The sequence below is a fragment of the Phocaeicola fibrisolvens genome, from assembly GCF_025567125.1.
In the GTDB taxonomy this organism is placed as follows: Bacteria; Bacteroidota; Bacteroidia; order Bacteroidales; family Bacteroidaceae; genus Phocaeicola; species Phocaeicola fibrisolvens.
Genome location: NZ_JAOQJI010000010.1, coordinates 1 through 57,671, shown reverse-complemented (window position 1 = coordinate 57,671; position 57,671 = coordinate 1). Strand labels below are relative to the sequence as shown.

Sequence of the window (57,671 nt, the reverse complement as noted above, 5' to 3'; positions counted from 1 at the left end):
ATCTACAATGCAGTAGAAACGATGCCGGAATACCCAGGAGGGATGAAAGCGTTTTTCAATTACATTAAAAGAAAAGCACACACAACCGAACTGGCTGAAAAAACGAAAAAAGAAGGAGCGGTCATGATTCAGTTTGTGGTAGAAAAAGACGGCAGCATTACCTCTCCCAGTATCGTCAGAGGATTGGATGCCCGACTGGATACAGCAGCTTTAGACGCCATCAGAGTTATGCCCGATTGGATACCGGCAAAAGACCATGGCATCAACGTACGCTGCAAATATTCGGTTCCGGTTCCGTTCAAGCGTCCGAAACCGACTCCTCCATCCCGGCCTACTACTCCTGCAAAGAAAACGGAACAAACTCCTAAGGACAGTCTGCGCACGCACATGGCTCCTTCAGATTCACTGAAAACAGACTCTCTTCCAATCATGAAACCGTTGACCGTAGACTCGTTGAAGATGGATTCATTGAAGACAGACACTACGCTTGTGGCTAAAAGTGACACCCTCACTAACAAACAGTCGGTACAAACCGCCCCATCGGCAGAAGCTACAGAAGTCAAGCCTAAAAAGCGGAACTTCCTGGTACGCTTTTTCCGCTGGCTGTTCGGCATAAAGGATAAAGAGACCCCAATAGAGACACCTCAGGAAGAGAGCGTGAAGGCAGTTCACGAAGGTAAGCAGCCTGCCGCTAATAAAGAATAGAATCAAACTTAATAAGACCGGTTATGAAAAAACTTTTCGTACTTTTTTTGACACTGATGTGCCTGATGAACTTACAGGCACAGAAAGTCACCCTGCAAGATGTGGCCAACGGTACCTATCGGGCACAAAGCATACAGGGGCTGAAACCGATGCTGGATGGTGAACATTACACCCAAATCAGCAAAGACCACAAACGCATCGTAAAATATTCCTTCAAGACAGGTAAGGAAGTAGAAGCCATCTTCGATGTGACCAAAGCCAGAAACTGTGAACTCAAGCGTTTTGACGACTATATCATGTCGCCAGACGAAAGCCTGATATTGATACAGACAGAGACCCAACCGATATACAGACGTTCTTTTACCGCAGTGTATTATCTTTACAATGTAAAAAACCGTACACTTGAGCCACTTTCCAATAACGGGCCGCAACAGGTACCTTTGTTCTCACCCGACAGCCATCAGATAGCTTTTGTACGAAATAACAATATTTACCTGATTAAACTTCTTTTCGGTAACAGTGAATCACAGGTCACTAAAGACGGAGAATACAACAAAGTGCTTAATGGCATTCCCGACTGGGTATACGAGGAAGAATTCGCATTCAATCGAGCTTTCGACTTTAGTGCAGACAGCCGTATGATTGCCTACATACGTTTCGATGAAAGCCGTGTTCCAATGTATTCTTTCCAATGGTACAAAGGCATGGCACCCGAAAAGACAGCTTATGCCACCTACCCCGGAAGTTATGATTACAAATATCCTAAATCAGGAGCAGTCAACTCCAAAGTAAGTGTACATACATTCGATATCAAAAGTCATGTCACACGCAAAATGGAATTGCCAATAGACTCTGACGGGTACGTTCCACGTATCAAATTTACGGATGACCCTGAAAAACTGGCAATCATGACATTAAACCGCCATCAGAACCGTTTTGACCTGTATATGGCCAATCCTCGTAGTGCTGTCTGCAAAGTGGCAGTACGCGATGAAGCTGAACAATACATCAAGGAACAAGCCTATTCAAACATAGCCTTCTATCCGGAAAACATGGTTATGATGAGTGAACGTGACGGATATAACCATCTCTATCTGTACACTATTGGAGGGAACTTGGTTAAACAGATTACCAAAGGAAAATTCGAGGTTAAAGAATTTCTGGGATGGGATCAGAAAGCCAATGTGTTCTACTATACAAGTAATGAAGAAAGTCCGCTACGTACTGCTGTCTATAAGATTGACGGAAAAGGAAAAAAGACAAAACTTTCCACACGGACAGGAACCAACAATGCTTTATTCAGCAAAAACTTGAATTACTATATCAACACTTATTCCAGTGCACAGACACCGACCCTCATCACTTTGAATAACAACAAGGGACAGGAAATGGTGACCTTGCTCGACAACAAGGAGCTGAAGAACAAAATAAGCCAACTTAACATGCCGACAAAAGAGTTTTTCACTTTCAAGACCAGCGAAGGTGTAGAACTGAACGGATGGATGATGAAGCCTGCCAATTTCAACCCTTCCAAGAAATACCCTGTCATTATGCTCCAATACAGTGGTCCCGGCTCACAACAAGTATTGGACAAGTGGGGCATCGGAAGCTTTGGCGATGGTGGTATGTTCGAAGCCGTGATGTGTGACAAAGGTTACATCATGGTATGCGTAGATGGACGAGGTACAGGAGGACGTGGAGCTGCATTTGAAAAGTGTACCTACCTTTCTATTGGTCTCAAAGAAGCCGCCGACCAAGCTGAAACAGCCAAATACCTGTCTACTCTTTCCTACGTGGACGGAAGCCGGATTGGCATCTGGGGATGGAGCTACGGAGGATACAACACGCTGATGTCTATGAGTGAAGGCTCAGGAGCATTTAAAGCCGGAGTAGCGATTGCAGCTCCTACCGACTGGCGATTCTATGATACGGTCTACACCGAACGTTTCATGCGTACTCCAAAAGAAAATGGAGACGGATATCGTGCCTCTTCAGCCATCAATCACGTAGCTGCACTGAAAGGAAAATTACTGCTCATTCACGGCAGCGCAGACGATAACGTGCATTTCCAGAACTTTATGGAATATAATGAAGCATTGGTACAAGCCAACATTCAGTTTGAAACACAAATCTATACGAACCGCAATCACGGCATTTCAGGAGGAAATACACGTAACCACCTTATGAACCGCGTCGTAAATTTCTTCCTGCAAAATCTATAATATCCCTACATAGGTGACATCAGAATGCATATAATTCTGGTGTCACCTTTTTATACAAACTTATTTCTCATAGCTATGACACACATTAAAAAGCCTGAATGGCTGAAAATCCAAATTGGGACCAATGCCCGATACACAGAAACCAAACGCATTGTCGATACGCACAAGTTGCATACCATTTGTAGCAGCGGACGTTGTCCGAACCTGGGAGAATGCTGGGGAAAAGGAACCGCCACATTCATGATTGGAGGAGACATCTGCACACGTGCCTGTAAATTCTGCAATACGCTTAGTGGAAAACCTCTCCCTCTGGATCCGGAGGAACCAGAAAGAGTGGCCCAGTCCATCCAATTAATGAAACTAAATCATGCAGTCATCACATCTGTCGACCGGGATGACCTCCCCGACCTAGGGGCCTCTCATTGGGCTGCTACCCTTCAAGCCATTCGAAAAGTCTGTCCAGGAACGACCATCGAAGCCTTGATTCCCGACTTTCAAGGACATAAAGAATGGTTACAACAAGTAATAGACACACGCCCAGACATTCTGTCACACAACCTGGAAACAGTGAGACGCATCAGCCCCTTGGTACGAAGTGTTGCCAACTATGATACCAGTCTGGCCGTCATTCGGCAAATCGCAGCAAACGGATTGAAAGCCAAGTCGGGAATCATGGTAGGACTGGGAGAAACACCACAAGAAGTAGAACAGACGATGGATGATTTACTGGAAAACGGCTGCAAGATTCTCACCATCGGACAATACCTGCAACCAAGTGCCAAACATTATCCGGTGGCCGAATACATCCACCCAATGCAATTCCTGGAGTACAAAAAAACAGGCGAAAAGAAAGGATTTGAGATTGTTGAAAGTGGCCCGCTGGTACGTTCGTCTTACCATGCTGAAAAACATCTGAGGAAAATGTGAACAATTTAGTTTTTCCAATTGTTCAAATTTTAACAACAGGTGCTATTCTACTATGAATTTATTTCTTAAATACAAAGACAAAATTGTGTCATTCGGACTACTTCCTATCATTATCACACTGATAGGGATTCATCTTTTTCCTACCACCACCATGCTGGGCATAGGACTTGCAATCAGCATTGCAGGATTGCTTTATGATATTTTCCGATTGAAAGGGCTCAATTTCTTTTTGTTACAAGGAACCATCGGTATCGGCATCTGTTTTCTCCTCAGACTGTTCACAGGTTATGAATATATTCCTCAAAACAGCCTGACTCCGACGCTGGAATTCATGTTACTGGTATGTGCCTTCATCCATGTAACAGCCCCGGAAATGTATCGGAATTTTCTCAAGAAATTCCATCTGAATTTCACGTTTTCCTATCTGCTGGAAGCTAGGCTCATTGTCGTCTTGTCCAGCATTCACTTGATTGTACTTTTCTTTTTATACAAACAGCTCGCCCCTTTCTCTCCGGAGAACCATTTTGTGATTGTCTACCTAATTCCGACACTCATCTATGTACTCTGTCTGATAATCAATATCGTGGGCATACAAGTGGCCGCCACCCAATCGCCTCAGGAGCAACATATCATTCGAATCATTCCTATCTGCAACGGAAAAGTTTACCTAACTTCACGGTCAGACAATAATCAGATATGGGATGCCCCCATTATCTCTCTGTTTGAAGGACCGCTGAGAAAAAGTCAGAAACATGCCAAACTCATTGTAAAAAGATGCCAGAAACAGATGGAAGTGAACTTTCCTCACAGAGTGTTATATCCTCGGCTTATCCTCAGTTACCGAATGCAAGGCATAATTCCTTGTTTTATTCAGCTATACATTCTCCCCATCAGCAAAGAAAATGATTTTATCTTACCTGAAGGCCGCTTCTTCTCATGCGAAGAAATCAAACTGGCCCCGGAATCGTTCAGTGAAGAGCTAAGAATGGAACATGAACGATTACAAATGGTAGCACAGATTTGGAAGGAGTTCAAATAAAAGAATCATTTATATATCAAGAATATACAAGGAATCTTATTTAATTCCGGTAAATGTCCTTTCCAGTCTTTTACGCTCCTGGTTTTGATGTATTCTCCCTCACATGTAATATTGGCAGCAATGCAGAGTTTGGTTTGCGGACGGCAAGTCTTCAATATCTCTTCCAGCATCTTTTGATTCCGATAAGGCGTTTCGATAAACAACTGAGTCTGGTTCTCTGCATATACCCGAGTCTCCAATTCTTTCAGCCGCTTGGTACGATCTGCCGGATCAATCGGCAAATAGCCATGAAAAGCAAAACTTTGTCCGTTGAATCCAGAGCCCATAACTGACAAAATAATAGAAGATGGTCCTACCAAAGGTACTACTTTCAAGTTACGACGCTGCGCAATAGCCACTACATCCGCTCCTGGATCGGCCACCGCAGGACAGCCTGCTTCAGAAATAACTCCCATAGAACATCCCTCTTGCAAAGGCTTCAAATAACCAGAGATATCTTCAGGAGAAGTATGTTTGTTCAAAGTATAAAAAGTCAATTCATCAATGCAAATTGCAGAATCTACCTTTTTAAGAAAACGACGTGCCGAACGCACATCTTCTACAATAAAATATTTTATTCCCGAAATAATCTCACGGTTGTATGCCGGCAACACCTTTTCTATAGGCGTATCCCCTAAAGTAACAGGCAACAAATACAATGCAACTTCCATAAAGAATTGTCAAGTCAGTTAATTCAATTCGTTCTTAATCAGCGTGTCATCCACATGCTCCAGTAAATTCTTCAGACTTATTTCCGGATGTTCTTTCATAAATCTGTCCACCGCTTTCATTCCCAGCCATATCCCCAAAGAAGGAGGTACCTTGTCATCTTCAAACAACGGTTTTACATTGGAAGAAACATACGAACGAATCACCATCGGATCGGTTGTTTCAGCATAATGATTCTCTCTTATTTCCTTCCATAATTGCTTTTCATGTTCCTCACACCATTCTACCTCTTCCTCCGTATAACCCAAAGCAATCTCACCAGACACATCTCCATCCAATATGGCTTCTACTGCCCAAGCAATTTTTCCACGATACAGTAAAATGTCCATCAAAGCACGGTGCCCTTCTTCCCATGAAAAAGGATATTGCCCCAACAGATAAAAAGTAAAACAATCCGATACAATATATTCCGAAGACATAGAACGGCGCTGATTCACATAATAAAATCGCTTATAAAGGGGATATTCACTTCCCATATACTTGTCAAGGCTGATACCTAACACACTATCTCCCACTACTACAGACTGATTCAATGCAGAGATTTGTGCATATACCTTCGGAACAGGTAATTCTGGAATCTCTTTCTTCAATACCCTGAACCCTTTTGTCAGTTCCTTTTCCCAACGACTCATATCCTTGAATTTCTGTTCTGCATCATCCATCAGGTGAACAAGCACAGAATCAGCATAATATCCGCATAAACGTTCATAAATATCAGGAGCATCTACCGCTCCCAATTCCAGTACGTCTTCTATCAACAAACGAGTTTCCTGAGCAAATTCAGTTCTCATCCGTTGTAAAGCGAAAAAATTGTTTTGCACGGAAGATTCATACTGAAGACGGTCGTATCGTGCTATCTTTATTTCCTCAAAAGAAAAATCGCCCTCCTGCTCATCAGAATGACAAGCAGAAAAGACGATTATACTCAGTAATATAAAGATAAATCGATACATTTAATGATTATCCGTAAATAATATTACCATTGGCATCCTTATATTCATCCAATCCTTTTTCATAAGTAGCCATGGCTCTCAAACTCATACCCACGCTAGAGAAACCACCATCGTGGAACAAGTTCTGCATAGTTACCTTACGAGTCAGATCAGAGAACATTACGATACAGTAATCCGCACATTCATCAGCCGATGCATTTCCCAAAGGAGACATCCGGTTGGCAAAGTCGAACAACTTGTCCATACCTTTCACACCCGAACCGGCAGTAGTCATGGTCGGTGACTGAGAAATCGTATTGATACGTACATGATGTTCACGACCGTAAATATAACCGAAACTACGGGCAATAGATTCCAATAACGCTTTGGCATCGGCCATATCATTGTAACCATAGAACGTACGCTGCGCAGCTACATAGCTCAAAGCCAAAATAGAACCATATTCGTTGATGGCATCCAACTTCTTGGCAGACTGAATCATTTTATGGAATGATACAGCAGATATATCCAATGTTTTTGCCAGCATGTCATAGTCCAAATCATCGTATGTACGTTTCTTGCGAACATTTGGAGACATACCAATTGAATGAAGCACAAAGTCAATCTTACCGCCCAATACTTCCATTGAACGCTTGAATACATTTTCCAAATCTTCTACGCAGGTAGCATCAGCGGGAATCACTTCACAGTTCAACTTTTCCGCCAAAGCAGATACCTGCCCCATACGTACTGCTACAGGGGTATTAGATAGTGTGATAATAGCACCTTCTTCTACAGCCTTTTCAGCTACTTTCCATGCGATAGACTGTTCATTCAGTGCACCAAAAATAATACCTCTTTTTCCTTTCAGCAAATTATAACTCATATTGTTTTCAATTATAAATTTGGGGCAAAGATACAAACTTTATTTACATTATTTACATTTATCAGTTCAAATTATCCAATCAGATAGTATTATACTCAGTTTTTCACTTATAAAATCAAAAAATACAAGTTTATGTCCACAAGAAAGTTTATTTTTGCATACTGAATAAAAAAAGGTTTTTCATAATATTATTTAGGTTAGGATTAGATGTATTATTCTCCTGCATGCCCTCTGTGAAGACCGAATGTTCAGGTGGATAATAAAAAACAGCCTTGGCAAGTAAAACTTCCGCCAAGGCTGTTTTTCTAATTTATAATCTAAGAATCAGTTATCTTTTACTTCCCATCCCAATGCACTGGCACCTAATACAGCCGCATCTGCATCTTTTAACTGAGAGAGCAACAATTTGGTTTTTCCAGCATAAATCTTCAGGATGTTTTCATCAATTGCCTTCTGAATCGGTTTCATGATGTAATCGCCCGACTTAGCCAAACCACCGAACAGAATAATGGCCTCCGGACTGGAGAAAGCTATAAAGTTGGCCAAAGCCTCTCCCAAAATACGTCCTGTATATTCAAAGATATCCTGTGCCAGTTTATCGCCTTTCACTGCAGCATCGTATACATCTTTCGACTGGATTTCATCTGCAGGTACGTTACGCAACAAACTCGGTTCCGTACGCTGTACCAGGAATTCACGGGCTGTACGGGCCACTCCGGTAGCCGAACAATAGGTTTCCAAACAACCTTTACGTCCGCAACCACATGAACGGCCGTTACGGTCCACAATTACGTGTCCCAATTCACCGGCAAAGCCATCATGACCGTAAACCAACTGTCCGTTGACTACAATACCACTTCCGACACCGGTACCCAAGGTAATCATGATAAAATCTTTCATACCGCGAGCCGCACCATACGTCATCTCTCCGATGGCAGCTGCATTGGCGTCGTTTGTCAACGCAGTAGGGATTCCCAGCTGCTCCTCAAACATAGATGCCAACGGAATAATTCCTTTCCACGGAAGGTTCGGAGCAAACTCAATGGTTCCACTGTAATAGTTACCATTCGGCGCACCAACCCCCATACCTTTTATCTTTTCAGCTCCACCAAACTGAGACAGCAAAGGAAGGAGTTTTTTACATACAGCTTCTACATATTCTTCGATGTTTTCATATTGCTGAGTTTTGACAGAATCAGAAGCCAGCACGTTACCACGTGAGTCAACCACACCAAAAACAGTGTTTGTTCCGCCAATATCCATACCTACTACATAAGGTTTTTCCATGTTTATTGCCATGACATTTCTTTATTTAGGGTTAATTATCTACGGACAAAAGTAAATAATCAGTAAAAACAGAACAAATTTTTCACCTACTATTTTTGAGAACGTATCACTTTTTCTACATTTGTGCAATACGATTAAAAATCAATTAACACAAACCAAATGATACTTTTAAAAAACATTCACAAAACCTACTACAACGGCACTCCCCTTCATGTACTCAAAGGCATAGACCTGCATATTAAAAAAGGAGAATTTGTCTCCATCATGGGTGCCTCCGGTTCCGGAAAATCTACCTTGTTGAACATTCTCGGGATATTGGACAACTACGATTCCGGCGAGTATTACCTGAACAATGTCCTTATCCGGAACTTAAGTGAAACCAAAGCCGCTGAGTACCGCAACCGGATGATCGGCTTCATCTTCCAGTCATTCAACCTCATTTCGTTCAAAAACGCCATGGAGAATGTGGCTCTCCCTCTTTTCTACCAGGGTGTCAGCCGAAAGAAACGAAACCTGCTGGCCATGGAATACTTAGACAAGCTGGGACTGAAAGAATGGGCTCATCACCTCCCTAACGAACTGTCGGGCGGGCAAAAACAGCGTGTAGCCATCGCACGGGCACTAATTTCCAAACCGGAAATCATCCTGGCCGACGAACCGACCGGAGCACTCGACAGCAAGACTTCGGTGGAAGTTATGAACATCCTGAAAGAACTGCACGACCAAGAGGGACTGACCATCGTCGTAGTCACCCACGAAAGTGGAGTGGCCAACCAAACCAATAAAATCATCCACATCAAAGACGGACTGATAGAACGCATAGAAGACAATATCGACCACCATGCCTCTCCGTTCGGACAAAACGGATTCATGAAATAACCTAGCGCTATGACAGAACTGATACAAGAAATCTACGGAACCATCATGCGCAACAAACTGCGCACTTTATTGACCGGTTTTTCCGTGGCATGGGGTATTTTCATGCTGATTGTACTCCTTGGAGCAGGCAACGGCCTCATCCATGCATTTGAGAACCAGTCGGAAGGGATGCTCATGAACTCCATGAAAATCTATCCGGGCATGACTTCAGAACCTTATAAAGGGATGAAAGAAGGGCGGAGCATTTACCTGAAAGAAAGCGACCGGGCACTGACGGGTTCTTCCTTCCCCGACCATATTTTAGAAACAGGTGCCACCGTCAGCAAGAGTGATGTCACCCTGACCTATGGCAAGGAGGCTCTCAGCATCGAGCTGGACGGGGTACTTCCCAATTATCCGTCCCTCGAAGCCATCAAGATAAAGGAAGGGCGCTTCATCAACAAACGCGACATAGAGGAAAAGCGAAAAGTCATTGTCCTCCATGAGAAGACGGTCAAGAACCTTTTCCCGCATACGGCTCCTATAGGAAAATACCTCAACGCACAAGGGGTTTCCTATCAGGTGGTGGGCATCTACAAAGACCAGAACAGTTTCTCTCCTTCGGCACTGGTACCTTTCACCACCCTGCAAACTATTTATCAGAAAGGAGACAGCATTGACAACATCACGTTCACAACCCAAGGATTGGCCAATGAAGCCTTGAACGAACAATTTGAAGCCGACTACCGCCGTACCTTAGGGCTGAAAAAACAATTCTCTCCTACCGATGACGGCGCCATCTGGATTTGGAACCGTTTCACCCAGTACCTCCAGCAACAAAGCGCGACGAAGATTCTGCATACTGCCATCTGGGTGATTGGTATCTTTACCTTACTGAGCGGCATCGTGGGAGTGAGCAACATCATGCTCATTACCGTCCGCGAACGGACCCACGAGTTCGGCATCCGCAAAGCACTGGGGGCCAAACCGATGTCCATCCTCTGGCTGATTATTTCGGAAAGTGTAGCCATCACCACCTTCTTCGGCTACATCGGCATGGTGGCGGGCATTGCCGTCACGGAATACATGAACCAAGTGGCCGGAAAACAGACCATGGACATGGGTGTCTTTTCCATGACCTTCTTCGAGAACCCCACGGTCGACCTCTCCATTGCCATTGAGGCGACCCTGACCTTAGTTATTGCCGGTACGCTGGCTGGACTTTTCCCGGCACGAAAAGCAGCCAGAATCCGACCCATTGAAGCACTTAGAGCAGATTAACCATGAGACGATTTGACTTAGATACATGGGAAGAAATTCTTCTCACCATCACTCGCAACAAAACCAGAAGTTTCCTGACGGCCTTCGGTATCTTCTGGGGGGTATTCATGCTGATTGCCCTGATGGGAGGGGCCAAAGGACTGCAACAGATGTTGTCCCGGCAATTTGAAGGCTTTGCCACCAACTCCGGTTTCCTGGGCGCCAACAAAACCAGCAAGGCTTATAAAGGATTCCAGCAGGGAAGATACTGGGATTTGGAAAACAAAGATGTAGAACGGGTCCGGAAACAAGTCAACGAGCTGGAAACCGTGACTGCCACCCTAGCCAAATGGGGCATCAATGCCATTTACAACGAGAATAAAATCTCAGGAACCCTGAAAGGCCTGTATCCCGAATACCAGAAGATTGAAGAACCCAACATCGTATTCGGACGTTTCATCAACGACATCGACATCCGCGACCAACGGAAAGTGTGTGTCATCGGGAAGCGTATCTACGAGAGCCTGTTCCCAGGAGGGGAAGACCCCTGCGGAAAGTTCATCGAGGTCAACGGCATTTACTACCGGATTATCGGGGTCAGCATGGCCGTAGGAAACATCTCCATCCAAGGACAGTCGGAGACCTCGGTCATCATCCCTTTCACCACCATGCAGCAGAACTACAACTTCGGCCAGAAAGTACAGCTCCTCTGTTATACGGCCCGTAAAGGCTATTCCATTGGAGAGGTAGAGAAGAAAGTGGAACAGGTGATTAAAAATGCCCATCTGATTCACCCCAACGACGGACAGGCTGTGATTCTGGTCAATGCGGAAGCTATGTTCAGCATGGTAGACAACTTGTTTTCGGGCATTAAGATTTTGGGCTGGATGGTCGGACTCGGTACCCTGCTGGCCGGTGCCATTGGAGTGAGCAACATCATGATGGTCACCGTCAAGGAACGGACTACTGAAATCGGTATCCGGCGTGCCATCGGTGCCCGCCCCAATGACATTCTATCACAGATTCTGTCGGAAAGCATGGTGCTGACCATTCTGGCAGGCATGGCCGGCATCACGTTTGCCGTGTTCCTGCTGAACCTGACAGAAATGGGTACTTCCACTCCTACTGCACCTACTGAGTTCCAGATTAGTTTTTGGGAAGCCATCGGTGCCTGTGCCCTCCTGCTCATATTAGGACTGCTGGCCGGACTGGCTCCTGCCTACCGGGCCATGAGCATCAAACCCATTGAAGCCATACGCGACGAATAAATAAAGCCACAAAACAAACAAAAAACCAAAGTTCATTATGAAAAAGTACATCAAGATCATCTCATTGGTGCTGATTGCACTGATTTTCATCGGAACCTTCGTGTTCCTGTATCAAAAATCACAGCCGAAAGACACGGCGTACGAAATTCTCCATTCACAGACCACGGATTTGGTGCAAACCACCGTAGCCACTGGAAAGATTGAACCGCGCGACGAAGTACAAATCAAGCCGCAAATTTCCGGCATCATTTCGGAAGTGTACAAGGAAGCCGGCGAAACGGTGAAAAAAGGTGAAATCATCGCCAAGGTCAAGGTCATCCCCGAACTGGGTTCCCTCAATTCGGCTGAAAGCCGTGTCCGTCTGGCTGAAATCAACGGACGACAGGCCGAAACGGATTTGGAACGCATGGAAAAACTCTATAAGAGCAAGCTGGTGAGCAGCGAAGAATACGAAAAGACGCTGCTGGCCGCCAAACAAGCCCGCGAAGAATTGCAGGCCGCCAAAGACAACCTGCAAATCGTAAAAGAAGGAATCACCAAGAGCAGTGCCTCCTTCAGCAGTACCCTGATTCGTTCTACCATCGACGGACTGATTCTAGACGTACCTATCAAAGTGGGTAACTCCGTCATCATGAGTAACACGTTCAACGACGGTACCACTATCGCCACCGTAGCCGATATGGGCGACCTCATCTTCCGTGGCAATGTGGACGAAACGGAAGTGGGACGTATCCGCGAAGGTATCCCCGTCAAAATCACGCTTGGCGCCTTGCAGAACATGAAATTCGATGCCGTACTGGAATACATTTCTCCGAAAAGCGTGGAAAACAACGGAGCCAACCAGTTTGAAATCAAGGCAGCCATCACCGTGCCCGACAGTGTGACCATCCGTTCCGGATACAGTGCCAATGCGGAAATCGAACTCCAGCGAGCCAACCACGCACTGACCGTACCGGAAAGTGCCATTGAGTTCAGTGGCGATTCTACCTTTGTCTATGTATTGACCGACAGTGTACCCACACAGAAATTTATCCGCCGCCAAGTACAGACCGGCATCAGTGACGGAGTAAATATCGAGATTAAGAGCGGGCTGAAACCCGATGAAGCTATTCGAGGACTCAAAAAAGAAATGTAAGCCATGAGAATCAACTTGAAACAACTGGCCGTACTGAGTTTCGGCCTGCTGGCCACAGGTGCCAGCCAAGCAGAGGAAGCATGGGACTTGACACGCTGCATCGAGTATGCCATCGCCCACAACCTGACCGTCAAGCAGCAGGAAGCCGCCCGCGACAAGAGCGCAGTGGAACTGAATACCGCCAAATGGAGCCGTCTGCCCGACCTGAACGGCAGTGCCTCCCACTCGTTCAACTTCGGACGAAGCTTGCAGTCTAACAACACCTACCAGAGTATCAATACCCAGAACACGGGCTTCAACCTGAGCACCAGTGTACCCTTGTTCACCGGCATGCAGATTCCGAATAACATTGCCCTTTCCAAACTGAACCTCCAAGCAGCCACGGAAGACTTGAACAAGGCCAAAGAGGATATCAGCATTCAGGTGACCTCGGCCTACCTGCAAGTGCTCTTCAACGAGGAACTGGTGAAAATAGCCCGGCAGCAAGTGGAACTGAGTCAGGAAATACTGACCCAGAAAGAAGCCTATTTCCAAAACGGGAAAGCCTCGGAAGCGGAATTGTACGAGGCCAAATCGCGCGTGGCACAAGACCAGCTTTCACTGGTACAGACCGAGAACGACTATCGCTTGTCCCTGCTCGATCTCAGCCAACTGCTGGAACTGCCTTCGCCGGATAATTTCCAGATTGTCAGTCCCGACATCCAGCCCGAACAACTGTTCGGAACGCTGACCTCTCCAACCGACATCTACAATCAGGCACTGCTCATCAAGCCTTCCATCAAGGCGGCACAGTATCGCTTGCAAGGCGCAGCCCGCAGCATCCGCATTGCCCAAAGCGCCTATTATCCCCAACTCAGTTTCGGTGCCGGTCTGGGTACCAGCTACTACAAAATGTCGGGCAGAGACAATGCCAGTTTCCATTCCCAGCTGAAGGACAATTTCAGCCAATACGTGGGACTTTCGCTGAGCATCCCCATCTTCAACCGACTGAGTACCCGTAACCGGGTCCGTACGGCACGCCTGGAACAAACCACCCTGAACTGGCAACTGGAGGAAAGTAAAAAGGCACTCTACAAAGAGATACAGCAAGCCTATTACAATGCCGTCAATGCGGAGAGCAAATACCAAAGCAGTCAGGTAGCCGACGAAGCGGCAGAAGCCTCCTTCAAGCTCATGAAAGAAAAATATACCAACGGAAAAGCCAACGCCACGGAATACAACGAAGCCCGCACCAACTGGATGAAAGCCGTGTCCGACTGTGTGCAGGCAAAATACGACTACCTGTTCCGTGCCAAAATTCTGGATTTCTACCAAGGCATTCCACTTACTTTAGAAAAGTAAGCCGCACTGATTTTCAACGAGTTACAAAACACCATAAAAACGCCTTTACGTTTCAGGAAAAACGTCTAAGCGTTTTCATCCAAACGTCTAAGCGTTTCACTTAAAACGCTTAGGCGTTTTGCTTAAAACGTACTTGCGTTTGAGTTCAAACGCCTAGGCGTTTTTCAGACAAATAAATTGGGAAGTATTTCCGGCAAATATCCGCTTCGGATTCTCCATTCCTGCGGATACAAATTGTTGGCCCGATTGCCGATATTTTTGGCAAAGCCCAATGCCTGTCCGCGATAAGCCAACACCACATATCCTTTCGATACCTCCGGTGAAAGAGTCACCGCCTCTTTCCGCAAATAAGCCACAGCCTGCTCATAAGTCAGTTCCGCTGTCGGAAAAGCTTCTTTCCGGAATGCCGTACTCATGGCCAGTGTATGCGAAGGCTGCCAGTCCTTCCCTTTCCATTCTCCCAGTCTGACACCCGCATGCAATACTTTAAGCCAACTTTTCAGCAAATCATAGAGGTCTTTATGGGCCATAGGGAAAGCCACCGCTTCCATCTCTTCCACACGGAATTCGTAACCTTCTGCTCCGTGTATCCATGTCTGCATCTCTCGCGGCACCTGCAGCACCGGTGTTTTTCCTCCTTTTCCTTTTTTGGGAGACTTGCCCGCCGGCTTCACCCGTGCACATTCCCTGTCTTCTTCCGACGTTTTCCGCAAGACAGCCAGAAACAGTCCTTCTCCCGTTGTCTTGTGCGGCAAGAAACGATAAACCGGGAAAGTATGCTCGGTCAGGTTTCCGGTAATATGCCATTCCGGCTTCACTTCCAAAGGCAACACCTCTGCGCCCAGTTCTTGTGCAATCCAGGCCACATTGTCTTCATTCTCTTCCCGGTTGTACGTGCAAGTGCTATACACCAGCAGGCCTCCGGTCTTCAGGCAAGGCCATATATCACGCAGAATCCGACGCTGCCGCTGCCAGCACGTATCCACGTTGGCGATACTCCATTCCTGCACCGCCACTTCATCTTTGCGGAACATTCCTTCTCCCGAGCAGGGCACATCAGTCAGAATCACATCGAAGAGAGGGCCCAGTTCCGTAAAATCTGCCGGATCGTTGTTCGTTACCATCACCTCCGGATTTCCCCATTTGACCAGATTCTCAGCCAGTACCTGCGAACGGTTGCGCATCACCTCATTGGCTACCAGCAGACTGCCTTCGGGCAACACCGACCGGGCCAGTGTGGATTTTCCTCCAGGAGCCGCACACAAATCGAGCATCACAACCGGTTTCTGCACATACTGCCGGAGTGCCTGGGCCAAAAACATGGACGATGCCTCCTGCACGTAATAACATCCGGCGTGAAACAACGGGTCGAACGTGAACGCCGGCCTGCCGGACAGGTAGTATCCTTCCGGACACCAAGGCACTGGTGTGCTGTCCACAGGAACAGAAGTACATTTATCCTGATTGATACGGATGCTGACCGGAGTCTCCTTTTCCAAGGCTTCCTCCAACGCAGAAAAGTCGGCATCCCCCATCAGCCGACGTGTGCGAATGACAAAATCAGAGGGTAAATTCATGATGACGCTAAGCAATTATGTTACGCCGGCAAAAATAAAAAAAATTAGCTACCTTTGCAAAAACAAAAAAATCCAATCATGAAACAATATCTTGACTTGTTGCACCGCATCCGTACGGAAGGCGTACGCAAAGACGACCGTACCGGCACAGGCACCCTCAGCGTGTTCGGTCACCAGATGCGCTTCAACCTGGAAGACGGCTTCCCGCTCGTCACAACCAAAAAACTCCACCTGAAATCCATCATCTACGAACTGTTGTGGTTCCTCAAAGGGGATACCAACGTGAAATACCTGCAAGAACATGGCGTCAGAATCTGGAACGAATGGGCCGATGAAAACGGAGACCTAGGTCATATCTACGGCTACCAGTGGCGCTCCTGGCCCGGCTACGACGGTACGTTCATCGACCAGATTTCGGAAGCGGTGGAAACCATCAAGCATAATCCCGACTCCCGGCGCATCATCGTCAGTGCCTGGAACGTGGGCGACTTGAACCACATGAACCTTCCCCCGTGCCACGCGTTTTTTCAGTTCTATGTGGCCAACGGACGACTGAGCCTGCAAATGTACCAGCGCAGTGCCGACACCTTCCTGGGCGTACCGTTCAACATCGCCTCCTATGCCCTGCTGCTGCAGATGATGGCACAGGTGACCGGACTGAAAGCGGGTGATTTCATCCACACGCTCGGAGATGCCCACATCTACTTGAATCACCTGGAACAAGTTGATTTACAGCTGACACGCACTCCACGCCCCTTGCCTACCATGAAAATCAATCCGGACGTGAAGGACATCTTCAGCTTCCAATACGAAGACTTCCAGCTGGAGAACTACGACCCGTGGCCACACATCGCGGGAAAAGTATCCGTATAACCCACTTTAAAGAACAGAAATATGACCTTATCCATCATCGCCGCCATCAACCAAAAACGAGGCATCGGCTACCAGAACAAATTGCTTTACTGGCTGCCCAACGACCTGAAACGTTTCAAGGCACTCACCACAGGCCACACCATTCTGATGGGACGGCATACCTTTGAATCTCTCCCCAAAGGAGCCCTGCCTAACCGGAGAAATGTCGTACTGAGCAGAAAGGATTTACATTTTGAAGGAGCAGAATGCTTCCACACACTGGAAGAAGCCTTGAAATCCTGCAAAGAGGAAGAAGAAGTCTTCATCATCGGAGGAGCCACGCTCTACACGGAGGCCCTTCCGCTGGCCGACCGCCTCTATCTGACAGAAGTGGAAGACGACCAAGTGCCCGCCGACACTTTCTTCCCGGAAATAGACCGCCATATATGGCAAGAAAAAAGTAGAGAATGCCATCCAACGGACGAAAAGCATCTCTACTCCTATAGTTTCGTTGACTACGAACGTACACAAAAATAAGTGTCACGTATCAATCATCGTCATTCGCCAGGTCCATAATTGGCATCTGGCGTTTGATGGCTTCACGGAAAGAAATAATTGTTTCCGAACGTGACAGACCCAGCGGCTGAAGCTTGTCATGAATGATTTCCAGCAGGTGATGATTGTTTTTCGCATAAATTTTGATAAACAAGTCATACTGTCCGGTCGTAAAATGACATTCCACTACTTCCGGAATGTGCTTCAATGCTTCCGTAACCGTGTCGAATTGTTCCGGGTCTTTTAAATACAAACCGATGTAGGCACAAGTTTCATAGCCTATCTTTTCCGGATCAATGATGAATTCTGAACCTTTCAGAATTCCCAGGTTCGTCAACTTTTGAATTCGCTGATGAATAGCGGCTCCCGATACATTACACGCGCGTGCCACTTCCAAGAATGGAATACGTGCATTGCCTGCAATCATACGCAGGATCTGTTCGTCTAAGGTGTCTAATTGATGATGTCCCATCTTCTATGTTTTTGTATTCATGCAAAGGTAATACTTTTTCTTTATATAATCTCAATATTTATAACCTTTACTTGATTTTTAACATGAAATTTGTAGAAACACAAGGACTTATCTTCAACTTACACTTTTCATGTTCCAACCGCCACATTCAGCGGACAGCAGGCGCTGCTTGTCTCAGAACTGGAACAAGGCCGTGAATACAATACGATTGTTTTTCACCAGATGCGTATTGGTCACGCGGGCCTTTGCAGTATAATCTCCATACCAGGCACCTGTCCAGGTATATTCGGCCCCGATTTTCCAATTTGGACGGTTATAAGTAAATTCAGCACCCAACGTATTCAACTGGTCAATATCGGTTCCAGTCCCCAACACTCCGGTCACTTCTTTCGATGCACCCAGGTTTTTCAGATATCCGGCAAAGATTCCGCCACGGAAGGTACTTCCATACATCATATTCAACCAAGTATGAGAAACGCGCACCGGCGTATATTCCTGTTCCCCGGTCCGGGAATCAGTGGAAGTAATGCCATAACCTCCGATGGTACTGGCCTGTGTGAGATTGGAGCCCAGCACACTCTTGGCAGCCAACAGGAAACGCTGGTGCGTATACTTCACATGTGCCTCGGCAGAAACTCCCGTAATGCGTTCGCTCACCTTGTAGGTTTTTCCATCATATTCCGACTGCGTACGAGGAGTGATGGAAGCCACATGTACGCCTGCTCCGGCCAATAAACCCGGGCGTTTATAATCCATTCCCAGATAAAATTCCGGCATACATCCGTTCTTGATGAAACTCTGGTTCTTCTGAGTAGTTGTCGCACCTGCCTGATTGGAAGACGGACCGACAGACAGATATTGTGACTGCCATACGGCAGCAGCAGTCAGCACGAAATGTTTTTCCGTCAAACGGTAGCGCACCTGAGGCGCACGGCTGAAAGGCTGATAAGGAGCTCCCATATTCAGGTTCAAGATGTCGGGCGACACATCTCCATATAAAGGATGCCAGGTCTGTCCTACCAACAACGCAGATTTTCCCCAATCCAAATTAAAATAGGCATGACGAATACGAATCAGCGAATAGGTGGTACCTGAACCGCGGAAGTCTATCTCTACCTTTGCCGAAGTCTTAGCCTTTCCCCACATCGGCCCGGTCACATCCACTCCCAACCTAGTATATAAGGTATAGAAATTACCGTCGGGTTTTGCATTCAAATCCTTTCCATCCGCATCGGGAGCCATATCCTTGGGATACATATAAAAAAGTCCATCCACTGTCTCCGAATTGGAACGGCTGTTATAAAACAGGTCCGTACGTACCTGGCCATAAAACTTATAGCCAAAATCTTTCTTCTGAGCCATTACTCCCGTCGAAACAACGGCCATGGCCCACATCAAAAAGAATTGTTTTTTCATTTGATTTCACTTTTATCCTTTACCGGCTGCAAAAGTAGCCATAATCTGTTGAACAGCCAAACAAATCGCTACAAGGAACGTACCCGGCGGAACCAGCACATGAACCACACCGCCGCTACCAACGTACAGCCTCCTCCAATGGCATAGGAGACTTCACTCCCCAACGAAAAACCTTCGGGGGCAATAAACAAATAAGTGGAGCAGACACATGTCATGAACAGGGCTGGCACCAAAGTCACCCAGTAATTTTTCCGGGCTCCCACCAGATAGACTGTAATGGCCCATAGCGTAAAGACAGATAAAGTCTGGTTACACCAGGCAAAATACCGCCAGATTATCTTGAAGCCTTCCGCATCGCCAAAACTATAGACCAGCAATCCTACGGTGACCAGAAAAATCGGAATACTGATGACCAGACGCTTTCCGATGGAACGCTGCTCCACGCGGAAGAAATCGGCCACAATCAGACGGGCCGAGCGGAGAGCTGTATCGCCACTCGTTATCGGAGCTGCCACAATACCCAGAATGGCCAGGATACCGCCAAAGGTACCCAACCAGTCCTTGGAAATGTCAGTGGCTACCTTGGCTCCTGAATAAGCCACTCCTGTCACCTTGTCTACAATGCCGTTTTCCTGAAAGAAATACGTCGCAGCGGCTGCCCAAATCAGCGCCACAATACCTTCGGTTACCATCGCCCCGTAAAACACCGGACGACAATGTTTCTCATTGGTAATGCAACGCGCCATCAAGGGGGATTGAGTGGCATGGAAACCGCTGATGGCCCCACAGGCAATGGATATGAACATCATCGGGAATATGGGGTTTTTCTCATACTTGGTTCCAAATCCTTCCCATATCTCCGGAAGAGCCGGACTTTTCACATACAGCATGACCAGAACTCCTACCGCCATGAACAACAGGGCAAATGCAAACAACGGATATATCCGACCGATAATCTTGTCGATAGGAAGCATGGTGGCCAAAATATAATACAAGAAGATGACCACCACCCAGAAATACACATTCAAGGAAGCAGGTGTCATTCCGGCCAACAGTTCCGCAGGTCCTGATACAAATACAGCCCCCACCAGAATCATCAGCAATACCGTAAATACACAAGCTACCTTTTTCGTTCTTATTCCCAGATAACGGCCGATAATTTCCGGCAAGCTTTCCCCCCTGTTCCGCAATGACAACGTGCCGGACAGAAAATCGTGGACCGCACCGGCAAAAATCGTACCGAACACAATCCACAAGTAAGAAGCCGTGCCGAACTGTGCGCCCATGATAGCCCCGAAAATAGGCCCTAAGCCGGCAATATTCAAGAACTGAATCATAAAGATTTTCCACGTAGGAAGTGGAATGAAATCAACTCCGTCTGTCAGGGTCAATGCCGGAGTTTTTCGGGCAGAATCAGGTGCGAACAACGTGTCAATGTATTTTCCATAAACCCAATATCCTACCACCAGTAAAACCAATGCGATAGTAAATGCGACCATAGATTTTCGATTTATCTCTTATTTCGGCGCAAAAGTAATAAAAAGAAGAAAACCGACGCCAAAATAAGATAATTTTAATTCATGAAAAGCCTCCATTTCTATAAAAACGCATTCAGTTCTCTTCCGTTTATAAACAAGATTGAGACCTGATGCAAGACATACTACCACACATTCCTTCGAAAACTGCATTTTCAATTTGTCTCTGCAAACAGCTTTAATTATATTTGCGCAAATTTTGAATCCGACATGCGAATACTTATCAGTCTGCTATTCATAGGCTGCTCTCTTTTTATACAAGCACAGCCTAAAGGAGAAATTCGTGCCACCTGGCTGACCACGCTTGGAGGGATGGACTGGCCTTCCAAAAGAGCCAATTCTCCGCAAAGCATCGAAGCACAAAAAAACGAACTAAGACACCAACTGGATGAATTGAAAGCCGCGCATTTCAATACTGTACTTTTCCAGACTCGCCTTCGGGGAGATGTCATATATCCTTCCGCTTTTGAAACGTTCGCAGAATGCCTGACAGGACATACCGGAAAGAATCCCGGATATGACCCCCTCCAATTCGCCGTAGAAGAATGTCACAAACGGGGACTGGAATTACATGCCTGGCTGGTATGTATCCCTATTGGCAACCAGCGTCAGGTAGGTTTGCTGGGAAAAAATTGTGTAACTAGAAAACAGCCGAAACTCTGTAAACAGTTTCAAGGAAGCTGGTATCTGGATCCCGGAAATCCCGGAACTGCCGAGTACCTCAGCCAAATTGCCAAAGAAATCGTCTCTCATTACGATGTAGACGGTATTCACCTAGACTATATCCGCTATCCGGAACAAGGTGAAAAGTTTCCCGACCAAGATACCTACCGGAAATATGGAAAGAAACAAGACCTCAAACAATGGCGAAGAAACAACATCACCCACATTGTCCGACGCATCTATACAGAAGTCAAGAAGCTGAAACCTTGGGTGAAAGTAAGCAGTTCTCCCATTGGAAAGTTCAACGATACCCGACGTTATTCATCTTTTGGATGGAACGCCTACAGCACAGTATACCAGGATGCTCAAAAATGGCTCGATGAAGGAATACAGGATGCCTTGTTCCCGATGATGTATTTTCAAGGGAACCATTTTTATCCTTTTGCACTCGACTGGCTGGAAAACAAGAACGAACGCTGGGTCGTTCCCGGACTGGGCATCTATTTTCTTCACCCCAAAGAACAAGACTGGAAACTGGATGAAATTATACGGCAAATCTATTTTACACGAAAAATCGGATTGGAAGGTCAAGCCTATTTCCGCAACAAATTCCTGCTTGACAATACCAAGGGAATTCTAGATGAACTTAAAAACAACTTCTACGTCTATCCTGCAGTAGTCCCTCCTATGACATGGGCCAAAAGTGAAATTCCGGCAGCACCCTCTTCTCCTTCCCTGAGTTTGCAAGAAAATGGCATCCGCATGAGTTGGAAAGCTTCCACGTCTTTACCCGGAGGCATTTATTACCGTGTATATGCATCAGATGCTTATCCGGTAGATACAGAAAAAGCTCAAAATCTGATAGTCACACGCACCGACAGCTGTCAGTACACATTCATAGCCAGTCTTTTCGAAAAAGGAGGAATCTACTGGGCTGTCACCACTGTCGACCGATATGGACATGAAAGTGTCCCATTGGCCCTGAACATGCCTCAGAAAACAGAGCCTTCCATTCTATACGGAGAATATCCTTCTGTTCCTCAAGGATATACTCTCATTATCAGCGATGTGACCGGACTGGAAATTCTACGTACGACAGATCCAGAGAAAGATATACCAAAAAAAATCGGGAAGGGATTTTTCCGATTCAGCCTGATGGCTCCCGATGGAAGCATTACCCCGGCAGGAGTCACGATATACTGAGAAGGTTTTATTCCAAAACGCATGGTTATAAAAGGAATAATCACTAAATTTGCACATTCAATTGAAACAAACAAACTTACTATACTCATGAGCAATCAACGATACATGCAGCGCGGCGTATCTGCATCGAAAGAAGATGTACACAACGCCATCAAGAACATTGACAAAGGTATTTTCCCGAACGCATTCTGTAAAATTATTCCTGATATTCTGGGAGGTGATCCGGAATATTGCAACATCATGCATGCCGACGGAGCCGGAACAAAATCCTCACTGGCCTATTTGTACTGGAAAGAAACCGGCGACTTGTCTGTATGGAAGGGCATCGCACAGGATGCACTGATTATGAACATTGATGACTTGTTGTGCGTAGGTGCGGTAGACAATATTTTGGTATCTTCTACCATTGGACGCAACAAGCTGCTTGTACCGGGTGAAGTGATTTCAGCCATCATCAACGGAACAGACGAACTGCTGGCCGAACTCCGCGAAATGGGCGTCGGTGTATATGCTACTGGTGGAGAAACTGCTGATGTAGGCGACTTGGTCCGCACCATCATCGTGGACAGTACGGTAACTTGCCGTATGAAACGTGCGGATGTCATCAACAATGCCAATATCCGTCCGGGAGATGTGATTGTGGGTCTGGCTTCTTACGGTCAGGCAACTTATGAGAAAGAATACAACGGCGGTATGGGCAGCAACGGACTGACCAGTGCGCGTCACGATGTGTTCAGCAAATACCTGGCAGAGAAATATCCGGAAAGCTATGACCATGCCGTACCTGAAGAACTGGTTTACAGTGGCAAACTGAAGCTGACAGATGCAGTAGAAGGTTCTCCGCTGGATGCCGGCAAACTGGTGCTTTCTCCGACACGTACCTATGCTCCGGTAGTCAAGAAACTGCTGGATGCCCTGCGTCCGCAAATCCATGGTATGGTTCATTGCTCAGGTGGTGCCCAAACAAAAGTACTGCACTTCGTAGGCGACAACTGCCGGGTCATCAAAGACAACCTCTTCCCTGTGCCTCCTTTGTTCCGCACCATCAAGGAACAGAGCGGTACCGACTGGGACGAAATGTACAAAGTGTTCAACATGGGACACCGTCTGGAAGTCTACCTGTCACCGGAACATGCAGAGCAGGTAATTGAAATCAGCAAGTCGTTCAACATCGATGCACAGATTATCGGACACATCGAAGAAAGCGATCACAAAGAACTGATTATCCGTTCCGAATTCGGAGAATTCAAATATTAATCAGCGACCTCTTACAATTGTATGAAACCGCAAGAAAAGCAAGGATGTCTTATCGGCATCGGATTACTTATTTTATGGTTTGTCCTTTTCTTTCTCAGTATTGAATTTGACGCTCCCATTCTAAAAGGTCTAAGTTTTGGAATTCCAGGGTTTTCCATTTCCTTTATTTATGGGAAATACTTTGGTGTCAAAGAGTTTCAATGGAAAGCCAAAAGAGACTTACCACTCATCTTGCTGGGGCTCATATTGTTGGTATTCTTTACCTGGATAGCCTATAGCAGATTATGGTAAACAAATACCTATCTAATCACTCAACTGTATAAGCATTCCATTAGAATGGCAGAAAACAATACATTACTGGAAAAATTAGACGGTTTGGTTTCACGTTTTGAAGAGGTCTCTACATTTATTACAGACCCGAATGTGATAGCCGACCAAAAACGATACGTCAAACTGACTAAAGAATATAAGGAACTGGGCGACATTATGGCTGCCCGCAAGGAATATTTGCAATGCCTCAACGGACTGGAGGAGGCTAAAATGATGATGTCCGAAAACGACCCGGAAATGAAGGAGATGGCCCGCGAAGAAGCAGCTGCCTGTGAAGCCCGTATTCCCCAGCTGGAAGAAGAAATCAAACTGTTGCTGGTACCTGCCGACCCGCAAGATGACCGCAACGCCATCCTGGAAATCCGTGGAGGTACGGGAGGAGATGAAGCAGCAATCTTTGCCGGCGATTTGTTCCGCATGTACTCCAAATACTGTGAACGCAAAGGCTGGAAACTGGAAGTATCCAGCGCCAACGAAGGTGCTGCCGGAGGCTTCAAGGAAATTATCTGTTCTGTCACGGGAGACAAGGTATATGGTACTTTGAAATATGAATCAGGTGTGCACCGCGTGCAGCGTGTGCCAGCCACAGAAACTCAGGGACGTGTTCATACATCAGCAGCCTCGGTTGCCGTACTTCCCGAAGCAGAACCCTTCGATGTAGAAATCAACGAAGGTGAAATCAAATGGGATACCTTCCGAAGCGGAGGTGCGGGAGGTCAGAACGTGAACAAGGTAGAATCGGGGGTCCGTCTGCGCTACAACTGGAAGAACCCGAACACGGGTATCGTGGAAGAAATCCTTATCGAATGTACGGAAACCCGCGACCAGCCGAAGAACAAGGAACGTGCCCTGAGCCGTCTGCGTACTTTCATCTACGACAAGGAACACCAGAAATACATCGACGACATCGCTTCCAAACGAAAGACCATGGTGAGCACCGGTGACCGTTCGGCCAAAATCCGCACGTACAACTATCCGCAAGGACGTATCACCGACCATCGCATCAACTATACCATCTACAACCTGGCAGCCTTCATGGACGGCGACATTCAGGACTGCATCGACCATCTGATTGTGGCCGAAAATGCAGAACGGTTGAAAGAAAGCGAATTATAAAAGTAAGGTGTATAATTTTACCCCTTACCGTGAACAATAAAGTCACATTATTACCATTAATCATAAAAACATTATGAACAAACAGGAATTATTTGAAAACATCAAAAAGAAAAAATCTTTTTTATGTGTAGGACTGGATACCGATATCAAGAAAATTCCGGAACACCTTCTGAAAGAAGAAGACCCGATTTTCACATTCAATAAAGCAATCATCGATGCCACTGCCCCTTACTGTATTGCCTATAAACCCAATTTGGCCTTCTATGAAAGTATGGGTGTAAAAGGATGGATTGCTTTTGAAAAGACAGTGGAATACATCAAAAAGAACTATCCTGACCAGTTCATTATTGCCGATGCCAAACGTGGCGATATCGGTAACACTTCGGCTATGTATGCCCGCACTTTCTTTGAAGAACTGAACATCGATTCTGTCACTGTAGCTCCCTACATGGGTGAAGACAGCGTGACTCCGTTCCTCACTTATGAAGGCAAATGGGTCATCTTACTGGCACTGACTTCCAACAAAGGCTCACACGACTTCCAGCTTACGGAAGACAAAGAAGGCGAACGCCTCTTCGAAAAAGTATTGCGCAAATCACAGGAATGGGCCAACGACCAAAGCATGATGTACGTGGTAGGTGCTACTCAGGGACGTATGTTTGAAGACATCCGTAAAATTGTCCCCAACCACTTCCTGCTGGTACCGGGTATCGGTGCACAAGGTGGTTCATTGGAAGAAGTCTGCAAATACGGTATGACCAAAGAATGTGGCTTGATTGTCAATTCAAGCCGTGCCATTATTTATGCCGATAAGACTGAGAACTTCGCCAAAGTAGCAGGCGAAGAAGCACAAAAAGTACAGCAGCAAATGGAAAAACAACTGACAAACATCTTGTAACATACAAGATTACTTACATAAAGTATACAAGAAGTATGAAGTTTATCCCCAGGAAACTTTATACTTCTTTTTTTATTCTGAAATCCATGCAAAAATTCCTATGCTAAGAGAGATTTTGGGCGCACACATAAAAATCAGAGGGCATTTCAGGCAAATAATTGGCATTTTTCACTGATATATAAAAAAAAAATACGTAATTTGCATAATTAAGTAGTAAGTATGCTTTTTTCAAGTAACAACAATTTGAAAAACAACAAGGAAAACAAAGGAACAAAAGATAATCAATATGGAGTTCTCAGCTAAACAAATTGCGGAATACATCCAGGGAATTATAATAGGAGATGAAAATGCCAAAGTACATACCTTCGCCAAAATAGAAGAAGGCATACCAGGTGCATTATCTTTTCTATCCAACCCCAAATATACTCATTACATATATGAAACCCAGTCTTCCATTGTACTGGTCAACAAAAATTTCCATCCAGAACATGAAATCAAGGCTACTCTGATTAAAGTAGACGATGCATACGAAAGTCTGGCTAAATTAATGACGCTTTATGAAATGAGTATGCCGAGAAAGAAAGGAATCAGTTCATTAGCTTCCATCGCAGAAAACGTCAAAATTGGAAAAGATGTATATATCGGTCCTTTTGTCTGCATTGAGGAGGGAGCCGAAATTGGAGATAATGTATACATACATCCACAGGCTACTATAGGAAGTAATGCCAAAATTGGTACGAATACCATCCTTTATCCTCATGTCACTGTGTACCACGATTGCAGAATCGGCAACAACTGTATTCTGCATGCAGGTGCAGTCATCGGAGCCGATGGTTTTGGATTTGCTCCCGCACCGGAAGGTTACGAGAAAATTCCTCAAATTGGAATTGTCATAGTAGAAGACAATGTGGAAGTGGGTGCCAATACCTGCATAGACCGTGCAACTATGGGAGCGACGCTTGTGCATGAAGGAGTTAAACTCGATAATTTAATACAAGTAGCACATAACGTAGAAATTGGTAAAAACACCGTAATGGCATCTCAGGTAGGGATTGCTGGATCGGCCAAGATTGGCGAATGGTGTATGTTCGGGGGCCAAGTAGGAGTAGCCGGTCATATCAAAGTAGGAGATCACGTGAATGTAGGTGCCCAGTCGGGTATCCCGGGAAATACGAAGTCTCACACCACTTTAATGGGCTATCCAGCCATCGACCCAAAGCAATTTGCACGTTCTGCGGCCATTTATAAAAAGCTTCCAGATATGTATGTAGAACTTGGACGCTTGCAGAAGGAAATCGAAGAATTAAAAAAACAACTAAATAAATAAACCCATGTTGAAACAACAAACCTTAAAAGGCAGCTTTTCACTCAATGGTAAAGGACTCCATACGGGAGTCAAACTTACTGTTACGTTCAATCCTGCCCCAGAGCACCACGGGTATAAAATACAGCGAATCGATTTGGATGACCAGCCTATACTGGATGCCGTTGCTGAAAATGTAGTGGACACTACCCGTGGAACAGTTTTAGCAAAAAACGGGGTAAAAGTTAGTACCGTAGAACATGCATTGGCTGCTTTGTATGCAGCAGGCATAGACAACTGCTTGATTCAGGTAGACGGGCCAGAATTTCCTATTCTGGACGGTAGTGCCAAGGCCTACGTGGAATGCATTAAGCGAGTAGGTATCGAAGAACAAACTGCTCCGAAAGACTATTACATCATCAAGTCCAAAATTGAATTCCGCGACGAAGAAACGGGTTCATCCATCATTGTTCTACCAGATGACAAGTTCAGCGTCAATACATTAATATCTTATGACTCCAAGATTCTGACAAACCAATATGCTACACTGGAGAATATGGGAGATTTCCCTACAGAAATTGCTTCAGCACGTACATTTGTGTTTGTCCGTGAAATTGAACCGTTATTAAACGCCGGACTCATCAAAGGTGGAGACCTGGACAATGCCATTGTCATTTATGAAAAACAGATGACTCAGGAAAGTTTTGACAAACTGGCTGATGTCATGGGAGTTCCTCACATGGATGCCAGCCACCTGGGATACATCAACCACATTCCTTTGGTATGGCCCAATGAACCGGCACGCCACAAACTACTGGATATCATTGGAGACTTGGCGCTTGTAGGGAAACCCATCAAAGGACGCATCATTGCTACCCGCCCGGGACATACCATCAATAACAAATTTGCACGCCAGTTACGAAAGGAAATTCGCCTGCATGAAATCCAGGCTCCCGTATACAACTGCAACGAGGAACCTCTGATGGATGTAAACCGCATTCGTGAGCTACTTCCACATCGTTATCCATTCCAGCTGGTAGACAAAGTAATTGCCATCGGTGCCAACTACATCGTAGGCATCAAAAATGTCACCTCCAATGAGCCCTTCTTCCAAGGACATTTCCCGCAAGAACCTGTCATGCCGGGTGTGTTGCAGATAGAAGCCATGGCACAGGTTGGAGGCCTGCTGGTATTGAATTCGGTAGACCAGCCTGAAAGATATTCTACCTACTTCCTGAAAATCGACAATGTCAAATTCCGCCAGAAGGTGGTTCCTGGAGACACCTTGATTTTCAGAGTTGAACTGATGGCACCTATCCGTCGAGGCATATCTACCATGAAAGGATATATTTTCGTAGGCGAAAAGATTGTCTGCGAAGCTGAGTTTATGGCACAAATTGTAAAAAACAAGTAACATGATCAGTCCTTTAGCATATATAGATCCTGAAGCACAAATTGGGGAAAACGTTGAAATAGGTCCCTTCGTTTTCATTGACAAAAATGTAATAATAGGCGACAACAATGTCATTATGCCTAATGCTAATATCTTATATGGTTCCCGCATCGGAAACGGGAACCGGATTTTTCCAGGCGCCGTAATCGGTGCAATTCCGCAAGACTTAAAGTTTCATGGGGAAGAAACTACGGCCGAAATAGGAGACAACAATACAATTCGTGAAAATGTCACCATCAATCGGGGTACGGCAGCCAAAGGAAAAACGATTGTAGGCAATAACAATTTACTGATGGAAGGTGTACACGTAGCCCACGACACCCTTGTAGGCAGTGGATGTATCATCGGAAACCAGACGAAAATGGCGGGTGAAGTCATTATCGACGACAACGCCATTGTCAGTGCTTCCGTGCTGATGCACCAGTTCTGCCGTGTAGGAGGCTACGTCATGATTCAAGGAGGATGCCGGTTCAGCAAAGATATCCCCCCTTTCATCATAGCCGGACGTGACCCTATCGCTTATTGCGGTATCAATATTGTAGGACTAAGACGAAGAGGCTTCTCCAACGAACTGATTGAGAATATCCACAATGCCTATCGCATCATCTACAACAGCGGTAGGATGGTTGCCGATGCCATTGAAGAAATCCGCCGGGAAGTACCGATGAGCAAAGAAATAGAATACATCATTTCATTTGTGGAAAACTCACAGCGAGGCATTATCCGATAAAAAAGATTTTGTATATTTACCACATCAACCAAAGACAAACAAAAATGGTATACAAATTTAGAATCATATCCGACGAAGTCGATGATTTCTTGAGAGAAATCAAAATTGACTCAGAAGCTTCATTCTATGACCTGCACGAAGCAATACTGAAATCTACAGGATACAAGGATGACCAGATGACCTCTTTCTTCATTTGCGACGATGACTGGGAAAAAGAGACCGAAATAACCCTGGAAGACATGGGAACCGGGAGTTCGGAAGAAGATACTTACGTAATGAAAGATACCCGCCTGAGCGAACTGCTAGAAGACGAGAAACAAAAACTATTGTATGTATTTGACCCGCTGGCAGAACGCGTATTTTTCATTGAACTGTCGGAAATCATTACCGGAAAAGACCTTGACAAAGCGGTATGTTCACGTAAAAGCGGTGAAGCACCCAAACAGACAATTGATTTCGATGAGCAGATGAATACCAATGCTGCACTCGACTTGGACGAAAACTTCTACGGCGACCAGGACTATGACATGGAAGACTTTGATCCGGAAGGTTTCGACATCAACGAAGGAAGCGGAAATCCTTACGACGAAGACAAATACTAAAAATATTCCCGATTTTTCAATCGGCCAATCGCAATGAATGTCATCCTGGACTTTGGTTCAGAATGACATTTATTTTTCCTGCTCACCTAAAAACTTTATCCATGAAAAAGCCCACTCTCATTGTACTTATCGGCCCGACCGGCGTTGGTAAAACCGAATTAAGCTTGTCCATCGCCGAGCATTACCATACCTCTATCATTTCCTCCGATTCCCGGCAATTATATAAAGACTTGAAAATTGGTACTGCAGCTCCTACCCCTACCCAGTTATCAAGAGTTCCTCACTATTTTGTAGGGACCCTGGCGCTGACCGATTACTATAGTGCGGCTCAATACGAAGCGGAAGTCTTGAAGAAATTGGAGGATTTATTTCAAACCCACGCGGTCGTGCTCATGACTGGCGGCTCCATGATGTACGTGGATGCGGTCTGCAAAGGAATTGACGACATTCCTACAGTCGACAAGGAAACCCGTGACCTGATGTTGCATCGCTACGAAACAGAAGGTTTGGAACAACTCTGCGCAGAACTGCGAGTACTCGATCCGGAATATTATCGGATAGTAGACTTGAAAAATCCCAAAAGAGTGATTCATGCATTGGAAATCTGCTACATGACCGGAAAGACGTATACGTCCTTCCGTACTCGCACACAAAAGGAACGTCCCTTCCATATTGTGAAAGTCGGACTGACACGCGAACGGGAAGAACTTTATCAACGTATCAACCAGCGAGTAGACGAAATGATGAAAGAAGGCCTGCTGGAAGAAGCTAAACGTGTTTATCCCTACAAACATCTTAACTCATTGAACACTGTAGGTTATAAAGAAATCTTCAAGTATCTGGACGGAGAATGGGAACTTCCGTTTGCCATCGAAAAAATCAAACAGAATTCACGAATCTATTCCCGGAAACAAATGACTTGGTTCAAAAGAGATCCGGAAATCACCTGGTTCCACCCGGACCAGAAAGAAGCCATTCTGCATTATCTGTCCACCCAAATTCCGCAAGATTAACTTTCTCCATCTTCGAGCAGAAATTCTTTCCGGAACATATCCACAAACAGAAGAAACAAAGACACCAGTAAAGGGCCAAAAATAATTCCCATGAAACCAAACAGAGGAAGTCCGGCCACCACTCCAAAGATGGTAATCAACGGATGTACGTCTGCCATCTTCTTTTGCAACAGGAAACGGATCAGGTTGTCACATTGTGCCACAATGATGGCTCCATATCCCAGCATCATCAAGGCACTCACCCAATTTCCTACAATCAAAAAATAAACGGTAATCGGTCCCCAAATCAAGGCTGTACCCACCAATGGAATAACTGAAGCAAAAGCTGTGAGCATGGCACTCAGGAACGGATTGGGCGCATCACAAATCAGGTATCCTCCCAAAGAAATAAATCCTTGGATTATGGCCAGCAAAGGAATACCAATGGCATTGGAGCGCACCATCAGCTGCACTTTCTTCAAGACTTCTATCTTATTCTCCGCTCTGAAAGGAAGCAATGTAGATATATAATGTTCCATGGATTTCCCTTCATACAGCATGAAAAACATCAACATGATGGCTACACACAGATTGACCAGCAAATCGCTCACTCCACTCATCACAGACTGCCCGATGGAAGATGCCTGTGCCACCAGAAAAGAAAGACTTTTTTCCGACAACACATCAAAGCCTGTACGGTCTTTGATAAAATCGACCACCTGCCACATGGGCCTGATAATAGCTTCCGTATCAAAATGCATCTGTGAAACCTGGCTCACCAAGGCCCAGCCAAACAAAGAAAGAGGGACTAGAATAAATAACGTCACAACAATTGTAACCAGCCATACCGCCAGTGCAGGCTTCATTTTGGTTTGAAGCCAGAAAGTCACGTTACGCAAAAGCAAATAAAGCGTAAATCCACCTAAGATACCATTCATAAAAGGCTGAGCCTGGCGGAACAACAGGAATCCCAACCCTAAAATAAACACAATCAGTGAATATTTCCAGTACTTTTCCTTGACCATTTTTCTGTATTATTTTTCCTTTGCTTCTTCCTGTGGAATCCGGAAAGCCGTATACAATTCCAATACAGCCGAAATTGTCAGACAGACAATCCATTCATTCCGCTTCCAAAGCAACATCACCACTCCTGTCAACACCAGCAGCATCGCCCCTAGCAGTTGCTGACGACGCAGACGACGAATTACCACATTGCTACCCTTATAGTCCGAAACCAGCTGTACGTATGCAAACAAACAAGCTCCTACCAGATAAACATACGGAGCCCATTCCAATTTCATAAACTGAAGCACCAGTCCGACAAACAGTACCACTGCTCCACCTACAGCCAGCTGATCATTTCTTTTCGAATCCATTTATTTGTCTTTCTCAAAAATAAAAATATCCTCATTCTCCTTTTTCATCAGGTACTTTTCACGAGCTACCTTTTCCAGCGCCTCTTTGTTGGAAGTAATCTCCTTCAGTGCCTTACTGTCTTCCTCATACTGCTTTCGGTAACGTTGAATCTCTGTCTTCAACTGATGAATTTCCCGTTTGTGCGACACGCGCTGTATCAGGCTGTTCTCGTCGAGCACCCCGATAATCAGCAAGAAAAGTCCGAATGTCACCCAATATTTATGACGCCCGATAAAAGCCCATATATTAGCCAGTTTACCCATAAAAATATGCTCTTTATTACCCTGCAAAGATAGAAATTATTTCGCAGCAAGTCCATGACAAGACAGAGATTTTATGTACATTTGCAAAAATATGAAGGAATCAAACAAACAGAATCAACCCATGGAAAATTATATCGTATCGGCACGCAAATACCGCCCGTCGACCTTCGACACCGTAGTGGGACAGCGTGCATTGACCACGACCCTGAAAAATGCCATTGCCAACCATAAACTGGCGCACGCCTACCTGTTCTGCGGTCCGCGAGGGGTAGGAAAAACCACCTGCGCACGTATCTTTGCCAAGACCATCAACTGCCTGCATCCCACGGCGGAAGGAGAGGCGTGCAATGAATGTGAATCGTGCAAGGCATTCAACGAACAGCGTTCTTATAATATCCATGAGCTGGATGCCGCTTCCAACAACTCAGTCGAAGACATCCGTTCCCTGATTGAACAGGTACGTATCCCGCCACAAATTGGCAAATACAAGGTGTACATCATCGACGAGGTGCACATGCTGTCTACGGCGGCTTTCAACGCCTTCCTGAAAACCTTGGAAGAACCGCCTCAGCACGCCATTTTCATCCTGGCCACCACGGAAAAGCATAAAATCCTGCCGACCATTCTGAGCCGTTGCCAGATTTATGACTTCAACCGCATCACGGTGAGCGACACGGTGGAACACCTTGAGAATGTGGCCCGTAAGGAACATATCGAGGCCGAACCGGAAGCCCTGAACGTGATTGCCCAAAAGGCGGACGGAGGTATGCGCGACGCACTTTCCATCTTTGACCAGGTGGTGAGTTTCACCAACGGACACATCACCTACCAGAGTGTCATCGAGAACCTGAACGTATTGGACTTCGAATACTATTTCAAACTGACCGATTTCTTCTTGAAGAACAAGGTTTCCGACTGTTTGCTGACCTTCAACGACATTCTTCGGAAAGGCTTCGACGGCAACCATTTCATCACCGGACTGACCTCCCATTTCCGTGACCTGCTGGTGAGCCGTGATCCGGCCACCCTGCAACTACTGGAAACCGGGGCTTCCATCCGCGAACGCTATCAGGCACAGGCACAAAAATGTACTCCACAATTCTTGTACAAGGCCATGAAACTGTGTAATGACTGCGACCTGAGTTACCGCCAGAGCAAAAACAAGCGTCTGCTGGTGGAACTAACCCTGATTCAACTGGCACAGCTGACGGCCGAACCAGAAGACACGGGCAGTGGGCGTAGCCCTAAGAAACAGTTATCTCCCGTTTTCCACACCGCGCAAGCCGGTCAGTCTGCTACACAGTCACAGGCAGCCCCAGCAACTACTACAGCCACCACTGCGCCTCATGCAGCTCCGCAGCCTCAACCAGCCGCCCAATCTACGGCTCAGCCAACTGCCCAGCCACAGCCTTATACCACGACCTTAAAGCAGGCAGAAGTGCCTTACACCAAAGCCAGTCCGCTTCCGAAAGCCGCCACTGAAAGAAAGGCACCGATTCTCAAGGCAGGCAGTTTGGGCATGTCCATCCGGAAAGCACAGACACAGGCGACTGCTCCGGCTCCACAGCCTGCAACACAGGCTCCCGTACAAAACGCCGCCGACAACTGGGAAGACTATATCTTCAATGAAAAAGACCTCGGCTACTACTGGCGTGAGTTTGCCAGCCTGTTGCCCAAGGAAGAAGCGGCCAATGCCGGACGTATGATGAACATGCATCCCCATCTGCTGGCCGACCAGCATACCTTCGAAGTGGCAGTGGACAACGACATCGTGCAGAAATACATGCAGCACCTCGCTCCGCAGATAGAAGCCCATTTGCAGGAGAAGCTGCACAACCGCAAAATCAAGATGACCACGCGCGTGAGTGAAGCCAACGAGAACGTGCGGGCTTACAGCCATGTAGAACGTTTCCAGATGATGAGCAAAAAGAATCCCAGTCTGGTGAAGCTCAAAGAAGCCTTGGGACTGGAACTCTCTTGAGAACTGCATCCTTATAAACATAAGACAGGCGGAGAAACCTCAAAATCAGTTTCTCCGCCTGTCTTTCTTTTATCTTCCGGTAAACCGTGGTTTACAGGTCATGATTCTTCATCCGGTACTCGGCCAACTCCTCGTACTTCGTACCCGGACGGCCATAATTGCAGTACGGATAGATGGAAATTCCCCCACGTGGCGTAAAGATTCCCGTCACTTCAATGTATTTCGGATCCATCAGCTTGATCAAGTCCTTCATGATGATGTTCACACAATCCTCGTGAAAGTCGCCGTGGTTACGGAAACTGAACAAATACAGTTTCAGACTCTTGCTTTCCACCATCTTCACATCCGGCAGGTAACTGATACGGATTTCCGCAAAATCCGGCTGCCCCGTAATCGGACAGAGACTGGTGAACTCCGGACAATTGAAACGTACCCAATAGTCATTCTCCGGATGCTTGTTCACAAACGCTTCCAGCACTTCCGGTGCATAATCCTGTTTGTATACCGTCTTCTTGTTGCCTAATAAAGTAAGTTCGTCTTTTCTTTCCATACTCATTTGTTTTCTTTTGAAGCCAAATATTTTTCCAATCCCTCACGACGCAGCTTGCAAGCCGGACAATGTCCGCAACCGTCGCCCGGAATGCCATTGTAGCACGTCAGCGTCTCGTTCCGCACCAAATCCAACACGCCCAGCTCATCGGCCAAAGCCCACGTCTGTGCCTTGTCAATCCACATCAACGGCGTATGAATCACGAACTGCTCGTCCATAGCCAGGTTCAGCGTCACATTGAGCGACTTGATAAAGGAGTCGCGACAATCCGGATAACCGCTGAAGTCCGTTTGTGAAACCCCCGTCACCAAATGGAAAATTCCCCGCTCACGAGCATATACTGCCGCGATACTCAGGAAAAACAAGTTCCGTCCCGGCACAAACGTATTCGGGAAAGAATCTTTCGGTTTCACCTCATCCATGTGGATGGAAGTATCCGTCAGCGAGTTTTTGCCCAGGTGACCGATGAACGACACATCCATCACATCGAAGTCCACACCCGCCTTCTCCGCAATCTTGCGTGCCAGCTCCACTTCTTTTTCATGCTTCTGTCCGTAAAGGAAACTCAGTGCATGTACCTTCTTAAAATGCTTTTTTGCCCAGAAAAGACAGGTCGTAGAGTCCTGTCCGCCGCTGAATACGACAAGGGCCTCGTTCTGATTCATCATATTCTTTAAATTTCCTTGATTTTTAATACATTGTACGAGATGTGCTCGTCATAGACATCCGTATCGTCCACCCGCTTGATGTATTTCACCACGCGCACGGTTACCGGTAGCACAATTACCTCATACAAGGTCTTGAGTACCACCTGCACCACCATCATTTTGGCCAGTTCACTCACCGGCATCAGTCCCCCGAACGCCAGCGGGAAGAAAATCAGTGAATCGGCTCCCTCTCCGACTACGGTCGACAAAATGGCACGGGCCGAAAAATTCTTTCCATGGGAAGCCACCTTCATGCGGCTCATCACATACGCATTGATAAACGAACCTACCAGGAAGGCCGCCAGACTGGCAGCAGCAATACGCGGCGCCATACCGAACACGAAGTTGAAGCTTTCTTCCCCCTCCCAGAACGGAGCGGCAGGAAGGGCAACGGCCAGCTGTCCCATGGCTACCACCATGAAATTCATCAGGAATCCCATCCAGATAATCAGACGCGCCTTGCGAAAGCCCCACACTTCGGCAATACAGTCATTAATAATGTAAGAAATCGGAAAAACAATGAGTCCGGCAGTCACGGAAATCGGACCCAGCTGTACGACTTTGGTTTCTAACAGATTGGCTGCCACCAGGCAGACACAAAACACAATGCCCAAAACCATAAAAGGCACTGATACGAGATTTTCTTTTTTCATCGCTCCTGTTTTTTACGTGGTGTTCTAGAATACACGACCGCTATTCACGGCATCGCATGTAAATGTTCTCTTTTAATCGGGCGCAAAGATACAAAGAATTTTCGGGATAGCCATGCAGTTTCATCTGCTTAATCACACTTCCCCGTTCCAATAGCTCCAAACACCACTTCACTTACTTCCTTTCGCCTAGACATATTCTCTGTACCACACAGTGGAATTTGTATTCCGCACTGTGAAATATGTATCCCACAGTGTGGTTTTTATATCCCACACTGTGGAACAGAGAAATCTCCTCGGAGAAAGACATTAAATGCAAGGCAAAAAACAAATAAAAATTGTACCTTTGTATATTATGTAGCTAAACTCGTTCTATAGACAATGGTTCAAATACAGATTGATCAAAACACCTGCATACGCTGCAAGAAGTGTGTCAGAATATGCCCCTCGGCGCTGTTCTCCTTCCGTGAAGACAAAGGCATAGAGGTAAACACAGAAAACTGCATCAGCTGCGGACATTGCGTAGCCGTTTGTCCCACAAATTCCATCGCACATTCCGATTTTCCACCGGAGAAAGTCCACACATTCGACCGGAACCGACTGCCCAGTGCCGACCAAGTGGAACTGCTGATGCGTACCCGTCGCTCCAACCGGGCGTTCTCCAAAGAACGGATTCCCGAAGAAACGTTACAACGCATCATCGAAGCGGCTCATCGCGCTCCAACGGCCACCAACGCACAGGAAGTCAAGATGGTATTGATTACCCGCCCGGAAACATTGACGGAAATCAGCCGGCTCACCATCGGTACGTTCATGTCCATCGTACGTACGGTAGAAAATCCCCTGGTAAAACTGATACTGAAACCACTCATGCCCTCCAACTACCGTTACATCCCTGTGTTCAAGCAACTGAAAGAAGAGTTCGGCAAAGGAAACGACGGCATTCTTCGCGGAGCTACGGCAGTCCTTTTCTTCTACACGGAAAAGAAAGCACGTTTCGGGTGTCAGGACTGCAACCTGGCCTACCAGAATGCCTCGCTGATGGCTGAAGCGCTCGGCGTAGCCCAATTCTATACCGGATTCGTATGCACGGCGGCAGGTATGAACCGGAAAAAAGAATTGCAGAAACTACTGGGCATCGAAGGCTGTACCATCCATGCCGGCATTGCCTTGGGGATGCCTTCCTTCCGCTTCGACAAGTACATTGACAAAAAAGAAGTTTCATTGAAAAGAATCAACTAAACCCGAAAAGTCATGACAAAGAATAACCTGCTGAGCGAGAAACTCAACTATACGGGAGCCAGCCATACTCCCACCCATCTTCACCTCTGTACCTACAACGCCGAAAGTCTGGAATTCCATCAGGGTGCCTCCATGGAAGAGTTTTCTTCCCTTATCCGCCCCGACGCCATCAACTGGGTCCAGATTCACGGATTGCAGAACACAAAGGTCATACAGGAAATATGCGACTTCTTTCATATCGACTTCCTCACTACGCAGGACATCCTCAATGCCGAACACCTGACCAAAATTGAGGAACATGACACCTACAATGTGGTCATCCTGAAACAGTTGTCGGTACATGAGGAAAACACTTACGTACCGCAACAGCTCTGTATCGTACAGGGCAGCAATTTCGTGCTGACGTTCATGGAGCACGACAGTGATTTTTTCAATGAAATCCATACCGCATTGAAAAACAATACTCTGAAAATCCGGAACCGGCAATCGGACTTCCTGCTGAGCGTCATGCTGAACAGTGTCATGGCCAGTTTCATGTCCATCATTTCCCGCATGGAAGATGAACTGGAAGACATGGAAGAATCGCTGCTTTCGCCCGAAACCCGCAGTGGCCTGAAACTGGAAGACATACAGCCTTACCGAAAGAATGCCCGCCTCATCAAGAAATGCATCCTGCCATTGAAAGAGCAGATGAGCAAGCTGTTTCACACCGACAACGTACTGCTGCACAAAGCCAACCGCCCGTTCTTCACCGACGTGAACGACCACCTGCAATTCGTGCTGCAAACCCTCGACGGCTGCCGGGATATGATTTCGGCCTTGGTCGACCTTTACCTTTCGAACAACGACCAGCGGATGAACAACATTATGAAACAGCTCACCATCGTATCCACCATCTTCATTCCACTGACCTTCCTGGCCGGTATCTGGGGAATGAACTTCGAATGGATGCCCGAACTGGGTTGGAAATACGGGTATCTGATGGCATGGGGCATCATGCTCGTAACCGGCGTCGGAGTCTACCTGTTTTTCAAACGAAAGAAATGGTATTGATTTATCCACACCTTTAATTTACTTACAGAATTATGCGCAAGAAAGAACTTTACCAGAAAGTCATTGAATATTTCCAGAAAGCCATGCCTGTGGCTGAAACCGAACTGCACTACAGCAACCCGTTTGAACTGCTGATAGCCGTCATCCTGAGTGCCCAGTGCACCGACAAGCGGGTCAATCAGATTACGCCTCCCCTCTTCCACGACTTCCCCACGCCGGAAACCTTGGCCGCTACCACTCCGGAAGTCGTGTTCGAATACATCCGCAGCGTCAGCTACCCGAACAACAAAGCCAAGCACTTGGTAGGCATGGCCCAGATGCTGGTGCGCGATTTTCACAGCACCGTACCTGACACGCTGGAGGAACTGGTGAAACTGCCGGGGGTAGGACGAAAGACCGCCAATGTGATTCAGAGCGTGGTTTTCCACAAGGCAGCCATGGCCGTAGATACCCATGTGTTCCGCGTGAGCCACCGCATCGGACTGGTTCCGCGCTCTTGTACCACTCCGCTGGCCACCGAAAAGGAGCTGGTGAAATACATTCCCGAAAACCTGATTCCTACCGCACACCACTGGCTGATTCTGCACGGACGCTACGTCTGTACGGCACGGGCTCCCAAATGTGAAAGTTGCGGACTCAACGGCATCTGCAAGGAATCCTTAAAGGGCATATAATTTTTTTTTGTACTTTTGCGGTGTCCGATTATAGTTCAACCATCATGTCCAAAGAAAAAAAAGATAAATACACCCTTATGACCACCGCGCCAGTGCCTCGCCTCATCGGGTCATTGGCTATTCCGACCATCATCAGCATGCTGGTCACCTCATTTTATGTCATGGCCGATACCTACTTTGTTGGAAAAATCAATACGCAGTCTACGGCAGCAGTCGGCATTTCTTTTTCCATCATGGCCATCATTCAGGCATTCGGTTTCTTCTGCGGACACGGTTCGGGCAACTTTATCTCCAGACGGCTGGGTGCACGTGACTACCGGAGTGCAGAAAGAATGGCAGCTACAGGATTCTTCTGTGCCTTCTTCATCGGATGTCTGATAGCCCTCATCGGATTGCTCTTTTTGGGACCGATTTGTCTGGCACTAGGCTCCACTCCCACCATCCTGCCATACGCCAAGACGTATCTGGGTATTATCCTGCTGGGAGCTCCCTTTATGGCCTCTTCTTTGGTTCTGAACAACCAAATGCGTTTTCAGGGAAATGCCGTATACGCCATGATTGGTATCACGGTAGGTGCCTTTCTGAATATTGCTCTTGACCCGCTGCTGATTTTTGTGTTCGACATGGGCATTGCAGGGGCCGCCTGGTCTACGTTCATCAGTCAGGTGTGCAGCTTCACCATCCTGATTTTCATGGACCGAAAAGGAGAAAACATCCGCATCAACTACCGTTATTTTACCCCTACCCCGGCTTATCTGAAAGAAATCGTCTATGGAGGCAGCCCTTCCTTGTGCCGGCAGGGGCTGGCCAGCGTTTCGACCATCCTGCTGAACGTGGCCGCCGGCAATTTCGGAGATGCAGCCATTGCCGGAATGTCCATCGTCACCCGTATCTGCATGTTCATCAACTCCTTTGTCATCGGTTTCGGACAGGGCTTCCAACCGGTTTGCGGATTCAACTACGGCGCAGGATTGAACCGGCGTGTACTCCAGGGATTTAAGTATTGCGTGAAGGTAGGACTCATTTTCCTGGCCATCTGCTCTTTGATTGGTTACATCTATGCCCCCGAAGTCGTGTCCTGGTTCCGAAAAGAAGACCCGCAAGTCATCGCTGTGGGAGCCGAAGCACTCCGTTGGCAACTTATCACACTCCCGCTGGGTGCATGGGTCATCCTGTGCAACATGCTTCTACAGACCATCCGCCAACCCAAACGGGCGGTGGCCTTGTCATCTGCCCGCCAAGGACTGTTCTTCATTCCGCTGATACTGGTTCTTCCGTATTTCCTGCAATTGCAAGGAGTAGAGATGTGCCAGGCCGTATCCGATTTGTGTTCGTTCCTGATGTCTCTCCCGCTGACCATTCCGGTATTGAAGTCGTTGCGCACAGACCGCCAACCGATACAGGAAATGAATTCATAAGCATTTTTTATCCATTCTCCTGACGATAGTCATTGGGAGTCATCCCCGTCATCCGACGGAAATACTTGCAAAAGAACGAGGCATTGGGAAAATTCAATTCGTCGGCTATCTGATACACCAGCTTGTCGGTGTGACGCAACATCAGCTTGGCTTCCTGCACTACTGCCTCGTTAACCCAGTTCATCACCGTCCGCCCGCTGGCTTGCCGTACCAATGTACTCAGATAACGGGAAGTGAGGCATAAACGGTCGGCATAGAACGTACAGTTTCGTTCATGAATGGCATATTTGTTGACCAATTCCAAAAAACGATTGAACACTTCTTCCTGACGGGTACGTTTCTGTTTGTCAGCCTCCAACCCGCGTCCTCTGAAACTGTCCGTTTGGTGAAAGACGAGAGAAATCAAGCTTTGTACGGATTCCTTTGGGAAGGGCCGGTCGTGGACTACCTCCCACAACAAGGCAAAAATCTGTTCCATCCGCCGGCTCTCCTGCTCAGTCAGTGAAAGATGTAGAAACAGCCTGCCTTGTAAATAGACCTGCAACAATTCTTCTTTCTGCCAGCTTTCCATCAGGCTGTTGGAAAAAGCCAACATCGCCAAATCCAAATCAGACGACACATATAGAAATTCGAATACGGTTCCGGGAGATACTACCAGAAAATCCCCTGCTTTAAACTCCAGCTCACGCAAGTTGATACGCAAACGAAGCGTACCGGCACGAAAATACACCACTCTCCCCTCCGTCAGACGGTAGGGCTGCCCTTCCACCGACAGGAAACGGACCACATCGGCTATCCCATGAATGGAACGGAGCAGTCCCAGTTCCGGAATCAGAAAACGATAGGCATTGTGACTTTCTCCCACCCGCTCACGTATTTGCCTCAAGGCCAGCAACAACAGACGATTCGATTTCATTTCACATACGCAATTTCCTGCAAAGATAATATTTCGCTTGATTTCAGGACTATATACAGGCAATTAACGAACAAAAAGAACATTCCGTCACACATATAGGACCGAAAGATATCATAAAATTCCTGTATCTTTATCTCATTACCTCAACAAAGATTGAATGCGTATGCTACGAATGTTTCTCTTCTTGTGCGTATGGGGCTTCAGTCACATCGTCCATGCACAAGTCACATTGGAAGATTGCCGGCAGAAAGCCCGTGAGAATTACCCGCAAACCCGGCAATACGACCTGCTCCGCCTCTCGGAAGAATATACCTTATCGAATGCAGGAAAAGGCAACTTACCACAAATCAGTCTGAGTGGAAAAGTCTCTTATCAAAGTGAAGCCACCACCTTCCCCTTTGACATCCCCGGACTTGGCAGCAAAGGATTGCCCAAGGACCAATATCAGGCAATGATTGAAGTCAGACAGAACCTGTGGGACGGAGGAAAAATCCGAAACCAAAAAGCCCAGATTCAGGCTGCAACAGAAGAAAGCGAACGACTGCTCGACAACAGTCTGTATGCACTGGAAGAAAGAGTGGACCAGGTTTTCTTTGGCATTCTCTTACTCGACGAACAGCTGTCACAACACACGTTGCTCGAAGAAGAACTGGCCCGAAGCCTGAAAGATGTGCAAGCCTATCGCACCAACGGCACAGCCAATGACGCCGATGTGGATGCCGTACAAGTAGAAATCCTGCAAACCCGCCAGCAACGCATCCAGCTGGAAAGTAACCGCAGTGCCTACCTGCGCATGTTGTCCCTGCTGACAGGGGAAGAGCTTCCACCACACACGCACCTCCAACGACCTGAGGCTGTCTTGGAGACGACCAACACCATCAACCGACCTGAGCTCCGGTGGTACGAGGCACAGGAACAGAGCGTTTCCGTACAACGAAAAGGATTACAAACCGGTTATCTTCCCTCTTTCAGTCTCTTCGCACAAGGAGCCTACGGTAATCCGGGACTGGACATTCTAAAAGACAAGTTCAGGGCCTACTATCTGGTCGGTGCCCGTTTTACATGGAATTTCGGAAGTCTGTATACTTTGAAAAATGACCGGAAAAAGCTGGATAACCAGCTCCAGAAAATCCAAAGTGAACGGGATTTGTTTCTGTTTCATACCCACCTGCAGCTGGCGGAAGAGGACGGCACCATCCAAACCCTCCGGCAACAGATGAAAGAGGACGAAGAGATAATCCGGCTGCGGAAGAACATCCGGCTTTCTGCCGAAGCCAAAGTGGCCAACGGTACCCTGAGTGTCAGTGACCTGCTGAAAGAAATCACGGCCGAGAACCTGGCCCGGCAGGCAAAAGTACTCCACGAAATCCAACTGCTCATGCACCTGCACCAGCGAAAACACCTCACCAACTAATTTTTATTTTCCAACCGTTCAAAATATGCTGAATATGAAAACAAAATATGGATTCCTCCTCTTTGCAGTGTACAGTCTCACCGCCTGTGGAGAAAAAGACAACTTTGATGCGACCGGTACTTTTGAAGCGACCGAAATTGTGGTCTCTTCCGAAACCACCGGAAAACTATTCTACCTGAATGCCGAAGAAGGGATGCACTTTACCCAAGGCACTGAAGTGGGACTGGTGGACACCGTACAGCTCTACCTGAAAAAGCGTCAGCTGGAGGCACAGATGAAGTCCGTGGAAAACCAACGCCCCGACATTCACCGACAGATTGCCGCCACCAAGGAACAAATCGCTACCGCACAACGGGAACGCAACCGAGTGGAAAATCTGCTGAAAGCACAGGCGGCCAACCGTAAACAGCTGGATGACTGGGACGCCCAGCTGGCGGTACTCAACCGGCAACTGGAGGCGCAGGTTTCGTCTTTGGGAAACACCACTGCCAGCCTGACAGAACAAAGTTCGTCGGTAGCCATCCAAGTGGCACAAATCGAAGACCAACTCAAGAAATGCCATATCACCGCCCCGATAAGCGGAACGGTTCTGGCCAAATATGCCGAACCGGGAGAACTGGCTACCCTCGGGAAACCGCTGTTCAAGATAGCCGACACGGAACACATCTTCCTGCGGGCCTACGTCACCTCCCAGCAACTGGCCTCCGTAAAATTAGGAAACGAGGTCACGGTATTTGCCGACTTTGGCGATGCACAACGGAACACCTACCCCGGCAAAGTGACCTGGATTTCCGAAGAAGCCGAATTCACCCCGAAAACCATCCTGACCGACGACGAACGCGCCAACCAGGTATATGCCGTCAAGATAGCCGTCCACAACGACGGCCACATCAAACTGGGCATGTACGGTGAAGTCAAATTCTGAAAGGAGGTCACAAATGGAAACCCTTATTGAAGTCAGCCACGTAAGCAAAAGCTATGGAAAGGTACAGGCACTGCGCGACGTATCTTTCCAGGTGAAGCAAGGCGAACTGTTCGGCCTCATCGGTCCCGACGGCTCCGGAAAGAGTACGCTCTTCCGCATCCTGACCACTCTACTGAAGCCGGACCAGGGAACGGCTCATGTACTGCATGCCGACGTACTGGCCGATTTCCGCACCATCCGACGAAGCGTAGGCTACATGCCGGGACGTTTCTCCTTGTACCAAGACCTGACCGTGGAAGAAAACCTGCGTTTCTTTGCCACCGTCTTTCACACCACCGTAGAAGAGAACTACGAACGGATTCGGCCGATTTACGAACAGATTGCTCCCTTCAAAGACCGGCGAGCCGGAGCCCTGTCGGGAGGCATGAAGCAAAAGCTGGCATTGTGCTGCGCACTGGTCCATGCTCCCCAAATCCTGTTTCTCGATGAGCCGACCACCGGAGTAGACCCTGTATCCCGCCGGGAATTTTGGGAAATGCTGGCCCGCCTCCGTCAGGAAGGCATCACCCTCGTGGTATCCACCCCTTTCATGGACGAAGCCCGACGATGCGACCGCGTAGCCTTCCTGTATGAAGGAGAAATCAAAGGTATCGACCGCCCGGAAACCATCCTGACGCGGTTCAGTGACATTCTGTGTCCTCCCGGACTTGAGCGAAAAGCGGCAGTCGGGAATTCTGCTCCCCTCATTCAGGTAGACAATCTGGTCAAACGGTTCGGCACTTTTACCGCCGTCGACCATATTTCTTTCTCAGTACAGCGGGGAGAGATTTTCGGTTTCTTAGGAGCCAACGGAGCCGGAAAAACCACTGCCATGCGCATTCTCTGCGGACTCAGTCTGCCTTCCGAAGGGAAAGCGGAGGTGATGGGATTCGATGTCCGGACACAGAGCGAGGAAATAAAACGACGAATCGGCTACATGAGCCAGAAGTTTTCGCTGTACGAAGACCTGACGGTCCGCGAGAATCTCCGCCTGTTCGGAGGTATCTACGGAGTCAATGCCAAAGAAATTGCGCCCCGCACCGAAGAGACCTTGCGGCGTATCGGCCTCTACGAGGAGCAACATACCTTGGTCCGTTCCCTGCCGCTAGGCTGGAAACAACGGTTGGCCTTCTCGGTGGCCATTTTCCACCGCCCGGAGCTGGTTTTTCTGGATGAACCGACCGGAGGCGTGGACCCGGCCACCCGCCGCCAGTTCTGGGAACTGATTTATCAGGCTGCCGACCAGGGAATCACCATTTTCGTCACCACGCACTACATGGACGAAGCAGAATATTGCGACCGCATTTCCATGATGGTGGACGGACATATCCGCGCCCTGGATACTCCCGACGGACTGAAAGCCCGTTTCCAAGCCCGAAACATGGACGAAGTGTTCCAGAAACTGGCCCGCGAAGCCCAACGGGGAGACGCGGCTTTTACTCACGCTCAAACCGAACGACCATGAAACAGTTTATCGCTTTTGTCAGAAAAGAATTCCATCACATCCTGCGCGACCGACGCACCATGCTGATACTGATAGGCATGCCGATTATACAGATTATCCTTTTCGGCTTTGCCATCTCTACCGAGGTGCGCAATGTCCAGACTGCCGTATTGGCTCCCTCCCTTCAGACGGATGTACGGAAACTGGTAGAGCAACTGGATGCCAGCGAGTATTTCACGGTGAAATATGTCGTCCAATCGCCCGATGAGATTGAGCGGCTGTTCCGGCGCAACCAGATAGAGCTGGCCGTCATTTTCCCGTCCGACCTGCACCGTTTCCGCTTCAATTCTTCACAGATACAGATTCTGGCCGATGCCACGGAGCCCAACCTGGCAGTCACCCGGAATACGTATGCTCAGACCATTCTCCGACAAGCCCTGCAAACCATCCGACCCGCTGAGGCTTTCTCCTCCAAAGGAGGAACGGAAGGAATGCCGATTGCAGCCTACAACAAGCTGCTCTACAATCCGCAAATGAAGAGTGCCTACAACTTCGTACCAGGGGTTATGGGACTGATTCTGATGCTGATTTGCGCCATGATGACTTCCATTTCCATCGTCCGCGAAAAAGAGACCGGTACAATGGAAGTGCTGCTGGTCTCCCCTATCAATCCGCTGTTTGTCATTCTGTCGAAATCCGTACCCTATTTCGTGCTCTCCCTGCTCAACCTGACTACCATCCTGCTGCTTTCGGTCTTTGTGCTCGACGTGCCCATAGCCGGAAGTCTGACGGCCCTGCTGGGAGTCTCCCTGCTGTTTATCTTCGTATCGCTGGCACTGGGACTGCTGATTTCCTGCGTCACGCATACCCAGGTGGCAGCCCTGCTGGTCTCGGCCATGGTCCTGCTCATCCCGACCATTATCCTGTCGGGCATTATCTACCCGATAGAAAGCATGCCGGGCATCCTTCAGACCATTTCCTGCCTCATTCCGGCACGCTGGTACGTGGCAGCAGTACGACGACTGATGATTGAAGGCGTACCCTTTGTCTACGTGTGGAAGGAAGTGGCCGTGCTATGCCTCATGGCCGTAGTCCTGATTGCAGCCACCACCCGCAAATTTAAGAACCGACTGGAATAAACCGCAAGCTTATGATGTTACGCTACCTGATAGAAAAAGAATTCAAACAACTGAAACGCAACCGTTTCCTACCTCGCCTCATCCTACTGTTTCCCTGCGTGATGATGCTGGTGATGCCTTGGGCTGCCACACTGGAAATCGAGGATTTGCGCATTGCCGTCATTGACCACGACCATAGTCCCTCGTCCCAACGGCTGGTACACCGCATCGAGGCTTCCCGTTACTTCCAGCTGACCGCCCTACCTGCTTCCTACGCACAAGGCCTGAATGCCATTGAAAAAGACCAGGTGGACATGCTGCTGGAAATCCCCCGCGGATTTGAGAAAGACCAGGCCCGAGGCGTCAGTCCTTCCACCCTGATTGCCGTCAATACGGTCAACGGTACCAAGGGAGTACTGGGCAGCACCTACCTGCAACAAATTCTCAATCCGCAGCCCTCACCCGCCTCCGTGCGCTACCAGTTCAACCCGTACCTCAACTACAAGGTGTTCATGGTACCCGCCCTGATGACCATGATACTGGTATTGCTCTGCGGCTTCCTGCCGGCCCTGAACGTGGTCAGCGAGAAAGAAGCAGGTACCATCGAGCAAATCAATGTCAGCCCGGTGAGCCGTTTCACCTTTACCCTCGCCAAACTGCTGCCCTACTGGGCCATCGGATTTGTGGTACTGAACCTGTGCATGCTGCTGGCCTGGCTGGTCTACGGACTGACACCCGAAGGAAACATCCTCACCATCTATCTGGCCACACTGATTTTCGCGCTGGTCATGTCGGGGCTAGGGCTGGTCATCTCCAATTACTCTTCCACCTTGCAGCAAGCCATGTTCGTCATGTGGTTCTGCATGCTGATTTTCATTCTGATGAGCGGACTGTTCACTCCTATCAGCAGCATGCCGGAATGGGCACAACACATCACATACCTTAATCCGCTGCGCTACTTCATGGAAATCATGCGCATGGTCTATCTGAAGGGCAGCCACATCGGCGACATCGGCTTCCAGCTTTCCATGCTCTCCACCTTTGCCATTCTACTATATGTATGGGCCATCCGCAGCTACCGCAAGCAACAATAAGCTACTCCGTACTTGACTTCTTACCTTGACACGAACGTGCAACGACCTCATCACGAACGTGTCAAGATTTCGTCACGTCCGTGTCCACCTCTCGTCACGTTCGTGTCGAGGTATTTCCGAAAAGGGATTTCCCTAAAAATGCCCCTTGCAAGGTCCAGAATTGTAAGTCAGTTATTTCCACCTTACAGAATTTTCAGTAACTTTGCCCGAATCTCTTTTACATAGGACCCATTTGAATATGAGCGAAGATACTTTTGACAAGGACGAAAAGCAAACGGCAAATCTGCCTGAAAAAGAAGAACACTCTGACTACAAACCTGTATCGACCACCGACGAGGCGGTGAAGCACCAGCTGAGCGGCATGTACCAGAACTGGTTTCTGGACTATGCCTCATACGTGATTCTGGAGCGTGCCGTACCCCACATCAACGACGGATTGAAACCGGTGCAGCGACGCATTCTCCACTCCATGAAACGTCTGGACGACGGCCGCTACAACAAGGTGGCCAACATCGTGGGACACACCATGCAGTTTCATCCGCACGGAGATGCTTCCATCGGAGACGCCCTTGTGCAACTGGGACAGAAAGACCTGCTCATCGACTGCCAAGGAAACTGGGGTAACATCCTGACGGGCGACAGCGCAGCGGCTCCCCGTTACATCGAAGCCCGGCTATCCAAATTCGCCCTCGACGTAGTGTTCAACCCGAAAACCACGGAATGGCAGGCTTCCTACGACGGAAGAAACCGGGAACCGGTCACCCTGCCGGTGAAATTCCCGCTACTGTTGGCTCAGGGGGTAGAAGGTATCGCCGTAGGACTTTCTTCCAAGATTCTTCCCCATAACTTCAACGAATTGTGCGATGCGGCCATTGCTTACCTGCACGGAGAAGACTTTCAGCTCTATCCGGACTTCCAGACTGGAGGCTCCATCGATGTGTCCCGTTACAACGACGGCGAAAGAGGAGGCGTGGTACGCGTACGGGCCAAGATTTCCAAGCTCGACAACAAGACATTGTGCATCAGCGAGATTCCCTACGGGAAAACCACATCGTCTCTGATTGATTCCATTCTGAAGGCCATCGAAAAGGGAAAGATTAAGGTTCGGAAAGTAGACGACAACACGGCTGGAAAGGTGGAGATTCTGGTACATCTCACGCCAGGTGTATCGTCCGACAAGACACTGGATGCCTTGTATGCCTTTACGGACTGCGAGGTGAACATCTCGCCCAACTGCTGTGTCATCGACAACAAGAAACCGCATTTCCTCTCGGTGAGCAAAGTGCTGAAGAAATCGGTCGACAACACACTGGCCCTGCTCCGGAAAGAACTGGAAATACAGCGGGACGAAACGCTGGAAACCTTGCATTTTGCGTCCTTGGAGAAAATCTTCATCGAAGAGCGGATTTACAAGGACAAGCAATTCGAACAGGCAGAGTCCATGGATGCAGCCTGCGAGCATATTGACGAACGGTTGACTCCGTTTTATCCGCAGTTCGTGCGCGAAGTGACGAAAGAAGATATCCTCAAACTGATGGAAATCAAGATGGCGCGTATCCTCAAGTTCAACAAGGACAAGGCGGACGAATTCATCGCCCGTTTAAAAGCCCAGCTGGAGGAGATTGACAACCACTTGGCACACATCACGGAATATACCATCGACTGGTATCAGCACCTGAAAGAGAAATACGGAAAGAATTTCCCTCGTCGTACGGAAATCCGCAACTTCGACACCATCGTGGCGACCAAAGTGGCGGAAGCCAACGAAAAGCTGTACATCAACCGGGAAGAAGGCTTCATCGGTACGGGACTGAAAAAAGACGAGTATGTGTGCAACTGTTCCGACATCGACGATGTGATTATCTTCTACAAGGACGGAAAGTATAAGATTGTCCGTGTGTCCGACAAGCTGTTTGTCGGGAAGAACATCCTGTATGTCAACGTATTCAAAAAGAACGACAAACGTACCATCTACAACGTCATTTACCGTGACGGAAAGGATGGGTATTATTATATCAAACGCTTCAATGTGACCTCCATCATCCGCGACCGGGAGTACGACGTGACACAAGGTACGCCAGGCTCCAAGATTGTCTACTTCACAGCCAATCCCAACGGAGAAGCGGAAGTCATCCGGGTCATCCTGCGCCCAACGCCCCGTATCAAGAAACCGACCTTCGAAAAGGACTTCAGCACCATCCACATCAAGGGCAAGCAGTCGATGGGTAATCTGCTTACCAAGGCCGAGGTACACAAAATCAGCCTGAAACAGAAAGGAGGTTCCACACTCGGCGGCAGAAAGGTATGGTTCGACCACGACGTGCTGCGACTCAACTACGACGGCAGAGGACAGTACTTGGGCGAATTCCAAAGCGATGAAAGTATCCTGGTTATTCAAAAGAACGGAGAGTTCTACACCACGAACTTCGACCTGAACAACCATTATGATCCGGACATTCTCTGCATCGAGAAGTTCAATCCCGATAAGGTATGGACAGCCGTACTCTATGATGCTGACCAGCAGAATTATCCGTACCTGAAACGGTTCACCTTCGAAGCGACCAACAAGAAACAGAATTTCCTGGGCGACAACAAACATACCCAACTCATCCTCCTGACTTGTCAGGTGTACCCGCGCATACAAGTCGATTTTGGCGGACACGACAGCTTCCGGGAAGCACTCGTGCTGGAAGCCAGCGACTTTGTGGGTGTCAAGAGCTTCAAAGCCAAGGGCAAACGTCTGACCACTTATACTGTCGACCGGATTACCGAACTGGAACCGACCCGCATGCCGGAGCCGGAACCGGAAGAACCGGAAAAAGAAGAGGAAGACGGAGCTGAAGAAGAGGATATCCAGGAAGACGACGGACAAATGAAACTCTTTTAACCGCATGAAACGAATTTTCTTTCTACTCTGCGCCTGCCTGTCGGCCTTTGTGCTTCATGCACAGGAAGACAGCTTGCGCGCGACCCGCTACGTGATGCGTTCCGTACTCTACGGAGCAGGCGTAAGCAACGTGCTCGACACGTATCTTTCTCCATTGGAATACAAAGGGCCGGAGGTACGTATCCTGCGCGAGAATATGCGCATGACCCGGCTGATGAATGGAAATGTATCGGCACAAAATCTATTACAGGCCTACATGTCGTACACACACAATCCCAGCAAGACAGGCTATATGTATACCGGACTGCTGAACTGGAGTTATGCTCTCCACTATCAGTTCCGTCTCAGTGAGCAGCTGAAGCTGCTGGCCGGCCCGACAATTGACCTGAACGGGGGATTCGTGTACAATACGCGCAATTCCAATAACCCGGCACAGGCCAAAGCGTACGGTAGTCTGGGCATCTCCGGCATGGCCATCTACAAGTTCCACATTGGCAATTATCCGCTAGTAGTACGTTACCAGGCCAACCTTCCGTTGCTGGGTGCCATGTTCTCTCCCGAATTCGGACTGTCATACTACGAAATGTTCTCCTTGGGACATAAAGGAAAGAATGTGCTGTTTACTTCACTCCACAACAGCCCTTCTCTACGGCAGATGCTGACCCTCGACTTCCCTATCCGGAAAGTCACAATGCGTGTAGCCTATGTCTGCGACCTCCAGCAGGCCAAGGTCAACCACCTGAAGTACCATACTTACTCACATGATTTCATGATTGGCTTCGTGAAGAATTTCTATCTGCTGAAAGGTAAGAACCGAATCACCATGCCTTCAAACGTTACTCCCTACTGATATGAAGAAGATATATCATTTTTCCCTATATGGCCTCCTGCTGATGCTGGCCTGCACCGTATTCTCTTCATGTATCCGTGAAGACATTCAGGGCAATACACCGGAAGCCAATTTTGAATCGCTCTGGAAAATCATCGACGAGCAATATTGTTTCCTGGATTACAAAAAGGAAGTGTATGGTCTGGACTGGGACGAAGTACACACCCGCTATGCGAAACGGATTTCTTCGTCGATGAGCTGGGAGAATCTTTTTGAAGTTCTTTCAGATATGGTCAACGAACTCAGGGACGGCCATGTGAATCTGAGCAGCTCCTTAGGCAGCTCGCAATACCGGGAATGGTTTGATGCCTACCCGCGCAATTTCAGCGACAGCATCCAAAGCAATTACCTTAAAAAAGACTATATCATCACTTCCGGACTCACCTACCAGATACTGGACAACAACATCGGCTATGTGTACTGCGAGAGTTTCTCCGACGGCATTGGTGACGGAAACCTAGACCAGATGCTAAAGAAACTGGAAATCTGCGACGGAGTGATTATCGACGTGCGCAATAACGGAGGGGGTAGCCTGACTACAGCCCAAAAGCTAGCCTCCCGGTTTACCAACGAAAAGGTGCTGGTGGGCTACATCCGCCACAAAACGGGACCCGGCCACAATGACTTTTCCGATCCGGAACCAGTGTATCAGGAACCGTCTAACAGCATCCGTTGGCAGAAAAAGGCTGTGGTATTGACCAACAGACGTTCCTATAGTGCTACCAACGACTTTGTGAACACCATGCGGCAGTTCCCAAATGTAACGACCCTGGGAGATACGACCGGAGGCGGTTCCGGCCTGCCGTTCAGTTCCGAAATCCCCAACGGATGGTCCATCCGTTTCTCGGCCAGCCCCATGTTCGACCCGGACATGAACCAACTGGAGTTTGGTATCGAACCGGATGTGAAAGTGGACATGACCAGCGAAGACATGCAACGGGGAAAAGATACGCTCATTGAAACCGCCATCAAAATACTAAAGAATTAACCCGCAAATTTGGAGATTCGGGAAATTATTCCTACCTTTGCCTCCGCAAATGCAGAAATCGTTTTCTGTACGCGCCTGTGGCGTAATTGGTAGCCGCGCCAGACTTAGGATCTGGTGTCGTGAGACGTGTAGGTTCGAGTCCTATCAGGCGCACATAGTAAAAATGGATTTAATAAACACGCGTTTATTAAATCCATTTTATTTTATCATACTCCATAAACCATGCAGACCAGTCGCACGAAAGACCTCACTTCGGGAAATATCACCCAAAGCATGCTTTGTCTGGCTTATCCCCTCATCCTCGGCAACCTGCTCCAACAAGGATACAACATTGCGGATACACTGATTATCGGCCAAACGCTAGGAGCCAACGCGCTGGCCGCCGTAGGATCTTCCTACACGCTCATGGTATTTATCACTTCCATTTTCATCGGTCTGTGCATGGGATGCAGTGCCTTGTTCTCCATGCGCTACGGAGCCAAAGACTATGAACTCCTGAAACGCACTCAAGCAGCTGCTCTACTCATTACGGGCATTGCTACCTTCCTCATTTTCGCTTTCGCCATCAGCTGCATTCGTCCGATTATCCAATGGCTGCAAACTCCGGAAGAGTTACAAGAAATGACGTATGACTACCTGAAAATTACTTTTATCGGTATCTGGTTCGTCTACTTGTATAATTATTATGCCTACCTCCTGCGGGCATTAGGCAATTCCTTTACCCCTTTAGTCTATCTGGCAATCTCCGTCGTATTAAACATCGTACTCGACCTGCTGTTTATCCTTCGACTCGGCTACGGTATTGCAGGAGCAGCCACAGCCACGGTCCTCTCGCAAGCCGTTTCGGCCATCGGACTTTGGCTGTACTGCTGGAGAAAAATTCCGGAAACACGGCTTACATGTAAAGACTTCAAGATAAGCCGTCCACTCGTCAGGCAAGTATTTTCGTATGTCTCGCTGACTTGCATACAACAATCGGTCATGAACTTTGGCATTCTGATGGTACAGGGACTGGTCAACAGTTTCGGTACCTCCGTCATGGCTGCCTTCACCGCCGCCGTTAAAATTGATTCCTTTGCTTACATGCCCGTACAGGATTTCGGCAATGCCTTTTCTACCTTCACCGCCCAAAACTACGGAGCCGGAAAGAAAGAGCGCATCCTGCAAGGATTCAAAAAAGCGTTCTGGATGACTACACTCTTCTGCCTGCTTCTCTCAGCGCTTATCTTCCTGACCGCTCCCTGGCTAATGCAGATTTTTATTTCATCGGACGAAAAAGAAATTATCCGGATTGGGGTAGAATATCTCCGGGTGGAAGGCAGTTTCTACTTAGGCATCGGTTACTTGTTTCTATGGTATGGCTTTTACCGGGCGATATGCAAGCCTCACCTATCCATCATACTCACGATACTTTCTCTAGGGACACGCGTAGCCTTAGCCTATTTTTTGGCATCTATTCCTTCCATTGGCGTACACGGTATCTGGTGGTCCATACCTATTGGCTGGGCATTGGCTGATATTTACGGACAAGTGTATTACTGGAAAAAGAAACAATCATTACTTGCTCCTCCCATCGTTTCACAATAAGAAACACAAACTCTGCCCTTATTTCACTTAAAAAGGAGCAGCCCAACAACTCTCTTCATACAAATACCCATATACCTTCTTATCCTTTAGTAACAGAAAACATTCATTTTCTCCCCCGCATGTTCAGACAAGAATATGTATGCCACTGCATTTCCCTCCTTTTCCCCTCCTTCTCCCACAGAAACAGAATGACAACAATCCCACATAAAGAGTTTCAGTCCACATCACACCAATAAGACCTCCTCAAAAGGCATAAAAAAAAGGCCATCTCTAAAGAGACAGCCTTTTCTTGTAAGTATGAAAAACTATTACTGACGCTGAGTAGCTGAATAGTTAATCTTCAGTGCGTATGCCTGACGAAGAGCCTGTTTTACTTCTGTTACGATACCCATCTTGGTTTTTGCATCCACCTTCAGGGAAACAGTCATAAACGGCTTGTCTTCTTCTTTCATGTTTTCACGCTCCTGATAAATGTAATCCTGTACTTCTGAAGATTCAGCGAACTTATCATTCAACTGAATACGGTCTGTAGTACCCATTGTCTTCTGGAATTCCTTCAACGGTTTTCCGATATAGATAAAAGATACCAAGGATTTCTTTTCCAGTTTTTCCAGTTCCGTAGCCTGAGGCACTCTGAACTGAACCTTCAATGTAACTTCACGCATGGTTGTTACAATCATGAAGAAGAACAACATGGTAAAGATAAGGTCAGGCAGAGAAGAAGTATTCAACTCAGGCATTTCACGCTTACCGGTCTTATTAAATTTTCCCATGTTTATTTTCCTCCATACTTTTTAGGTTCTGCTTCAGATATCTTCTGCGGATAATAGTCAGTTATAGCTTTCTTTTCATCTTCAGAACAGTCTGCCAAAGACTTACCAAATTGCGACATAGCCAATTCGTTACGCAATTCATTGTAAGCTGCCACCAGTTCGTTCTGAACCTGAATGTACATGTCATAACTTGTACCCACGTCGTTCTGTACAGAAATTACATGCTTATCCGTAATCATGACATTACCGAAGAACGGAAGCTGCTTAGCATGCTTTTCCGGCAAATTCTCATCATTATTCGGATTGGAAATAAATTCCTTTGCTCTTTCTTTCAGTTGCTTTATATCGAACCATTCTCCTCCTACCATCAACTGGTCATCCTTGTTGATACGTACCTGAAGAACGTTTCTTTCCTTTACAATCACATCTTCCTGATTTTCTGTGTTTTCAGGAGGTGGCGGCAATCGTCTTGCCAAACCACGGTCAGTATCCATTGAAGTTGTAATAAGGAAGAATATAAACAAGATGAAAGAAATATCTGCCGTTGAACTGGCATTAATGCCCGGCACTTTTCTTTTCCCTTTTGCCATTTTATCAATCTCCGTTTTAACTCAATGAATAATTATTTCTGTTTAAAAACACCAATCAAGTTCAACAATGTACCGATTGCTGCAACAATAAGCAATGCATAAGTAGAATACAAGAACATGTCTGTCACTTTCAGCATGACCTTGTTGTCATATACTGTACCACCACCCATTGTAACGGCTGCATCAGATCCCATATTATAAGTAACGATGAGCAACACTGCCAACAAGATAAGTCCCATGAAAGACTTGATTGCTGCTTTCGGATTATCTTTCAAAGCTGCTCCAAACTGTGCTGCAGCTGCAATCACTGTTACTGCCACACAGAGGAAGAACATACCATACATCAGGTACATCAATGCCGGCGTATTGGTCGGTTCGGTCAAGCCGGCTGCATTTGTTACATCATATCCTACGCAGTAGAACATCGCCAGCACCACCAATATAACGGCTATGCAGACATAGAACACATAGTAAGATACTTTATATGATAATTTAGCCATTGTACGAATTATTTTTTGTATTTCAGATTATACTTCATGATCATGTCAAGCAATGTGATAGAAGAATCTTCCATCTGACTTGTAATAGCTTCAATCTTAGACAAGATGTAGTTATAGAACACCTGAAGAATCAAAGCAACGATCAAACCGAAGATTGTAGTAATCAAGGCCACTTTCATACCACCTGCAACAACTGTCGGAGAGATATCACCAGCAATCTGAATCTGGTCGAACGCCATAACCATACCGATTACAGTTCCCAAGAATCCCAAAGACGGAGCCATCGCGATGAACAATGTAATCCAAGAGCATCCTTTTTCAAGGTAACCAGCCTGAACACCACCGTAAGAAACTACAGAACGTTCAACTACATCCAGACCTTCATCGATTCTCATCAGACCCTGATAGCAGATAGAAGCAATCGGACCACGAGTGTTGCGGCAAACAGTCTTTGCACCTTCTACATCACCTTTTTCCAAAGCTTCTTCAACTTTAGCCATCAATTTCTTCACGTTAACTTCAGCCAAGCTCAAGTAAATAATACGTTCAATACAGAAAGCCAAACCAAGGACCAATGCGATAGCAACCAATGACATGAAGCCTGCATCACCTTCAATAAACTTAGTTTTTAACTCTTTGTGCATACCACCTTCTTCAACAACTACAGGTGCTGCTGCTTCATCAGCTGCCGCTACTTCTTCTGTCTGAGCCGGAGCTGCTGTAGCTGTTGAATCCTGAGCCATAGCTGTCTGAGTCATTCCAAACGAGAGGACTCCCATCACTGCAAGAATTGCAAATAACTTTTTCATTGTGTGTCTAATTTTTAAGATTAATTAATTAATAGTTTGTTAATTGTTTTTCTCTTTTTCGCGGAGAGAACGGCTCTCGAACTTATACTTTCACAGAATATCATAAAACTGCAAACGACTGATAATCAAGTGTAAATTACAATATAGAGTAAAAGTAAATGT

54 protein-coding genes and 1 tRNA gene (1 of these 55 running past the window's edge) are annotated in these 57,671 nt (G+C 47.2%); 36 read left to right on the top strand and 19 right to left on the bottom strand.

What is annotated here, in order from left to right; genetic code table 11:
- The 4 genes from OCV81_RS06300 to OCV81_RS06285 all read left to right on the top strand — a co-directional run.
- Nucleotides 1-705, top strand: partial view of an energy transducer TonB gene (locus OCV81_RS06300; protein WP_148329320.1) — the 3' portion only. 618 nt of this gene lie to the left of the window's left edge; only the last 705 of its 1,323 coding nucleotides appear in the window; its start codon lies beyond the left edge, outside the window; it ends in the stop codon at nt 703-705.
- 23 nt (nt 706-728) lie between these two features.
- Nucleotides 729-2,927, top strand: a complete 2,199-nt coding sequence (locus OCV81_RS06295) for a S9 family peptidase (protein WP_148329318.1) — start codon at nt 729-731, stop codon at nt 2,925-2,927.
- 75 nt (nt 2,928-3,002) lie between these two features.
- On the top strand, nt 3,003-3,854 hold the full coding sequence (gene lipA, locus OCV81_RS06290) for a lipoyl synthase (protein ID WP_022354836.1): 852 nt from the start codon (nt 3,003-3,005) through the stop codon (nt 3,852-3,854).
- 52 nt (nt 3,855-3,906) lie between these two features.
- A complete protein-coding gene (locus OCV81_RS06285; protein WP_148329316.1) occupies nt 3,907-4,893 on the top strand; it encodes a hypothetical protein in 987 nt (328 codons plus the stop codon).
- Nucleotides 4,894-4,898: 5 nt separating this feature from the next.
- Here OCV81_RS06285 and OCV81_RS06280 read toward each other — a convergent pair whose 3' ends face one another.
- The 4 genes from OCV81_RS06280 to OCV81_RS06265 form a co-directional block, all read right to left on the bottom strand.
- A complete protein-coding gene (locus OCV81_RS06280) occupies nt 4,899-5,603 on the bottom strand; it encodes an SAM-dependent methyltransferase (protein WP_148329314.1) in 705 nt (234 codons plus the stop codon).
- Nucleotides 5,604-5,621: 18 nt separating this feature from the next.
- A complete protein-coding gene (locus OCV81_RS06275; RefSeq protein WP_148329312.1) occupies nt 5,622-6,614 on the bottom strand; it encodes a gliding motility protein GldB-related protein in 993 nt (330 codons plus the stop codon).
- 7 nt (nt 6,615-6,621) lie between these two features.
- On the bottom strand, nt 6,622-7,479 hold the full coding sequence (locus tag OCV81_RS06270; RefSeq protein WP_148329310.1) for an enoyl-ACP reductase FabI: 858 nt from the start codon (nt 7,477-7,479) through the stop codon (nt 6,622-6,624).
- 324 nt (nt 7,480-7,803) lie between these two features.
- Nucleotides 7,804-8,778 (bottom strand): ROK family protein, encoded by a 975-nt coding sequence (locus tag OCV81_RS06265; RefSeq protein WP_148329308.1) that lies wholly within the window; start codon nt 8,776-8,778, stop codon nt 7,804-7,806.
- Between the two features lie 147 nt (nt 8,779-8,925).
- On the opposite strand from OCV81_RS06265, the gene OCV81_RS06260 reads away from it, so the two are divergent.
- From OCV81_RS06260 to OCV81_RS06240, 5 genes are read left to right on the top strand one after another with little or no spacing between them, the layout of a single operon-like run.
- Nucleotides 8,926-9,645, top strand: coding sequence for an ABC transporter ATP-binding protein (locus OCV81_RS06260; protein ID WP_148329306.1), 720 nt, complete (start codon nt 8,926-8,928; stop codon nt 9,643-9,645).
- 9 nt (nt 9,646-9,654) lie between these two features.
- The gene (locus OCV81_RS06255; protein ID WP_148329304.1) at nt 9,655-10,905 is read left to right on the top strand and encodes an ABC transporter permease; all 1,251 of its coding nucleotides are present in this window, start codon (nt 9,655-9,657) and stop codon (nt 10,903-10,905) included.
- Between the two features lie 2 nt (nt 10,906-10,907).
- A complete protein-coding gene (locus OCV81_RS06250) occupies nt 10,908-12,152 on the top strand; it encodes an ABC transporter permease (protein WP_148329302.1) in 1,245 nt (414 codons plus the stop codon).
- Between the two features lie 37 nt (nt 12,153-12,189).
- Nucleotides 12,190-13,287, top strand: coding sequence for an efflux RND transporter periplasmic adaptor subunit (locus OCV81_RS06245; protein ID WP_148329300.1), 1,098 nt, complete (start codon nt 12,190-12,192; stop codon nt 13,285-13,287).
- 3 nt (nt 13,288-13,290) lie between these two features.
- Nucleotides 13,291-14,628, top strand: a complete 1,338-nt coding sequence (locus tag OCV81_RS06240; RefSeq protein WP_148329298.1) for a TolC family protein — start codon at nt 13,291-13,293, stop codon at nt 14,626-14,628.
- 164 nt (nt 14,629-14,792) lie between these two features.
- Here OCV81_RS06240 and OCV81_RS06235 read toward each other — a convergent pair whose 3' ends face one another.
- Nucleotides 14,793-16,205 (bottom strand): methyltransferase RsmF C-terminal domain-like protein, encoded by a 1,413-nt coding sequence (locus tag OCV81_RS06235; RefSeq protein ID WP_148329296.1) that lies wholly within the window; start codon nt 16,203-16,205, stop codon nt 14,793-14,795.
- A gap of 78 nt (nt 16,206-16,283) precedes the next feature.
- Between OCV81_RS06235 and OCV81_RS06230 the strand changes: the two genes are divergently transcribed.
- Together OCV81_RS06230 and OCV81_RS06225 are read left to right on the top strand one after the other, a co-directional pair.
- A complete protein-coding gene (locus OCV81_RS06230) occupies nt 16,284-17,078 on the top strand; it encodes a thymidylate synthase (protein ID WP_148329294.1) in 795 nt (264 codons plus the stop codon).
- Nucleotides 17,079-17,099: 21 nt separating this feature from the next.
- Entirely contained in the window at nt 17,100-17,594 is a 495-nt protein-coding gene (locus OCV81_RS06225) for a dihydrofolate reductase (protein ID WP_148329292.1), read from the top strand.
- A 10-nt stretch (nt 17,595-17,604) separates the two neighbouring features.
- On the opposite strand, the gene OCV81_RS06220 is transcribed toward OCV81_RS06225, so the two are convergent.
- The 3 genes from OCV81_RS06220 to OCV81_RS06210 form a co-directional block, all read right to left on the bottom strand.
- Nucleotides 17,605-18,084, bottom strand: a complete 480-nt coding sequence (locus OCV81_RS06220; protein ID WP_148329290.1) for an Lrp/AsnC family transcriptional regulator — start codon at nt 18,082-18,084, stop codon at nt 17,605-17,607.
- Between the two features lie 174 nt (nt 18,085-18,258).
- Nucleotides 18,259-19,500, bottom strand: a complete 1,242-nt coding sequence (locus tag OCV81_RS06215) for a hypothetical protein (protein ID WP_148329288.1) — start codon at nt 19,498-19,500, stop codon at nt 18,259-18,261.
- Nucleotides 19,501-19,568: 68 nt separating this feature from the next.
- A complete protein-coding gene (locus OCV81_RS06210) occupies nt 19,569-20,999 on the bottom strand; it encodes a carbon starvation CstA family protein (protein ID WP_148329286.1) in 1,431 nt (476 codons plus the stop codon).
- Between the two features lie 246 nt (nt 21,000-21,245).
- Here OCV81_RS06210 and OCV81_RS06205 point away from each other — a divergent pair, with 246 nt between their 5' ends.
- The 10 genes from OCV81_RS06205 to miaA all read left to right on the top strand — a co-directional run bounded on the left by OCV81_RS06205 (nt 21,246) and on the right by miaA (nt 31,603).
- A complete protein-coding gene (locus OCV81_RS06205) occupies nt 21,246-22,901 on the top strand; it encodes a glycoside hydrolase family 10 protein (RefSeq protein ID WP_148329284.1) in 1,656 nt (551 codons plus the stop codon).
- A gap of 87 nt (nt 22,902-22,988) precedes the next feature.
- Nucleotides 22,989-24,158: an AIR synthase-related protein gene (locus OCV81_RS06200; RefSeq protein ID WP_148329282.1), complete on the top strand. Its 1,170-nt coding sequence runs from the start codon at nt 22,989-22,991 to the stop codon at nt 24,156-24,158.
- A 21-nt stretch (nt 24,159-24,179) separates the two neighbouring features.
- Nucleotides 24,180-24,449 (top strand): hypothetical protein, encoded by a 270-nt coding sequence (locus tag OCV81_RS06195; RefSeq protein WP_148329280.1) that lies wholly within the window; start codon nt 24,180-24,182, stop codon nt 24,447-24,449.
- Nucleotides 24,450-24,494: 45 nt separating this feature from the next.
- Nucleotides 24,495-25,604 (top strand): peptide chain release factor 1, encoded by a 1,110-nt coding sequence (gene prfA / locus OCV81_RS06190; RefSeq protein ID WP_148329278.1) that lies wholly within the window; start codon nt 24,495-24,497, stop codon nt 25,602-25,604.
- Nucleotides 25,605-25,677: 73 nt separating this feature from the next.
- Nucleotides 25,678-26,502: an orotidine-5'-phosphate decarboxylase gene (pyrF, locus tag OCV81_RS06185; RefSeq protein WP_148329276.1), complete on the top strand. Its 825-nt coding sequence runs from the start codon at nt 25,678-25,680 to the stop codon at nt 26,500-26,502.
- Nucleotides 26,503-26,788: 286 nt separating this feature from the next.
- Complete coding sequence (gene lpxD, locus OCV81_RS06180) at nt 26,789-27,829, top strand: UDP-3-O-(3-hydroxymyristoyl)glucosamine N-acyltransferase (protein WP_148329274.1); 1,041 nt, start codon at nt 26,789-26,791, stop codon at nt 27,827-27,829.
- 4 nt (nt 27,830-27,833) lie between these two features.
- A complete protein-coding gene (locus OCV81_RS06175; protein WP_148329272.1) occupies nt 27,834-29,219 on the top strand; it encodes a bifunctional UDP-3-O-[3-hydroxymyristoyl] N-acetylglucosamine deacetylase/3-hydroxyacyl-ACP dehydratase in 1,386 nt (461 codons plus the stop codon).
- Nucleotide 29,220: 1 nt separating this feature from the next.
- Nucleotides 29,221-29,988 carry an acyl-ACP--UDP-N-acetylglucosamine O-acyltransferase gene (gene lpxA, locus OCV81_RS06170; protein WP_148329270.1) on the top strand — a complete coding sequence of 256 codons (768 nt, stop codon included), beginning with the start codon at nt 29,221-29,223 and terminating at the stop codon, nt 29,986-29,988.
- 44 nt (nt 29,989-30,032) lie between these two features.
- Nucleotides 30,033-30,590: an IS1096 element passenger TnpR family protein gene (locus tag OCV81_RS06165; protein WP_072543410.1), complete on the top strand. Its 558-nt coding sequence runs from the start codon at nt 30,033-30,035 to the stop codon at nt 30,588-30,590.
- Between the two features lie 101 nt (nt 30,591-30,691).
- A complete protein-coding gene (gene miaA / locus OCV81_RS06160; protein WP_148329268.1) occupies nt 30,692-31,603 on the top strand; it encodes a tRNA (adenosine(37)-N6)-dimethylallyltransferase MiaA in 912 nt (303 codons plus the stop codon).
- Here the strand turns inward: miaA and OCV81_RS06155 are convergent.
- From OCV81_RS06155 to OCV81_RS06145, 3 genes are read right to left on the bottom strand one after another with little or no spacing between them, the layout of a single operon-like run.
- Entirely contained in the window at nt 31,600-32,607 is a 1,008-nt protein-coding gene (locus OCV81_RS06155; protein WP_148329267.1) for an AI-2E family transporter, read from the bottom strand. The two genes, miaA and OCV81_RS06155, sit on opposite strands and share 4 nt — an antisense overlap.
- A 9-nt stretch (nt 32,608-32,616) precedes the next feature.
- On the bottom strand, nt 32,617-32,958 hold the full coding sequence (locus tag OCV81_RS06150; RefSeq protein ID WP_148329266.1) for a hypothetical protein: 342 nt from the start codon (nt 32,956-32,958) through the stop codon (nt 32,617-32,619).
- The gene (locus tag OCV81_RS06145; protein WP_148329265.1) at nt 32,959-33,261 is read right to left on the bottom strand and encodes an FtsB family cell division protein; all 303 of its coding nucleotides are present in this window, start codon (nt 33,259-33,261) and stop codon (nt 32,959-32,961) included. It lies immediately after the preceding gene.
- Between the two features lie 121 nt (nt 33,262-33,382).
- On the opposite strand from OCV81_RS06145, the gene OCV81_RS06140 reads away from it, so the two are divergent.
- Nucleotides 33,383-35,242, top strand: a complete 1,860-nt coding sequence (locus tag OCV81_RS06140; protein ID WP_148329264.1) for a DNA polymerase III subunit gamma/tau — start codon at nt 33,383-33,385, stop codon at nt 35,240-35,242.
- A 91-nt stretch (nt 35,243-35,333) separates the two neighbouring features.
- On the opposite strand, the gene queF is transcribed toward OCV81_RS06140, so the two are convergent.
- From queF to OCV81_RS06125, 3 genes are read right to left on the bottom strand one after another with little or no spacing between them, the layout of a single operon-like run.
- Nucleotides 35,334-35,792 (bottom strand): preQ(1) synthase, encoded by a 459-nt coding sequence (gene queF, locus OCV81_RS06135; protein WP_022354806.1) that lies wholly within the window; start codon nt 35,790-35,792, stop codon nt 35,334-35,336.
- Between the two features lie 2 nt (nt 35,793-35,794).
- Entirely contained in the window at nt 35,795-36,457 is a 663-nt protein-coding gene (gene queC, locus OCV81_RS06130) for a 7-cyano-7-deazaguanine synthase QueC (protein ID WP_148329362.1), read from the bottom strand.
- A gap of 8 nt (nt 36,458-36,465) precedes the next feature.
- On the bottom strand, nt 36,466-37,152 hold the full coding sequence (locus OCV81_RS06125; RefSeq protein WP_148329263.1) for a queuosine precursor transporter: 687 nt from the start codon (nt 37,150-37,152) through the stop codon (nt 36,466-36,468).
- A 378-nt stretch (nt 37,153-37,530) separates the two neighbouring features.
- Here OCV81_RS06125 and OCV81_RS06120 point away from each other — a divergent pair, with 378 nt between their 5' ends.
- The 4 genes from OCV81_RS06120 to OCV81_RS06105 are packed head-to-tail and all read left to right on the top strand — an operon-like array spanning nt 37,531 to nt 41,536.
- Nucleotides 37,531-38,391 (top strand): nitroreductase family protein, encoded by an 861-nt coding sequence (locus tag OCV81_RS06120; protein ID WP_148329262.1) that lies wholly within the window; start codon nt 37,531-37,533, stop codon nt 38,389-38,391.
- 12 nt (nt 38,392-38,403) lie between these two features.
- Nucleotides 38,404-39,444, top strand: a complete 1,041-nt coding sequence (corA, locus tag OCV81_RS06115) for a magnesium/cobalt transporter CorA (protein ID WP_148329261.1) — start codon at nt 38,404-38,406, stop codon at nt 39,442-39,444.
- A 32-nt stretch (nt 39,445-39,476) separates the two neighbouring features.
- Nucleotides 39,477-40,118 carry an endonuclease III gene (nth, locus tag OCV81_RS06110; protein ID WP_148329260.1) on the top strand — a complete coding sequence of 214 codons (642 nt, stop codon included), beginning with the start codon at nt 39,477-39,479 and terminating at the stop codon, nt 40,116-40,118.
- A gap of 44 nt (nt 40,119-40,162) precedes the next feature.
- Nucleotides 40,163-41,536, top strand: coding sequence for an MATE family efflux transporter (locus tag OCV81_RS06105; RefSeq protein ID WP_394802525.1), 1,374 nt, complete (start codon nt 40,163-40,165; stop codon nt 41,534-41,536).
- 7 nt (nt 41,537-41,543) lie between these two features.
- Here the strand turns inward: OCV81_RS06105 and OCV81_RS06100 are convergent, their stop codons facing one another.
- Nucleotides 41,544-42,452, bottom strand: a complete 909-nt coding sequence (locus OCV81_RS06100; RefSeq protein WP_148329259.1) for an AraC family transcriptional regulator — start codon at nt 42,450-42,452, stop codon at nt 41,544-41,546.
- A gap of 163 nt (nt 42,453-42,615) precedes the next feature.
- Here OCV81_RS06100 and OCV81_RS06095 point away from each other — a divergent pair, with 163 nt between their 5' ends.
- The 10 genes from OCV81_RS06095 (at nt 42,616) to OCV81_RS06050 (ending at nt 54,837) form a co-directional block, all read left to right on the top strand.
- Nucleotides 42,616-43,866, top strand: coding sequence for a TolC family protein (locus OCV81_RS06095; RefSeq protein ID WP_394802524.1), 1,251 nt, complete (start codon nt 42,616-42,618; stop codon nt 43,864-43,866).
- 34 nt (nt 43,867-43,900) lie between these two features.
- Nucleotides 43,901-44,791 (top strand): HlyD family secretion protein, encoded by an 891-nt coding sequence (locus tag OCV81_RS06090; protein ID WP_148329256.1) that lies wholly within the window; start codon nt 43,901-43,903, stop codon nt 44,789-44,791.
- Nucleotides 44,792-44,804: 13 nt separating this feature from the next.
- Entirely contained in the window at nt 44,805-46,295 is a 1,491-nt protein-coding gene (locus OCV81_RS06085; protein WP_148329254.1) for an ATP-binding cassette domain-containing protein, read from the top strand.
- A complete protein-coding gene (locus tag OCV81_RS06080; protein ID WP_148329252.1) occupies nt 46,292-47,413 on the top strand; it encodes an ABC transporter permease in 1,122 nt (373 codons plus the stop codon). Before OCV81_RS06085 ends, OCV81_RS06080 begins: the two co-directional genes overlap by 4 nt.
- Before the next feature lie 14 nt (nt 47,414-47,427).
- Nucleotides 47,428-48,486, top strand: a complete 1,059-nt coding sequence (locus tag OCV81_RS06075) for an ABC transporter permease (RefSeq protein ID WP_262640219.1) — start codon at nt 47,428-47,430, stop codon at nt 48,484-48,486.
- A gap of 238 nt (nt 48,487-48,724) precedes the next feature.
- Nucleotides 48,725-51,373 (top strand): DNA gyrase/topoisomerase IV subunit A, encoded by a 2,649-nt coding sequence (locus tag OCV81_RS06070; protein WP_148329248.1) that lies wholly within the window; start codon nt 48,725-48,727, stop codon nt 51,371-51,373.
- 4 nt (nt 51,374-51,377) lie between these two features.
- Nucleotides 51,378-52,223 (top strand): DUF3316 domain-containing protein, encoded by an 846-nt coding sequence (locus OCV81_RS06065; RefSeq protein ID WP_148329246.1) that lies wholly within the window; start codon nt 51,378-51,380, stop codon nt 52,221-52,223.
- A 1-nt stretch (nt 52,224) separates the two neighbouring features.
- Complete coding sequence (locus OCV81_RS06060; RefSeq protein WP_148329244.1) at nt 52,225-53,250, top strand: S41 family peptidase; 1,026 nt, start codon at nt 52,225-52,227, stop codon at nt 53,248-53,250.
- A 71-nt stretch (nt 53,251-53,321) separates the two neighbouring features.
- Nucleotides 53,322-53,403 (top strand) — tRNA-Leu (locus OCV81_RS06055).
- Between the two features lie 69 nt (nt 53,404-53,472).
- Nucleotides 53,473-54,837, top strand: coding sequence for an MATE family efflux transporter (locus OCV81_RS06050; RefSeq protein WP_148329242.1), 1,365 nt, complete (start codon nt 53,473-53,475; stop codon nt 54,835-54,837).
- Nucleotides 54,838-55,145: 308 nt separating this feature from the next.
- Here the strand turns inward: OCV81_RS06050 and OCV81_RS06045 are convergent, their stop codons facing one another.
- The 4 genes from OCV81_RS06045 to OCV81_RS06030 are packed head-to-tail and all read right to left on the bottom strand — an operon-like array spanning nt 55,146 to nt 57,509.
- Nucleotides 55,146-55,610 (bottom strand): ExbD/TolR family protein, encoded by a 465-nt coding sequence (locus tag OCV81_RS06045; RefSeq protein WP_022054209.1) that lies wholly within the window; start codon nt 55,608-55,610, stop codon nt 55,146-55,148.
- Nucleotides 55,611-55,612: 2 nt separating this feature from the next.
- Nucleotides 55,613-56,200 (bottom strand): ExbD/TolR family protein, encoded by a 588-nt coding sequence (locus tag OCV81_RS06040; protein ID WP_148329241.1) that lies wholly within the window; start codon nt 56,198-56,200, stop codon nt 55,613-55,615.
- 32 nt (nt 56,201-56,232) lie between these two features.
- Nucleotides 56,233-56,700, bottom strand: coding sequence for a hypothetical protein (locus OCV81_RS06035; protein ID WP_148329239.1), 468 nt, complete (start codon nt 56,698-56,700; stop codon nt 56,233-56,235).
- Nucleotides 56,701-56,708: 8 nt separating this feature from the next.
- Complete coding sequence (locus OCV81_RS06030; RefSeq protein ID WP_148329237.1) at nt 56,709-57,509, bottom strand: MotA/TolQ/ExbB proton channel family protein; 801 nt, start codon at nt 57,507-57,509, stop codon at nt 56,709-56,711.
- Nucleotides 57,510-57,671 lie beyond the last annotated feature (162 nt).

Bases quoted from the DNA above. Each gene is read 5' to 3' on its own strand.
- OCV81_RS06295 (WP_148329318.1), top strand. From the start codon at position 729: ATGAAAAAACTTTTCGTACTTTTTTTGACACTGATGTGCCTGATGAAC.
- lipA (WP_022354836.1), top strand. From the start codon at position 3,003: ATGACACACATTAAAAAGCCTGAATGGCTGAAAATCCAAATTGGGACC.
- OCV81_RS06285 (WP_148329316.1), top strand. From the start codon at position 3,907: ATGAATTTATTTCTTAAATACAAAGACAAAATTGTGTCATTCGGACTA.
- OCV81_RS06280 (WP_148329314.1), bottom strand. From the start codon at position 5,603: ATGGAAGTTGCATTGTATTTGTTGCCTGTTACTTTAGGGGATACGCCT.
- OCV81_RS06275 (WP_148329312.1), bottom strand. From the start codon at position 6,614: ATGTATCGATTTATCTTTATATTACTGAGTATAATCGTCTTTTCTGCT.
- OCV81_RS06270 (WP_148329310.1), bottom strand. From the start codon at position 7,479: ATGAGTTATAATTTGCTGAAAGGAAAAAGAGGTATTATTTTTGGTGCA.
- OCV81_RS06265 (WP_148329308.1), bottom strand. From the start codon at position 8,778: ATGGCAATAAACATGGAAAAACCTTATGTAGTAGGTATGGATATTGGC.
- OCV81_RS06260 (WP_148329306.1), top strand. From the start codon at position 8,926: ATGATACTTTTAAAAAACATTCACAAAACCTACTACAACGGCACTCCC.
- OCV81_RS06255 (WP_148329304.1), top strand. From the start codon at position 9,655: ATGACAGAACTGATACAAGAAATCTACGGAACCATCATGCGCAACAAA.
- OCV81_RS06250 (WP_148329302.1), top strand. From the start codon at position 10,908: ATGAGACGATTTGACTTAGATACATGGGAAGAAATTCTTCTCACCATC.
- OCV81_RS06245 (WP_148329300.1), top strand. From the start codon at position 12,190: ATGAAAAAGTACATCAAGATCATCTCATTGGTGCTGATTGCACTGATT.
- OCV81_RS06240 (WP_148329298.1), top strand. From the start codon at position 13,291: ATGAGAATCAACTTGAAACAACTGGCCGTACTGAGTTTCGGCCTGCTG.
- OCV81_RS06235 (WP_148329296.1), bottom strand. From the start codon at position 16,205: ATGAATTTACCCTCTGATTTTGTCATTCGCACACGTCGGCTGATGGGG.
- OCV81_RS06230 (WP_148329294.1), top strand. From the start codon at position 16,284: ATGAAACAATATCTTGACTTGTTGCACCGCATCCGTACGGAAGGCGTA.
- OCV81_RS06225 (WP_148329292.1), top strand. From the start codon at position 17,100: ATGACCTTATCCATCATCGCCGCCATCAACCAAAAACGAGGCATCGGC.
- OCV81_RS06220 (WP_148329290.1), bottom strand. From the start codon at position 18,084: ATGGGACATCATCAATTAGACACCTTAGACGAACAGATCCTGCGTATG.
- OCV81_RS06215 (WP_148329288.1), bottom strand. From the start codon at position 19,500: ATGAAAAAACAATTCTTTTTGATGTGGGCCATGGCCGTTGTTTCGACG.
- OCV81_RS06210 (WP_148329286.1), bottom strand. From the start codon at position 20,999: ATGGTCGCATTTACTATCGCATTGGTTTTACTGGTGGTAGGATATTGG.
- OCV81_RS06205 (WP_148329284.1), top strand. From the start codon at position 21,246: ATGCGAATACTTATCAGTCTGCTATTCATAGGCTGCTCTCTTTTTATA.
- OCV81_RS06200 (WP_148329282.1), top strand. From the start codon at position 22,989: ATGAGCAATCAACGATACATGCAGCGCGGCGTATCTGCATCGAAAGAA.
- OCV81_RS06195 (WP_148329280.1), top strand. From the start codon at position 24,180: ATGAAACCGCAAGAAAAGCAAGGATGTCTTATCGGCATCGGATTACTT.
- prfA (WP_148329278.1), top strand. From the start codon at position 24,495: ATGGCAGAAAACAATACATTACTGGAAAAATTAGACGGTTTGGTTTCA.
- pyrF (WP_148329276.1), top strand. From the start codon at position 25,678: ATGAACAAACAGGAATTATTTGAAAACATCAAAAAGAAAAAATCTTTT.
- lpxD (WP_148329274.1), top strand. From the start codon at position 26,789: ATGGAGTTCTCAGCTAAACAAATTGCGGAATACATCCAGGGAATTATA.
- OCV81_RS06175 (WP_148329272.1), top strand. From the start codon at position 27,834: ATGTTGAAACAACAAACCTTAAAAGGCAGCTTTTCACTCAATGGTAAA.
- lpxA (WP_148329270.1), top strand. From the start codon at position 29,221: ATGATCAGTCCTTTAGCATATATAGATCCTGAAGCACAAATTGGGGAA.
- OCV81_RS06165 (WP_072543410.1), top strand. From the start codon at position 30,033: ATGGTATACAAATTTAGAATCATATCCGACGAAGTCGATGATTTCTTG.
- miaA (WP_148329268.1), top strand. From the start codon at position 30,692: ATGAAAAAGCCCACTCTCATTGTACTTATCGGCCCGACCGGCGTTGGT.
- OCV81_RS06155 (WP_148329267.1), bottom strand. From the start codon at position 32,607: ATGGTCAAGGAAAAGTACTGGAAATATTCACTGATTGTGTTTATTTTA.
- OCV81_RS06150 (WP_148329266.1), bottom strand. From the start codon at position 32,958: ATGGATTCGAAAAGAAATGATCAGCTGGCTGTAGGTGGAGCAGTGGTA.
- OCV81_RS06145 (WP_148329265.1), bottom strand. From the start codon at position 33,261: ATGGGTAAACTGGCTAATATATGGGCTTTTATCGGGCGTCATAAATAT.
- OCV81_RS06140 (WP_148329264.1), top strand. From the start codon at position 33,383: ATGGAAAATTATATCGTATCGGCACGCAAATACCGCCCGTCGACCTTC.
- queF (WP_022354806.1), bottom strand. From the start codon at position 35,792: ATGGAAAGAAAAGACGAACTTACTTTATTAGGCAACAAGAAGACGGTA.
- queC (WP_148329362.1), bottom strand. From the start codon at position 36,457: ATGAATCAGAACGAGGCCCTTGTCGTATTCAGCGGCGGACAGGACTCT.
- OCV81_RS06125 (WP_148329263.1), bottom strand. From the start codon at position 37,152: ATGAAAAAAGAAAATCTCGTATCAGTGCCTTTTATGGTTTTGGGCATT.
- OCV81_RS06120 (WP_148329262.1), top strand. From the start codon at position 37,531: ATGGTTCAAATACAGATTGATCAAAACACCTGCATACGCTGCAAGAAG.
- corA (WP_148329261.1), top strand. From the start codon at position 38,404: ATGACAAAGAATAACCTGCTGAGCGAGAAACTCAACTATACGGGAGCC.
- nth (WP_148329260.1), top strand. From the start codon at position 39,477: ATGCGCAAGAAAGAACTTTACCAGAAAGTCATTGAATATTTCCAGAAA.
- OCV81_RS06105 (WP_394802525.1), top strand. From the start codon at position 40,163: ATGTCCAAAGAAAAAAAAGATAAATACACCCTTATGACCACCGCGCCA.
- OCV81_RS06100 (WP_148329259.1), bottom strand. From the start codon at position 42,452: ATGAAATCGAATCGTCTGTTGTTGCTGGCCTTGAGGCAAATACGTGAG.
- OCV81_RS06095 (WP_394802524.1), top strand. From the start codon at position 42,616: ATGCTACGAATGTTTCTCTTCTTGTGCGTATGGGGCTTCAGTCACATC.
- OCV81_RS06090 (WP_148329256.1), top strand. From the start codon at position 43,901: ATGAAAACAAAATATGGATTCCTCCTCTTTGCAGTGTACAGTCTCACC.
- OCV81_RS06085 (WP_148329254.1), top strand. From the start codon at position 44,805: ATGGAAACCCTTATTGAAGTCAGCCACGTAAGCAAAAGCTATGGAAAG.
- OCV81_RS06080 (WP_148329252.1), top strand. From the start codon at position 46,292: ATGAAACAGTTTATCGCTTTTGTCAGAAAAGAATTCCATCACATCCTG.
- OCV81_RS06075 (WP_262640219.1), top strand. From the start codon at position 47,428: ATGTTACGCTACCTGATAGAAAAAGAATTCAAACAACTGAAACGCAAC.
- OCV81_RS06070 (WP_148329248.1), top strand. From the start codon at position 48,725: ATGAGCGAAGATACTTTTGACAAGGACGAAAAGCAAACGGCAAATCTG.
- OCV81_RS06065 (WP_148329246.1), top strand. From the start codon at position 51,378: ATGAAACGAATTTTCTTTCTACTCTGCGCCTGCCTGTCGGCCTTTGTG.
- OCV81_RS06060 (WP_148329244.1), top strand. From the start codon at position 52,225: ATGAAGAAGATATATCATTTTTCCCTATATGGCCTCCTGCTGATGCTG.
- OCV81_RS06050 (WP_148329242.1), top strand. From the start codon at position 53,473: ATGCAGACCAGTCGCACGAAAGACCTCACTTCGGGAAATATCACCCAA.
- OCV81_RS06045 (WP_022054209.1), bottom strand. From the start codon at position 55,610: ATGGGAAAATTTAATAAGACCGGTAAGCGTGAAATGCCTGAGTTGAAT.
- OCV81_RS06040 (WP_148329241.1), bottom strand. From the start codon at position 56,200: ATGGCAAAAGGGAAAAGAAAAGTGCCGGGCATTAATGCCAGTTCAACG.
- OCV81_RS06035 (WP_148329239.1), bottom strand. From the start codon at position 56,700: ATGGCTAAATTATCATATAAAGTATCTTACTATGTGTTCTATGTCTGC.
- OCV81_RS06030 (WP_148329237.1), bottom strand. From the start codon at position 57,509: ATGAAAAAGTTATTTGCAATTCTTGCAGTGATGGGAGTCCTCTCGTTT.